The sequence below is a fragment of the Pacificibacter sp. AS14 genome, assembly GCF_038899935.1.
Lineage (GTDB): Bacteria > Pseudomonadota > Alphaproteobacteria > Rhodobacterales > Rhodobacteraceae > Celeribacter.
Map to the genome: position 1 here is coordinate 1 of NZ_JBBMQI010000010.1, position 57,671 is coordinate 57,671.

The following is a 57,671-nucleotide window of genomic DNA, read 5'->3' on the forward strand; positions in this document are numbered from 1 at the left end:
GGGTGAAGCGATTCGAACGCTCGACCCTAACCTTGGCAAGGTTATGCTCTACCCCTGAGCTACACCCGCTTCCTTGGACCGGAACAAAGGCCCTATCGTTTGTGCTTTTCGCTGCTCTCAGCGTTTGGGTGGGTAACCCAAATCTCTCATGGGTGTGAGAGAACCATTGGAGCGGGTGAAGCGATTCGAACGCTCGACCCTAACCTTGGCAAGGTTATGCTCTACCCCTGAGCTACACCCGCTTCCTTGGTGAGGGCGGATATAGGACGTGGGCATTGGGGCCGCAAGGGTAAAATTGCGCTATGGTTTAATTTTTTTTACGCGCCTTAGATTATCACGGCGTAGAGCCTTTAAAATAAGGCGATTGCGAGTAAGGTAATGACCAAAATAATTAGCACAGCAAAGCATGTGAGAACGCCGAATGTGCGCAGTTTCAATCCGATGGGCCGGGCCATCATCTCAAGGCCCACGACATGAGCGATGCGGCCGGCGAGCAAGGCCAAGCCCAACAGGATCATCAACAAGGTTGAGGCACCTTGTAGCTCTGCCAGTCCCATAAGAATCAGAGTTAGCGGTACATATTCGCTAAAGTTCCCGTGTTGGCGTATGCGGGTCTCAAGGCGGGGATCTGACCCAGTACCAAGCGAAATGCGTTGAGACCTGCGGATGGCGATGATGCGAAAGGCCAAAACGATATACATCACTGTGGCGAGGCTGGCGAAGATGGAGGTGATTGGTAGCATGTGAGGGCCTTAATTTTGGGTCTGAATTACAAATAATACGAGAGAAGAAACAGATTGGCTCAGTTTAAGATTTTGCTGGTCCCAAAAGGTCCCAGCGATTGCCAAAGGGATCGCGAAACATCGCCACCATGCCGTAGGGCTCGTCGCGTGGGGCTTCTTCAAAGTGCACGCCCTTGGCTGTCATTGCTGCAAAATCTGTTTCAAAATCGTCTGAGCGTAAAAACAGCCACACACGCCCGCCGCCCTGCGCGCCAATGGCCTGCGTTTGATCCCCCACAGCACGGGCCAGCAAAAATTCGGTCTGCGCACCGTCTTGAGTCTTGTGCGGCGCCACCCTGACCCAACGCTTGCCTCCGCCCATGTCTGTATCTTCCAGCAGATCAAACCCAAGGCTTTCGGTGAAAAAGGCGATGCCTGCCTCGTAGTCGGGTACGAGAATGGCAAGCAAAGAGAGATGTGTGAGGGCCAAAATTTATTCCTTTTCGTGGTGTCACTAAACGGGTCACGTCGCGTGATCGTAAGCTTGTATAAAAAAAGCCACCAGCGCATATGCACTGGTGGCTTTTGCCATGATTTTATCGATGCGCTTACGCGAATTCGACCAGCAAGTCTTTTGCGTCAATTTGTGAGCCAGGCGTGATATGCACCGCTTTGATTGTGCCATCTTGATCGGCGGTGATGGATGTTTCCATTTTCATAGCCTCGATGGTCAAAAGAACATCACCTTTGTTCACAGTTTGCCCTGCTGCGACAGCGACCGTCGCCACAACGCCCGGCATCGGTGCGCCGATATGGGCTGGGTTGCCCAGTTCGGCTTTTGGACGTGCGATGACTGTGGCTGCTGCTGAACGATCTTTGACGCGTACCGTGCGCGGTTGACCGTTGAGTTCAAAGAACACTTTCACTTCGCCAGCATCATCCGCTTCGGACAAAGCGGAACAGCGCACTTCCAGCGTTACACCTGGGTCGATGGAGACAGAGATCTGTTCGCCAGGGATCATGCCGTAGAAGAAATTTTTCGTTGGCAAGGTGCGCACAGGACCGTAGGTTTCGTGACGGCCGCGGTAGTCAGAGAACACTTTCGGGTACATCAGGTAGCCGTTGAGATCCTCGTCATCAAGTTCGACACCTAATGCTTCAGAAGCCTCTTTGCGTGTGGCTTCAATATCGACAGGTTTCAGATGCTTGCCTGGGCGTTCCAAATTTGGTTTTTCACTGCCGAGCACTTTGGCGAGAATGGTTTTCGGGAAGCCAGCAGGTGGCTGGCCCAGATTGCCGCGCATCATATCGATCACAGAGTCTGGGAAAGAAACTTCAGTGGACGGGTCTTCGACTTGGGCGCGGGTGATGCCTTGGGACACCATCATCAAAGCCATATCGCCGACAACTTTAGACGAAGGTGTCACTTTGACGATATCGCCGAACATCATGTTCACGTCGGCGTAGGTTTGTGCGACCTCATGCCAGCGATCTTCCAGGCCAAGCGAGCGGGCTTGGGCTTTGAGGTTGGTGAACTGACCACCAGGCATTTCGTGCAAGTAAACTTCGGAGGCTGGCGCTTCTAGGCCGCTCTCGAACGCTGCGTATTGATGGCGTACTGTTTCCCAGTAGATCGACATCTCGCGAATGGCGTTGATGTCCAAGCCAGTGTTGCGTTCAGAAAAGCGGGTGGCTTCAACGATGGAGCCCAAACACGGCTGCGATGTGCCGCCAGAGAAAGCATCCATCGCCACGTCAACCGCATCCACGCCTGCGTCTGCTGCGGCCAAAATGGTCGCGGCTGCAATGCCGGATGTGTCATGGGTGTGGAAGTGGATCGGCAGGCCGACCTCTTCTTTCAAGGCTTTGACCAACATGGTGGCTTGTGCTGGTTTCAACAGACCCGCCATGTCCTTGAGGCCTAGAATATGCGCGCCGGCCGCTTTCAAATCTTTGCCCATTTGGACGTAGTATTTGAGGTCATATTTGGGGCGCGTTGGGTCCAGAAGATCGCCAGTGTAGCAAATCGAACCTTCACAAACTTTGCCGCTTTCGATGACCGCATCCATCGCCACGCGCATGTTTTCAACCCAGTTCAACGAGTCGAATACACGGAAAACATCGACGCCTGTGTCAGCCGCTTGTTTGACGAAAGACTGCACAACGTTGTCAGGGTAGTTGGTGTAGCCAACGCCGTTAGAGGCGCGCAGAAGCATTTGCGTCATGATGTTCGGCATGCGTGTCCGAATGTCGCGCAGACGTTGCCATGGACATTCTTGCAAGAAGCGGTAGGCCACGTCGAATGTCGCGCCCCCCCAACATTCAACCGAGAACAGCTGTGGTAGGTTGGCAGAATAAGCAGGAGCTGCATTGATCATATCGATCGAGCGCATTCGTGTTGCCAGCAAAGACTGGTGACCATCGCGCATGGTGGTGTCTGTGATCAACAGTTGCTTCTGCGCCAGCATCCAATCGGCCACGGCCTGCGGACCTTTGTCTTCCAACAGCTGGCGTGTACCGGCTTTGACGTCTTGAGTGCGCGGGACAGGGGCCACGGGGGTACGGGCATCTGCTGCGGGTTTCGGACGGCCCAGCGTTTCAGGGTGTCCGTTGACAGAAATATCCGCAAGGTAAGTCAGGATTTTCGTCGCACGGTCTCGGCGCGGTTTGAAATCAAACAGTTCAGGTGTGTTGTCGATGAACGTCGTGGAATATTCGTTTGCCACAAATGTTGGGTGCTTGAGCAGGTTTTCCACAAACGCGATATTGGTGGACACACCGCGAATACGGAATTCGCGCAGGGCACGGTCCATACGGGCAATCGCCGCCTCTGGCGTGCGCGCCCAAGCTGTCACTTTGGTCAGCAAGCTGTCGTAGTAGCGCGTGATCACAGCGCCAGAATAGGCCGTGCCGCCATCAAGACGGATACCCATGCCTGTGGCTGTGCGGTAGGACGTGATGCGGCCATAGTCAGGAATGAAGTTGTTGGATGGATCTTCGGTGGTGACGCGGCATTGGATCGCGTGGCCATCAAGTTTGACGTCATATTGGCTGGCAACACCTGTTGCATCGGTCAAGGATTTGCCCTCAGCGATCAAGATTTGCGCCCGCACGATATCGATGCCGGTGACTTCTTCGGTGATGGTATGCTCAACTTGAACGCGGGGGTTCACTTCGATGAAGTAAAACTTGCCGTCGTCCATATCCATCAAGAATTCGACAGTACCGGCGCATTCATAATTGACGTGCTCACAGATTTTCTTGCCCAAAGCGCAGATTTCTTCGCGTTGGGTTTCTGACAAATAAGGCGCTGGGGCGCGTTCAACCACTTTCTGGTTGCGGCGCTGCACCGAACAATCGCGCTCGTACAGGTGGTAGATATTGCCGTGGCTGTCGCCCAAGATTTGCACCTCGACGTGACGGGCGCGGACGATCATTTTCTCGAGGTAACCCTCGCCGTTGCCAAAGGCGGCTTCGGCCTCGCGGCGGCCCTCTTTGACTTTTTCTTCAAGCTCTTCTTCGTTGTGCACTGGGCGCATGCCGCGTCCGCCGCCGCCCCATGACGCTTTGAGCATCAAAGGAAAGCCGACCTCTTTGGCCTCAGCGCGGATCGCATCGAAATCGTCGCCCAAAACTTCGGTGGCTGGAATGACTGGCACGCCTGCTTCGATAGCCACTCTGCGGGCTGACGCTTTGTCGCCCAATTGGCGCATTGTTTTGGATTTTGGACCGATAAAGGTGATGCCAGCTTCGGTACAGGCATCTACAAAATCGGGGTTCTCGGACAAAAGCCCGTAGCCAGGGTGGATCGCATCGGCGCCAGACAGTTTGGCGACGCGGATGATTTCCTCAATAGACAGATATGCCGCAACAGGCCCCATGCCTTCGCCAATTTTATAAGCTTCGTCAGCTTTAAAGCGGTGCAGGGACAGTTTGTCTTCTTCGGCATAAATAGCGACCGTTCGTTTCCCCATCTCGTTTGCAGCGCGCATCACGCGGATCGCAATTTCGCCGCGGTTCGCGATGAGAATTTTCTTGAAGTCGGTCATAGTCTATTTTCCCCTAAGATAGTGATGACGTTGGTACGCTAAAAGTATTTCTGCGTCGCAGCAAACACAAATTGCGCTTTTTGGTCGCAGCCTTGTAATAGTTGCGCAAACAAAACGGAAGATCAGGGTGCTCGAGGCGCGGGGAAAATGGCCTCAAACACCCATATTTTTGGGGAAAACCTTGGTTTTAGCGGTTTCCAGCCCCGTGCAATTGCTCTTCTTTGAGGAACAAAGAAATAATGAAAGCGGTGACAGAAAGTCCTGAAACGATCCAATAAACGGGGTGAATCGCGTCTGTCACGGATAGAGCAATTTGGTTTTGGACGGCGATTGGCAGCCCGGCTAGCATCTGTGGGCCGAGTTCTGCGACCGATGTCATGCCCTCAATTTCGACCCCGCCCAATGATCTCGCGACGCCTGAGGCAAAGATCGCCCCGAACAAAGCCACGGCCACCGATCCGCCGATTTGGCGAAACAAAATGCCCGCCGCAGTGGCCGTGCCAAGATGAGCACGCGGCACAGTGTTTTGCACCGCTGTGCTGATCACGGGGAAGTTCATCCCAAGGCCGGCGCCCATCAGGATCAGCGTGAGAGAAAAGAAAACGACGCTCATGTCGCTGGAGATTTGCGTCAGTCCCAGCGCACCAAATGTCGCCAAGAATGTGCCGATGACTGGCAATTTACGGTAGCGTCCGGTCTTGCCCATATACCGACCTGAGACGGTTGAACCGCTTAAAATGCCGATTGTCAGCGGGATGAGTTGCAATCCTGAAGTCGTTGGACTGACACCTTTGGCCATCTGCAAGAACAGCGGCAGGAAGGTAATAGAGCCAAGCATCATAGCGCCCGTGAATGTCGCCAAAAGCGAGGTCACCACGAATACATTCATCCGAAACAGACCCAGCGGCAAGATCGGTTCGGCTGCTCGTTTTTCGGCAATAATGAACGCAGCGGTTGATGCAATGCAAAGCGCGATAAGACCCATTGCTGCTGGGCTGCTCCACGCGATGTCTCTGCCGCCCAACGCAGTCACCAACACCAAAGCAGACAGAGCTATGGTCAAGGTCACAACGCCAGCAAAATCGATAGAGGCTGATTTGCGTTTTCCAGTGGGTTTAAAGCTGACCATAAATCCGACCAAAGCCAGCGCGCCAATAGGCAGGTTTATAAAAAAAATCCAGTGCCAGCTGAGCACATCGACGAACCAGCCGCCCAAAAGCGGGCCAACAACTGATGATATACCAAAGACGCCAGCGAAAACGCCTTGGATTTTGCCGCGATCTTTTGGTGGCAACACGTCACCAATAATGGATAAGGCCAAGACGAACAGGCCGCCACCACCAAGCCCTTGAACCGCGCGCGCCAAAATCAAGAACATCATAGAACTTGCCAAACCGCACAAAATTGAGCCGATCAAAAAAAGGCTTACAGAAATAAAAACCATATTGCGGCGTCCAAACAGATCGCCAAATTTGCCATAGAGTGGCGCGACAACAGTCGAGGCCAAGATATAAGAGGTAACCACCCAAGACAGGTGCTCAAGCCCGCCAAGGTCCGCCACAATGGTGGGCAGGGCGGTGGAAACGATGGTTTGGTCGAGGGCTGCCAAAAGCAGTAGTACGGCGACAGAGGCGATCACCAAGCCAACAGATTTTGACTCTGTGCTTGGGCTGGGCTGCGCGGGAGATTGGGCGTGTGTCATGTGCGTTCCTTGACGGTATCGTGGACTCTTGTCCTTGATGACGGTTTAGGGATTCAGCATATATGTGTCAATGGCACATATATGCTGATGGCATGCACTTGACGATCACATATAATTGTGGCACCCAAATTGCATGTCTCAAAAAACACCCCTCGCCGCATCGATCGATACTGACCCCACGAGGTTCAAAAGTGACCCTCGCATTCAAAGCGGAATCCCTGAATTTCTTAAAGAAAAAGGATTCTCCGCTGAGGTTACAGAGGCTCTGTTGCAATTTGATGTCGCCCATTTTCAATGGCGCAGAATGTGGGAGCGCGAAGAGTTTCGCGGCAAAGTGTTAGAAGATTTGAGCGACACGCTTGAGCCGGCTTTGTTGCAGGGACTCATTTCTGTGGCGCGCATTCAAGGCGGCATAGGTCGGCCAGAACCGATGTCGCCAACTGTCGGCTTGGTTGCCGAAATGATGCAAGTGGATCCCTCGCGAGCCTCACGCATTGTCGCAGACATCGTGTCGCGTGGCTATGTCGAACGCGGCGTCGCACAAGACGATGCACGTAAATCTGTTCTGATTGTGACGCCAAAGGGTTACGGCTTCTTGGGTGAATTCATGCGGTCGAAATGGACCTTAATGATGCAGGCTTTCGAGGGCTGGACAGAGGACGAAATCGAAACCTTTTCCACCCTGTTTCAGCGCTATGTCCGGTCTATTGAACGCGTGGTGCAAACGCCTTAAGCGTGTTTGCCGCCCTGAATGGTGCGCATGCTGTGCCTGTGAGCCTCGGCGCGCAGAATATGGCGGCTGTGATGGCTCGAGACTGGATCGTTCAAATTGTGTGAAATATCTCCATGGGCCATCAGCGCGTGATAACGCGTACAACACACCCGTAAAAATGAGGTGAAATTTCCCAAATCATGGTCCGCATCCATGGCTTCGTGCCAAAGTTTTGTGATCAACTGCGCCACGGACATGCCATCGCGCAGACCAATTTCTTCAAGCGTGACCCAGAAATGGTTCTCGATACGGATTGAGGTTGCCACACCATCGATGCGCAAGGAGCGCGTACGGCTCTCCCACAGCTTTGGATCTGCGCCAATAAACAACTCACACATCGCGTGCTCTCCCTCACGTTTATGCTGGTAGGTCTATATCGGCGCAGCCCGAAAGTCGCGCCGATATACAATGCTTATAGCAATTTCATGAATTGTGCGAGCCACGCAGGATGCGCAGGCCAAGCGGGCGCTGTGACCAAATTGCCGTCGGTGATCGCATCATCCACTGCAATATCTGCAAATGTACCGCCAGATGCTGTCACTTCAGGGGCGCAGGCGGGATAAGCAGAGCACTTTCGGTCCTTCAAAACGCCTGCCGCCGCCAAGAGCTGTGCGCCATGGCAGATCGCTGCCACTGGTTTATTTGCGGTCATGAAATGTGTGATCATTGCAATAACGTCTGCGTTGAGGCGCAGATATTCAGGTGCGCGTCCACCGGGAATGACCAGAGCGTCATATGCTACTGGGTCGATTTTATCGAACGACGCATTCAGAGCGAACATATGTCCAGGCTTTTCGGTGTAGGTTTGATCGCCCTCGAAATCATGGATCGCTGTCTTAACCGTATCGCCTGCCACTTTGTCGGGGCAAACGGCATCAACGGTATGTCCGCAGGCGAGTAAGCATTGAAACGGAACCATTGTTTCATAGTCTTCGGTGAAGTCTCCTGTGATCATCAAGATTTTTGCCATTGTGTCCTCCCTTGGCATTGTGATGTCTCAGACTAGGGGCAAAGCTGCGGTGCGGGTGTTAACGGAATACTACCTATGTGAATTCTTGAGTGACGGTCGTTTTCTGAGCGAACAATTGCAGAACACTCTTTTCCTTGCCGCGCGTCTGCATTAACGTCTGGCTTATGAGCAGATTTGATGAAGAAGACGCCTTCGAGGCCGCCGTTGCCCCCGCTGGGGGTTCCTTGACGCAACGCGCGATGGCCGCGCGGCCGATGCCCTATTTGGATGGGTTGAACCCCGCACAACGCGAAGCGGTCGAGACCTTAGATGGTCCCGTTTTGATGTTGGCGGGCGCTGGCACAGGTAAAACCAAGGCCTTGACCTGCCGTATCGCGCATTTGCTTAATACTGGACGGGCGCGCCCGAATGAGATTTTGGCCGTGACCTTTACCAACAAAGCCGCGCGCGAGATGAAAGAACGCGTTGGCTCTTTGATGGGGACTTCCGTGGCTGGCATGCCTTGGCTTGGCACCTTTCACTCTGTCTGTGTCAAACAATTGCGCCGCCATGCGGAGCTTGTGGGCCTGAAATCCAACTATACGATTTTGGACACCGACGATGTGGTGCGTTTGCTCAAGCAGTTGATCAAAGCCGAAGGCATCGACGAAAAACGCTGGCCTGCGCGCCAATTGGCCGGTGTGATTGATGCGTGGAAAAACCGTGCCTTGACGCCTGAAAAGGTATCGGCTGCGGATGATGAGGCGTTTAATGGCTACGGATTAAAGCTGTACCGCCAATACCAAGACCGCCTGCGCGCGCTGAATGCCTGTGATTTTGGCGATTTGCTGTTGCATATGGTGACGATCTTTCAAAAGCATCCCGATCTGCTGGGTCAGTATCAAAATTGGTACAAATACATTTTGGTGGACGAGTACCAAGATACCAACGTGGCGCAATATTTGTGGCTGCGTTTGCTTGGGGCCGCGCATAAAAATGTTTGCTGTGTTGGCGATGATGATCAGTCAATCTATGGCTGGCGTGGGGCCGAAGTGGGCAATATCTTGCGGTTTGAAAAGGATTTCCCGGGCGCCAAGGTTGTGCGTTTGGAGCAAAACTACCGCTCAACGCCGCATATTTTGGCCACCGCGTCTGCTGTGATTTCTGGCAATTCCAATCGTCTGGGCAAAGACCTGTGGACGGCGGAACCTGATGGCGAATTGGTGCGCCTGATCGGTCATTGGGACTACGAGGACGAAGCGCGTTGGATCGGTGAAGAGATCGAGGCCATGGCCTCTGGATCGCGCGCCAAACTGCGTAAGTTTTCATTGGAAGACATGGCGATTCTCGTGCGTGCCTCGCATCAAATGCGTGCCTTTGAGGATCGGTTCTTGAAAATCGGTTTGGCCTATCGCGTGATTGGCGGGCCAAAGTTTTACGAGCGTTTGGAGTGCCGTGACGCCATCGCCTATTTCCGCGTTGTGATCCAACCCGAAGACGATTTGGCGTTCGAGCGTATCATCAACACCCCCAAACGTGGTGTTGGTCCCAAAGCCTTGCTGGATATTCAAACCATGGCGCGCGACAATGGTGTGTCCTTGAAAGAGGGCGCGCGTTTGGCCATTCAGGATGGCTTGCTCAAAGGCAAAGCCAAAGGCGCTGTCGCCGAATTGGTCACGCAGCTTGATACATGGTCCGCGTTGGCCGAACAGCAAATTCGCTACCCTGGTATTGACGATGACGAGGCCGTGGTTGAAACCGTCGATTATGTGCCCGCCGAGATCAGCCATGTCGAATTGGCCGAGCGTATCTTGGACGAAAGCGGCTACACCGCGATGTGGCAAAACGACAAAACGCCCGAAGCACCGGGCCGTTTGGAAAACCTCAAAGAGCTGGTCAAAGGTTTGGACGAACATGACAATCTGAACGGGTTCTTGGAAAACGTGGCATTAAGTGTCGATAATGATTCCAATGAATTTGATCCCAAAGTCACGATCATGACCCTGCACGGGGCCAAAGGGCTTGAGTTTCCCGTGGTGTTTTTGCCCGGTTGGGAAGAGGGCCTTTTCCCATCGCAGCGGTCCATGGATGAGAGCGGGTTGAGCGGTTTGGAAGAAGAGCGACGCTTGGCTTACGTGGGAATCACGCGCGCCGAAGAACTTTGTACGATCTCTTTCGCCAGCAATCGTCCTGTATTTGGCCAATGGCAATCGCAGCTGCCATCGCGGTTCATTGACGAGATGCCACACGCGCATGTTGACGTGATGACGCCGCAGGCCGTGGGCAGTGGCTTTGGCACCTCGCGCGCGGGCGCTGCATCTTTCGACGACCGCGTGTCTGACGCAGATGTTTACAATTCACCGGGTTGGAAGCGGCTGCAAAGCCGTCAAAATCGCGCGCCGTCCGTCAAGCCAATTACACTTGATATGCAGGCAGCGCCCGTATTCACCGTCGGCGAACGTGTATTCCATGGCAAATTTGGCTACGGGGAAGTTATGCAGTCGGATGGGGCGAATCTGACGGTCGAATTTGATCATGCAGGCTCAAAGACCCTAAAGGCACAATATGTAAAGCCTGCGGCCCAAGCGGACGATGCGCCGTTCTAAAATAGGTGAAGCGAGAGTGTGTTGACTGATCTGAAAACGATTCTTGAATCGCATCTTGTGTATAACTTTACCCGACGTTAGGTAAGTTGCTGTATCAAAGTCCCACCTTATTTTGTGGGCTAAGCCAGCATGACAATCACCATCAACGCCATTGATTCCCAATTTGCCGCTTCAACAGGCAGTAATGTGAATTCCAGTCCGAACAAGTCAAAGTTCGATTATCCTCCAACCAGCACCATGAATCTGACAATTGAATCACACGAAGGCGATGACAGCCCCTATATCTTTTCGCCGGGCGACACCTATACGGTATCATTTATGGGGAACAGTGGCGGCACCATCCAAGATGCGACAGTTATCAGGTCTGACTTGATCGATGGCGGACCAGGACACGCCATTGTTTTTGAAGGCTTGGATGACAACGGCGATCTAATGCAGGTCGTGTGGACTCCTGAGTATGATTTGGAAGCTTGGTATTTCGATAATTTCACCAATGGCAACGCGCCTGAGTTTCACAACACCGACATGGATGCCAGCACAGCCTATCAGGCGGTGTGTTTTGAGGGAGCGATGCGAATCGATACGCCTTCAGGCCCACGCTGTGCCAAATCCATACGCCCTGGTGACTTTGTCATGACACATGATGGGGGCGCGAAGCCGGTAAAATGGGTCGCGCATCGTCATTTACGTGCTTGGGGTCGTCATGCACCGGTCGTGTTCGCGGATGGCGCTATTGGAAATCGGGGTGAATTGGTCTTATCACAGCAGCACCGCGTCCTTATTCATGCGCCAGAGGCCTTCAAAATTCACGGCAGTGACGCCGTTTTGGTACCAGCGGTTGCTTTCGCAAACGGCATCACGGTGCGCGTGATGCCTAGACGCGACATTACTTACGTTCACCTGTTGTTGGAACAACATCACATACTTACGGCTCAAGGCGTTGCTTGTGAATCGCTGTTGCTTGGCAAGGTGTCGCGAGAACTTATCGAAAGGCTTCCTGAAATCGGAACAAAAGGATCTGTCCAACAAAGGCATTTTGATGAAATCCGTGCCTTTGGCGCGTTCGAAAAAACGGATATTTCTATGTCAGTGCAGCCTGCACGCCCTTGTTTGACACTGGGCGAAGGAATGCGTTTGATTGCTAGGATAAATCGGCAGCCCTATTGCAATCCAAAGACCCTTGTAGGGCCTGGGCGCAGTCGTCTCAGCCCGTATCACTTGCGAGTCGAAAACGGATTGAAGCAATGGTGCGGGGATCAAGAGGCTTTACCCGCGTTTGCCTTACTTTCAGTCCGTGAACTGGAACCTGTTCATTAACGTCGATCATCTGCGCTTATACTAAGCAGTCAGACCATAGCGCGCGCTACTTGTGAACTCGAATCAAGTCTAACCAGTCATTTCTAGAACGAAAAACACCCGCGCCAGGGAGGAGGGGCGCGGGTGTCTTTTTTTGTCGAACCATGATGGGAGGATCAGGTTCTAGACTTAACGACTGCAACATCAGGGAGGAGGAAGATGCAGCAGCCTGCCTTGGGTCTCTTAGGGAGGAGGAAAAGAGACCAAAGAAGGTGTGGGCGTTTAGCCCGAATTTTTTGCGGTGATGTCAGGGAGGAGAAGACATCACCGCCTTGCTTTAAGTCCCTCAGGGAGGAGGAGGAGAGACCCAAGACCGTGTGGGCATTTAGCCCGAATATTTGCGGTGAAGCCGGGAGGAGGAAGCTTCACCGCGAGGTCTTCAAGGCTTCAGGGAGGAGGAGGAAACCGTGAATTCCGAAAATGTCGACAGCGTCAGGGAGGAGGAAGACGCTGCCGTCGTAATCAGGACCCAAGGGAGGAGGAGGGGCCCGATATGAGAATTAGTTGCCGTAGGCTGCTTCGAGAGCGATGGATTTGATACCAGAGCGGCTGAGGCCAAGGTCGTTCAATTCGCGGCTGGACAGATTTTCGAGTTCTTTCACCGTTTCGCGAAAGACGCGGTAGCGCGCTACGCGCTCTGCGAGAGAGTTTTTGATTGCGTTGAAACGACCTGCGAGACCGAAGTCAGCTGTGTGTGATGCGTTTGCGTATGCCATCGTGTGTAAACCTTAAGTGCGTGGGCGTTTGCCCTTGTGTGTATCTTGGCGTTTGGCGATCGTTGCTGTGTCGCTGTCTGCCTTGCTTGATACTGAATTTAGACCATTGCTGCAGATGCACAATCCTTCCAATGGTCATTGCCGCCATGCAGAAAATGCATAGCAAGTGCCGTACTATTTTTAAGCGCTTTGGAAAGTTTTTGCTGAAAAGCTGGGCCAATATTGGTCAATAGGTGGCGCTACCCTCGGTTTCATCCTATTTCATGGGCGAAATTGATAAAGAGGACATTGATATGTCGATAAGTCGTGACACGATTATGACAACGCTCGCAAAAGTAATTTTGCCCGGTGGCAAAACGCTTGCTGAAGGTGATGTTGTTAGGGCGCTTGCCGTGAAAGATGGGGCGGTAAGTTTTGTGATTGAGGCACCTGATGCAACGGCTGCGCGCGCTTGGGATGCGGCGCGCTCGGATGCGGAAGTGGCGCTCAAAGCGCTTGCGGGCGTACAATCAGTCTCTATCGTCATGACTGCCCACAGCGGCACGCCCTCTGCACCGGCTGCGCCAGCGCCCGCCAGTGGCCCTGCGCCCAGTCTCAAGATCGGACGCCATCCATCCGCGCAAAAAAGCAAGATGAGCGTGCCAGGTGTGAAAAACATCATCGCGATCGCATCGGGCAAAGGCGGCGTTGGCAAATCAACCGTGTCGTCCAATTTGGCGGTCGCCTTGGCGAAGCTGGGGCGCAAGGTGGGTCTGCTTGATGCAGACATATATGGTCCGTCGCAGCCGCGGATGATGGGTGTAACCAAAAAGCCTGCGAGTCCTGATGGCGAAAACATTGAGCCGCTTTACGCGCATGGCGTCACAATGATGTCTATCGGGCTGATGGTAGAAGAGGGCGAGGCGATTGTTTGGCGCGGGCCAATGTTGATGGGCGCGATGCAGCAGATGCTGGGTCAGGTGCAATGGGGCGAGTTAGACGTTCTGTTGATCGACATGCCGCCTGGCACAGGCGATGTGCAATTGACGCTGTGCCAGAAGACTGAGCTGACCGGCGCGATTGTGGTGTCGACGCCGCAAGACGTGGCGCTGCTCGATGCGCGGCGTGGGATTTCAATGTTTGAAAAACTGGGCGTGCCTGTCTTGGGTCTTATTGAGAATATGTCGACCTATGTTTGCCCTGAGTGTGGGCATGAAGCGCATATCTTTGGACATGGCGGCGTGTCTGATGAAGCAGAGAAAATCGGTGCGCCTTTCTTGGGGGCTTTGCCTTTGGCCTTGCCGACCCGCTTGGCTGGCGACAGCGGCGTGCCGATTGTTGTGACAGATGAAGCCTTGGGTGAGCCTTACATGCGCCTTGCGGACCGTTTGGTGCAAGGCGGCATCGCTTAAAGCCATGATTTGATCTTACAGGGCCTTTGTGGCGCGCAGGGCATTTGCTTTGCGCGCCATTTTTATATTTCAAGTCATGCAGGTCGCCCAGAGTACTTGCGTCTATGGTGGCTCATGGTACTTTTGTGGGAATTGACGGGAAATGAATCAAATTTGGGAAAATTCGTTATTTTTCCCGTCAGGTTTCGACACTTGGGTCATATTTTTTTCGAAAATTCTTATAGGCGCTCGTGTCTATATGTGGTGATTTTCTCCTATATTTATCAATTTGTGGTAAAAAATTCGTGATGTTCTTTTTTTGTTCAGATTCTGTTGTCTAAGGGTGTCGGGATTCTGATTCGTGTGCCCAAAGAAAACCATTGATTACCATGAATTCCCGTGGCATCTTACTTACATCGGATGAGACGGGAATGAGCGGCACATCAAGAACCGCGAACATAACCAAAAAAAACAAGTCAGGCTTCATACAGGCGCCCGCATTCATCGGTACAAAGAGATCCGGCGCGCGAGCGAGCAGACATCCCCCCAGGTGGCGCGCAGCTGGACAAGCCCGAAAATCGGGCACCCGGAGACGGGATTAGAGCGGCGAATTGAGCAGTGGCAGCAGCTCGGTTCGCCGTTTTCCGTAAATGGCCTCGGGTTCGAGGATTAAGTGTACCAGTCCCATGTTCGGGGCGAAGAGAACGAAGGAGCGCCGCATTGGCCGGCATGTTCATTGGCGAACACACCTTTAAGGTGGACGGAAAGGGACGCGTGTCGATCCCTGCCGATTTTCGTCGCGAACTCGAAGAGGGCGACCCCCTTGCCAGCCAGTCAGGCCGTCCCCGCATGGTGATCGTCTACGGTCACGACGCGCAAAAGCAGCTGCAAGTTTACACATATAATGACTACCGCGCTTTGGCAGCCGAAATCGCGCAAATGCCGCGCGGTTCAAAGCAGCGTAAGATCATGCAAAGCCTTATCCTGAACAAGGCCCGTCCAACCGAAGTGGACGGCGATGGCCGTTTGGTTTTGCCACAAGCCCTGCGCGACAAAATAGGCCTTGAGGGCACGGCTTACTTCGGCGGTATGGGCGAGACATTTGAAATTTGGAAGCCAGACGTTTTTGAGGCCAATACGGCGTCAGTGACCGATACATGGCTTGATGAGCAGGGCGAAGATTTCGATCCTTTGAGCCTGCTCAATGATTTGGAGGGCTGAGGTATGACCTTTCCTGAGCAAGAGACTCCGAAAGCCCCGCATGTTCCCGTTTTGCTGCGCCCTTTGTTGCGCCAATGCGCGCCGATTACTGGGCGTTGGTTGGATGGTACTTTTGGGGCTGGCGGCTACACCAAAGGCTTGATCGCTGAAGGCGCTGATTTGGTCTACGGCGTGGACCGCGATCCTTTGGCGCATGAAATGGCGTCCAAATGGATCGGCGACTTTGATGGCAAGATCGAATTGGTTTTGGGCACATTCGGTCAAATGGATGACTATGCGCAGGATCTAGACGGTGTTGTCTTGGATCTTGGCGTGTCGTCTATGCAGCTTGATTTGGCGGAACGCGGGTTCTCGTTCATGAAAGACGGCCCGTTGGATATGCGCATGTCACAAGATGGCCAGACCGCCGCTGATTTCGTGAACTCTGCGGATGAGGCCGAATTGGCCGCCGTGTTGTTTCACTACGGCGAAGAAAAACAATCGCGCAAGATCGCCAAGGCCATCGTGATGGACCGCGTCGAAAAAGAGCCATTCACAACGACATTACAGTTGGCGGGTCTGATCGAGCGGATTTTGCCGCGCAAAAAGCCGGGTCAAAGCCATCCGGCAACGCGCACATTCCAAGCGATCCGCATTGCGATCAACGACGAATTTGGTCAATTGATCGAAGGACTTGAGGCGGCTGAGCGCGCTCTTGCTCCTGGTGGTCAATTGGCTGTTGTGACATTTCATTCTTTAGAAGACCGCGTCGTGAAGCGGTTTTTACAAGAACGGTCATCAATTGGTGGCGGGGGCTCACGTTATGCTCCTGTGATGGCTGAAAAAACACCAGCCTTTGAAAAATTATCCAAGGCTATTGGTCCAGACGACGATGAGCTTGAGATCAACCCCCGTGCGCGTTCTGCGCGCCTGCGGGTTGCGACGAGAACATCTGCCCCTGCCGCTCATGTTGAGCGCGCAGGCCTTGGTTTGCCCAAGCCTGTTTTGTCTCGAGGTGTGCGTTGATGCGGTCTGTTTATATTGTTTTATCCGCCCTATTTGTCATGGGGCTTGCCGTTTGGGCCTACAAAGAAAATTACGCAACACAAGAGGTGCTGCGCGACGTCAGCCAGATTCAACGCGGTATAGGCCACCAGCGCGAAGAGCTGGCAGTGCTGCGTGCCGAATGGGCCTATTTGAACCGCCCAGGTCGTTTGCGCGATTTGGCGGAGCTGAATTTTGATCGTTTGGGCCTATTGCCCCTGTTGCCAGAGCAATTTGGCGAGGTCATAAGTGTGGCCTTTCCGGTTGAAGAAGACATCTTGATGGAACTGGACGAGCCTATCTCTGTGGTTGGAAACTTGGAGGCCATTGCGCAATGACCATTCGCACGCCGCTACGCCCTTTGGCGCGTATCTTGAAAGCACGGTCGTCAGGCGAAAACCCTGATACGATTGAGCGCGAGAACCTGCGGCTGCGACATGAAGAAATGCGCGATACAACCCGTTTGCGGGCCGAAGGGCGCTTGCTGGTTTTAGGCCTGTGCTTTGTGTCGGCCTTTGTGGTTGTGGGCCTGCGTATGGGCCAAGTGGCCGCGTCCAACCCCGAAGAGCCACAGGCCGTCACCACTGGTACGTCTATTTTGGCGCAACGCGCTGATATTTTGGACCGCAACGGCCGTATTTTGGCGACCAATCGCACCACGCACAGCCTATATGCACAACCGCAAGAGATGATCGATCCGCTTTATGCGGCCAAAGAGCTTGCTAAAATTTTCCCAGATTTGAGCGAAGATCGCTTGATCAAAGACTTTACTGGTCAACGTAAGTTTTTGTGGATCAAACGACAAATAGCGCCAGAACAACAACAAGCGGTGCATGATATTGGCGACCCGGGGTTGTTGTTTGGCCCACGTGAATCACGTCTTTACCCGAACGGCAAGTTGGCGAGCCATATTTTGGGCGGCACCAAATTTGGCCGCGAAGGTGTGATGAGTGCTGAAATCGTTGGTCAATCTGGTATAGAGCGCTACCGCGATGGCTATCTGCGTGATCCGGCCAATGGCGACAAGCCATTGCAGCTGTCACTTGATTTGTCTGTGCAATCGACCACGCGCGAAGTTTTGTTCGGCGGGATGCATTTGCTCAACGCCAAAGGGGCTGCTGCCGTGTTAATGGATGTGCACACCGGCGAAATCGTGTCGATGGTGTCATTGCCTGATTTCGATCCCAACGGTCGCCCAACATTTGCGGGACAAAATGCAGCTGACAACCCACGGTTCAACCGTGCAGTGCAAGGTGTGTATGAGCTGGGGTCCACGTTTAAGATTTTTGCCGCAGCGCAGGCGATGGAACTGGGCCTCATGACGCCCGATACCCAAGTGGACGCGACCCCGCCGTTTCGGTGGGGCAAGCATAAGATCGGTGAATTTGAAGGCCATAACTATGGGCCTACATTGTCTTTGACCGATATGATTGTGAAATCGTCCAATGTCGCCACAGCCCATGTCGCGCAGCAAATCGGTGTGGAACGCCAACAGGCGTTTCTGAAATCTTTGGGCTTTTTCGACGCGACGCCTGTTGAATTGACCGAAGCCGCAGGTGCCAAGCCTTTGTTGCCGCCCCATTGGTCTGAGCTGTCCACAATCACCATCGGTTTTGGCCACGGCTTGTCAGCCTCGCCGCTGCATTTGGCGACGGCTTATTCATCGCTTTTAAATGGCGGCACCCGTGTCATTCCAACTTTGATAAAGCACCAAGGGCCTATTCAGCTTGGCCCTCGCATTGTCAGCCCCGAAGTGTCCGCAGCCTCGCGTGTAATGCTGCGCGCTGTTGTGGCCGAGGGCACCGCCTCGTTTGGCGATGTGCGCGGCTATAAAGTTGCAGGAAAAACCGGTACGGCCGACAAGCCGCGCGAGGATGGCAAGGGCTATTACGACGAAAAAACCATCTCTACTTTTGCCTCTGTGTTCCCTGCGGATGACCCGAAATACGTATTGGTTGTGACGCTGGACGAGGCGGTCGAGACCTCAGGCCCGAAACCGCGCCGTACTGCAGGTTGGACGGCTGTGCCGGTCGCAGCCGAAGTGATCCGCCGCGTCGCGCCGATTTTGGGCATCAGACCTGATATTGAAACCCTTGCGCTGGGGCAGTAACACTACAGTCGACACAGAACTTAATCAAAGGCACGCGCGCGCATGGCAAAAACGCTTTCCGAATTGGGGCTCACCGCAAAAGGGGCGCGCGATGTCCCTATCAGTGGCCTTGCTGTCGACAGTCGTGAAGTGCGTGCGGATATGTTGTTTGCAGCACTGCCTGGCGTCAATGTACATGGGGCTGAGTTCATCACCTATGCATTGCGTATGGGGGCCACCGCGATTTTAACCGACCCTGAGGGCGCGCGGATCGCAGCAGACGCCATTGCAGAACATGCCCCCGCGATGGTCATTGTTGAAGACCCGCGTCAAGCCTTGGCTTATACAGCCGCGCTGTGGTTTGGTCGCCAACCCAATGCAATGGTGGCGGTGACGGGCACCAATGGCAAAACCTCGGTGACGAATTTCACGCGACAAATTTGGCAGTTGATGGGGCACCGCGCGATCAATCTGGGCACCACAGGCGTCGAGGGCGATTGGCAAACCCCAAGCCCCAACACCACGCCAGAACCGATCACGCTACATAAGATGCTGTATGATGCGTCTTTTGAAGGTATCACTCATGGCGCGATGGAAGCCTCAAGTCACGGGCTGTCGCAGCGCCGTCTTGATGGCGTGCGCCTTATGGCCGCTGGGTTTACCAATTTCACCCAAGATCATTTGGACTATCACGAAACATTCGAGGCCTATTTCGCCGCCAAAGCCGGCCTGTTCACCCGCGTGCTGTCCGAGGATGGCGTAGCTGTGGTCAATATCGACGATGCAAAGGGTATGGAGATTGAAACCCTGTGTGCCGAACGCGGTATCGATGTGATGCGTATCGGGCGTTCTGATGTGGCAGATTTGCGCATTCTAGGTCAGCGTTTTGATGCGACGGGGCAGGATTTGCGCGTCGATTTTGTCGGCAATATTTATCAAGTGCGACTTGATTTGATTGGCGGGTTCCAAGCGGAAAACGTGATGGCGGCGGCGGGCCTTGTGATGGCCTGTGGTGGCGATCCCGAAGAAGTCTTTTCCTGTCTGCCAGAACTTACAGGTGTACGTGGGCGTATGGAACACGCGGCAACCCGTGACAACGGCGCGGCTGTTTTTGTCGATTACGCCCATACGCCGGATGCTGTCTCCACAGCGATCAAAGCCTTGCGCCCTCATGTGATGGGGCGGGTCATTGCGGTGATTGGTGCTGGCGGGGATCGCGATGCTGGAAAACGCCCTTTGATGGGACAAGCGGCCGCTGAAAGCGCTGATCTGGTGATCGTCACGGATGACAATCCGCGCTCGGAAGATCCAGCCTTCATTCGCGCCGCTGTGATGCAAGGCGCGCCAGAGGCGATTGAAGTGGCAGACCGGTCTGAGGCGATTTTGCGTGGCGTCGATGCGCTGCAACCCGGTGATGCCTTGATCGTTTGCGGCAAAGGCCATGAAAGCGGGCAAATCGTTGGCGATATTGTCTATCCGTTCGATGATGTTGAGCAAGCCTCAATCAGCGTTGCGGCGCTAGATGGCGCGTTGTGAGTCCCCTTCGGGCCTCTTTTGCAACGGTGGATTTGGTCAAACGCAGAATAGGATCAAAAGCCAGTCAATTGGTTGACGGCATCCGAAACTTGGGGCATCCGCACTACAAATAATACGTGGCCACGCTGACACAGGCAGGCCGAACTTGAGGGGTAAAAAGCAGATGTTATATTGGTTGGCCGAGCTGTCAGATGGCGGTGATTTCTTTAATTTGTTTCGTTATATCACCATGCGGGCAGGCGGTGCGTTTTTCACCGCTTTGATTGTCGGCTTCATCTTTGGTCGCCCTTTGATCGATATGCTGCGCCGCCGCCAAGGCAAAGGCCAGCCCATTCGCGATGATGGCCCTGAAAGCCATTTCGTCAAAGCTGGCACGCCGACCATGGGCGGGCTGTTGATTTTGACCGCTTTGCTGACATCCACTTTGCTATGGGCGCGGCTGGACAATGGCTATGTCTGGCTGGTACTTTTCGTCACCTTTGCTTATGGCGCGATCGGCTTTGCTGATGATTTCGCCAAGGTTTCTAAGGCCAATACCAAAGGCGTCTCGTCTCGCATTCGTCTCATTCTGGGTCTTGTGATCGCTGTTATCGCCGGCATCTGGGCGTCTATCTTGCACCCCGATGCGTTGACAAACCAGCTTGCTTTGCCTGTGTTCAAAGATGTTCTGGTCAATCTGTCTTTCGCCTTTGTGCCCTTCGCTGTGATCGTGATCGTTGGCTCTGCCAATGCTGTGAACCTCACCGATGGTTTGGATGGTCTGGCCATCATGCCTGTGATGATCGCTGCGGGCACCTTGGGCGTGATCGCTTATGTTGTGGGCCGTGTGGATTACACCGAATACCTTGGCCTGCATTATGTGCCTGGCACGGGCGAGATCTTGATCTTTACCTCTGCGTTGATCGGTGGCGGCCTTGGGTTCTTGTGGTACAACGCGCCCCCTGCGGCCGTGTTTATGGGCGACACGGGGTCTTTGGCGCTTGGCGGCGCTTTGGGCGCCATCGCAGTGGCCACCAAACACGAGATCGTCTTGGCCATCGTTGGCGGCTTGTTCGTGGTCGAAGCCCTGTCTGTGATCATCCAAGTCCTGTATTTCAAACGCACTGGCAAACGCGTCTTCCTCATGGCGCCGATCCACCACCATTACGAGAAAAAAGGCTGGGCTGAATCCACCATCGTCATCCGCTTTTGGATCATCTCACTGGTGCTGGCTTTGATTGGCTTGGCGACGCTGAAACTGCGCTAAGGCGGGAGGCCCGCCAGCCATATTCTAGCAAATCCTAAAATACGTTGTCTTCATTACGCCCCGCTTCTAGAGTTGGGGCGTATTTTATTTGAGGGTATTATGACGAACACCGCAAGAATTTTAGAAGAGGTCGTCAGCTTAGAAGCTTGGCACTCTCCGCTCGTTGTAAACGTAGATTCTCCATTCCATGTTGCGTTGTCATTTTCTGAAGGACGCTTTCAAGGCGGAAAAGACAACAATATTAGCTTCAAAGTCGCCCTTAAACGCGCCACTCTTGTTGTGTTTGTCGATGATAATTTAAAAGTCCCCAATAAAACCAAAGTTAGAGAATATCCTACACGCAATATAGAAGTGTCGCGGACCAATCGGGAAAGTGAAGCATTTGGCGAAACAAATGGTTCAAAAACCTCTGGAGGCGGGGAGATAGGTTTGACGAAGTTGAATGCTAAAGCGACCCAAGAAGAAAATTCTGGGACGCAGCAGACTTCAAATATGAGCGGTGAACACAAAGAATTTGAGCGGGTTACACGTGCCATGCGAATGACCCATCATAAAGTGGGTACGCAAGAGACATGGAAAATCGAGCCGATTGACGCGAACACTTTACAAGGGATGTGTCACGACGGCGATGACGCCCTTATTAAGATTACACCTAAGACGGCACTGCGGCTTTCTGACATGGCAATACGCGTGTTCTTGAAATGCGATGCAGAGGATATTGAGGTTTCAGATATTGAACTCGACAAGAGCTTGCTTGAAAAGTTGTCTGGTGCGAACCTGCAGCGGCGTAAGAAACAAGCCAAAATTGTGATCGCACAAAAGCTTGCAGAAAGATCATTGGAGTTGGTCGATCTGGATAAAAAGTACCAAGAAGTTATTTTAGCTGATGTATTGGCAGTGCCGGAATGAGCGCCTCACTCGATAATATTCTAGACGAGATTTTTAGTGAAAAAGAGATCAAAGCCGATGATGTCGTGCTTAGGTGGTTCCCCGATAACGCGCTGACACAAGCAAAGGTGGCGGCAGATTTCACGTTGGCTAAGGTTGGCGAAAAACATCCCGATTATGCGGTCCAACTTACCAAGCTTGCACGAGTATTTGAAGCACAAAGGCAGTATGAGGAGGCGGAGCGCCTCTATCGACAGGCTCTTGAGATTGTAACAAAAGCAAGTGGAACCTCGCTACACAATCAAGCGAATTATCTGAATCAACTCGCAGGGGTGATTAGGGCACAGGGGCGAAATTTGGAGGCTGAACACCTTTACCGTCGTGCACTGGAAGTAGATGTCACGACCATCGGCACTGTGCACCCTACTTATGCGATCCATCTAAATAATCTTGCATTGGTGCTTAAGGATCAGGGACAGTATATGGAAGCAGAACGTCTTTATCGGCAAGCGTTAGAGATTGATACCAAGACTATAGGTACTGATCATTCTACTTATATAACCCACCTGAACAACCTTGCATTGGTGCTTGGCGTACAGGGGCGATATGAGGAGGCTGAGAGCCTTTGTCGTCAGGCGCTTGAGAGTGACGCTGAGGCTTTGGGGGTGAAGCATCCTGTTTATGCGACCCGTTTAAACAATCTTGCTGGAATGCTAATGGAGCAGGGAAAAAATGCCGAGGCGAAAACTCACTTTCGCCACGCCATTGATATCTTTGAGGCTGCTTTGGGCGCAGAGCATCCAAATACACTCCAAAGTCGCAAAAACCTCGATACTCTCCTCGCCAATTCCAAACCCTAATCCCCTTTCCATCCCGCGCAAATCAGCCGATACTGCGGCCAAGAAATGTTAGGGGCGAATATGATACCTGTATCGGGATATGACGGACAGAATGTTGCGGTTTTGGGGCTTGGGCGGTCGGGCATGGCCACGGCACGCGCTCTGGTCGCGGGCGGGGCTGAGCCGATGTGCTGGGATGACTCTGTTGAAGCGCGCGAAGCGGCCGCAAGTGAAGGCTACACCCTGCGCGATCTGTCAAAACACGAGGCATTCGACGGCATAGCCGCCTTGATCGTGTCGCCCGGTATTCCGCATCTCTACCCAGAGCCCAACAAGATCATCCAAGCCGCATGGATGGCTGGCGTGCCTGTGGACAATGACATCGGCTTGTTCTTTCGCTCTTTTGGGTCGGGCGACTGGATGGACCACGACACCCCGCCGCGCATCATCGCTGTCACGGGATCAAACGGAAAATCCACCACTTCGGCGCTGATCCATCATATTCTCACCGCCACGGGCACACCCTCGCAGCTTGCAGGCAATATCGGCCGTGGCGTGCTGGATCTGGACGAGCCGGAAGATGGCGAAGTGATCGTGCTTGAGCTGTCGTCGTATCAAACAGATTTGGCCCGCGCGATGACGCCGGATATCGCTGTGTTTACCAACCTGTCCCCCGATCATTTGGATCGTCACGCTGGCATGGGCGGCTATTTCGCGGCCAAGCGACGCTTGTTTGCCGAAGGCGGACCAGACCGCGCCATCATTGGCGTGGACGAGGTCGAGGGACAATATATGGCCAATCAACTGGTCGATACATTTGCCGACGGGCGTTTGATCCGTATATCTTCTGGGCAAAAGCTGAAAGGCGCTGGCTGGAACATCTACGCGCACAAAGGGTTCTTGAGTGAGTGGCGCAAAGGGCGCCAAGCTGGCTCGGTTGATCTGCGCGAAATCGCAGGCCTGCCCGGCGCGCACAACCATCAAAACGCCTGTGCCGCTTATGCTGCTTGTCGTGCGATTGGCACCTCGCCGAAATTGATCGCAGAGGCTTTGAACAGTTTCAAAGGCCTGCCGCATCGCTCTCAACTTGTTGGCGAAAAAGATGGCGTTCGTTTTGTGAATGATTCCAAAGCCACCAATGTCGATGCCGCCGCTAAAGCCTTGCAAGCGTTCAAATCGATCCGCTGGATCGCGGGCGGCATGGGCAAAGACGGTGGTATCGCCGATCTGACCGATCATCTGGGCGCTGTGGCAAAGGCTTACTTGATTGGGTTTTCTGCCAAGGATTTCGCGCTGCAATTGGGCGACACGCCATATGAATTGTGCGAAACTATGGAGGTCGCCGTGGCCCGCGCCGCAGCAGACGCCCAAGCAGGGGACACGGTTTTGTTGGCACCTGCGGCGGCGTCCTTTGATCAATATCCTAATTTCGAGAAACGTGGCGATGATTTCATCACGCAGGTTGATGCGCTGCTGTAAAGGCTTACAGCTTTAGCGCCGCATAAGTGTCTTTCAATCGGCGCGCGGAAGCCGCAAGTGCGCTGTGTTCGGCGTCATTTAATTCGGGGAAGACTTCAGTATCTGCACCGCGCGCGCCGATGATGCGCGGGATCGACAAGGCGACGTCATCCACCCCTTCGATCTGCGGCGTGACACAAGACACAGACAGCACCGCCTGCTCGTCGGTGGCAATCGCGCGCACAATACGTTCCAGCCCCGCACCGATGCCGTACCATGTGGCCCCTTTGCCTTTGATGATGGTCTCAGCCGCTCCGCGCACCCCGTCGTCAATCTCATTCTTGATGTCAGCCGTCAAAGGCACGCCACGCTGGGCGGCGAAATCAGCAAGGGGCAGGGCGCCGACGCGCGCAGAGCTCCACGCCAGAACTTCGCTGTCGCCATGTTCGCCCAGCACATAAGAGTGCACAGAACGCGCCGCGATCCCAAGGTGCAGGCCAAGCAAGTGACGAAACCGCGCGCTGTCCAAAATGGTGCCTGACCCGATCACGCGTGAGGCGGGCAAGCCGCTGAGCTGAGCTGCGATTTGGGTCATGATGTCGACAGGATTGGACGCGATCAGCAAAATGGTTTGCGGCGCAAGAGGGTCGAGGTCTGACAGGATAGACCGAAACACATCCGCGTTGCGAGACAATAGATCAAGACGGCTTTCGCCCGATTTTTGCCCGACACCCGCGGCCAAGATGATCACATCAGCACCGTAAAGGGCGGCGTAATCGCCAGCGGAGACGCGCGCGGCCGATGAAAACGGCACGGCATGGGCGATGTCTTGGGCCTGTGCGCGGGCGAGATCGGTGTTTTGGTCGACGAAGATGATGTCGCTGGCTGTGCCTTTAAGAGCGATGGCGTAGCCTGCGGCCGAGCCGACCATTCCTGCGCCGATGATGCCGATTTTCATAATAATGGTCTCGCTAGGTGCATTGCGTTGCGTCTAATATCGTTATGCCGCGCATGGTGGACAATGACACGGATCAAATGAACGCAAAGAGCTGACGATGACCGTTGCTTGGTGATATCGGCTGAACATCGCCCGCAAAATGGGCAACACGCAATCTATTGTAGCAAAACAGCCCAAAGCCCGCTACATTGACCCTATAGATCCGCAAAAGCGGGCAAAGGCAGTAGAGGCATAGGCATCCCATGACAGAAATGGTGTATGGTTCGATTCCCGCACGGGAAGCAGAACCGGTTCTTCCGCGTTGGTGGCGTACGATTGACAAATGGACGCTGTCTTGCGTTTTTATGTTGTTTGGCATCGGCATTTTGTTGGGTTTGGCAGCATCGCCGCCTTTGGCTGAAAAAAACAACCTTCCCTATTTCTATTTCGTTCAACGCCAGGTTTTCTTTGGTTTTATTGCGTTGAGCACCATGATTGGCGTGACCATGATGGACCCGCATAGGGTGCGCCGGCTAGCTGTTATCGGCTTTATAGGCGCTTTTATTGCCTTGGCGTTCTTACCGTTTTTCGGCACAGATTTTGGCAAAGGGGCTATGCGTTGGTATTCGTTCGGGTTTGCCTCGGTGCAGCCGTCCGAGTTTTTGAAACCAGCTTTTGTCGTGACATCGGCTTGGTTGATTGCCGCTGCTTTAGAGGTCGGCGGCCCCCCGGGACGTTTGTATTCCTTCATGCTGACGTCTGTGATTGTCGTGATGCTTGCGTTGCAACCTGATTTTGGTCAGGCCTCTTTGGTGCTGTTCAGCTGGGGTGTTATGTATTTCGTTGGCGGCGCGCCGATTTTACTGTTGATTTGTTTGGCCGGCTTGGTCGTGCTTGGCGGTTCACTTGCCTATAACAGTTCAGAGCACTTTGCGCGACGTATCGATGGGTTCTTAAATCCTGATATCGATCCTACGACACAGATTGGCTATGCAACAAACGCGATCCGCGAGGGCGGCTTTTTCGGTGTTGGTGTCGGCGAGGGCACTGTGAAGTGGTCATTGCCGGATGCACATACCGATTTTATTATCGCAGTGGCCGCCGAGGAATATGGGACGATTTTGGTCATCACGATCATCGCACTTTATGCCACAATAACTGTGCGGTCTTTGTGGCGTTTGATGCGCGAACGCGATCCGTTTATCCGTCTTGCGGGCACAGGCTTGGCCTGCGCTTTTGGGATTCAAGCCTTTATCAATATGGGCGTTGCGGTGCGGCTTTTGCCGGCCAAAGGCATGACATTGCCTTTCGTGTCATATGGTGGCTCGTCCGTGATTGCATCTGGTATTGCCCTTGGCGCGCTTTTGGCGTTTACCCGCACGCGCCCTCAAGGTGAGATCGGCGATTTGTTGATCCGTCGCGGGCGCTAAGGTGATGCTTTGAAAGGGACTCTTATGTCTGGCTATTCTCCACTTGTCGTGATCGCCGCTGGCGGCACGGGCGGTCATATGTTCCCAGCGCAATCTTTGGCCGAAGTTTTGCTGGCCCAAGGCTGGCGCGTCAAACTGACCACAGATCCGCGTGGCGCGCGCTATGCGGGTGGTTTTCCCGAAGCTGTCGAGATCGAGGTTTTGACCTCTGGCACGTTTGCGCGCGGCGGGATTTTTGCCAAGCTCGGCGTGCCGTTCAAAATCGCGGGCGGCGTTCTGGGCGCTATGATCAAGTTTCGTAAAGACCGTCCTAATGTGGTGATCGGCTTTGGTGGCTATCCGGCTATCCCTTCGGTCGCGGCGGCGACTTTGATGAAATTACCTCGGATGATCCACGAGCAAAACGGTGTTTTGGGGCGTGTGAACACTGTGTTCGCTCCCAAAGTGGCGCAGGTCGCTTGCGGCGTTTGGCCAACTGATTTGCCTGAAGGATCACAGGGCGTGCATGTGGGCAACCCTGTGCGGGGCGCTGTTTTGGAGCGTGCTGGCGCGTCCTATATTCCGCCAGGTGATTACCCGATGGAAATCTTGGTTTTAGGTGGTTCTCAGGGGGCGCGCATCACCTCTGATGTGGTGCCTGAGGCGATCACAAGCCTACCTGAACATATTCGCAAACACTTGCGGGTCAGCCAGCAAGCGCGCTCTGAAGATGTGGAGCGGGTCGAGCAACACTATTTGCAGCACGGCATGTCGGCGGACATCAGGACGTTTTTTGACGACGTGCCCAATCGTATGGCCGAAGCGCAGCTGGTGATCGCGCGCTCTGGTGCCTCGACTGTGGCAGACATTTCCGTCATCGGGCGTCCGTCTATTTTGATCCCATTTGCCGCTGCAACGGGCGATCACCAAACCGCCAATGCGCGTGGCTTGGTGGGCGCTGGGGCTGCGATTATGATCCCTGAAAGCCAATTGACTGCCGCTAGCTTGGCTGAGCAAATCGCCTTGGTGTTCGACAATCCAGAGGGTGCCGCCACCATGAGCCACGCGGCTTTGTCCGTTGGCAAGCCTGAGGCCGCATATGAATTGGCAGAGCTTGTAACGCGGCTTGCCCAGTAATTTTGTAGGCCACACCCACCAGGGCCGCACCGAGACAGAAGAGAGATACGATATGAACGCATCCGCAACCAAGCTGCCCACCGAAATGGGCCCCATCCACTTTGTTGGCATCGGCGGCATCGGCATGTCTGGCATCGCAGAAGTTCTGTTGGATCACGGGTATACGGTGCAAGGGTCTGATTTGAAGGGCTCGAAAATCACAAAACGTTTGGAAGAATTGGGTGCGAAAGTCTTTGTCGGGCAAAAGGCCGAAAATCTTGAGGGTGCGGCTGTTGTTGTCATCTCATCCGCGATCAAACCGGGCAATCCTGAATTGGACACTGCGCGCTTGACGGGCCTGCCTGTTGTGCGCCGCGCCGAAATGCTGGCCGAATTGATGCGGTTGAAATCGAACATCGCTGTCGCAGGCACCCACGGCAAAACCACTACGACGACCATGGTGGCCGCGCTTTTGGATCAAGGCGGGATTGACCCGACCGTGATCAATGGCGGTATCATACACGCCTACGGGTCCAACGCGCGCGTTGGGGCCAGTGATTGGATGGTTGTCGAGGCGGATGAAAGCGATGGCACGTTCAACCGTTTGCCCGCGACCATCGCGATTGTGACCAATATCGATCCTGAGCACATGGAACACTGGGGCGATTTCGATACCCTGCGCCAAGGCTTTTTGGATTTCGTGTCTAATATTCCGTTCTACGGTCTGGCCGTATGTTGCACCGACCACCCCGAGGTGCAAACGCTGGTGGGTAAAATCACCGATCGCCGTGTCGTGACTTTTGGCTTTAACGCCCAAGCCGATGTGCGTGCGATCAACCTGAGCTATAAAAAAGGCGTGGCGCATTTCGATATCGCGCTACAACAAGACGACATCGTGATCGAAGGCTGTAGCCTGCCGATGCCAGGCGATCACAACGTATCTAACGCTTTGGCGGCTGTGGCTGTCGCGCGGCATTTGGGCATGAAGGCCGCGGAAATCCGCGAAGGTCTGGCCAATTTCGGTGGCGTGAACCGTCGCTTTACCCTTGTGGGCGAAGTCAAAGGCGTGACCATTATTGATGACTACGGCCATCACCCCGTGGAAATCGCAGCTGTGCTTAAAGCCGCACGCCAAGCCACCGAAGGCCGCGTGATTGCTGTGCATCAGCCGCATCGGTTCAGCCGATTGCATTCATTGTTTGAAGATTTCTGCACCTGTTTCAATGAGGCCGATGTGGTCGGCATCGCCGATATTTTTTCGGCTGGCGAAGACCCGATTGAAGGGGCTGGCCGTGATGATTTGGTCGCAGGGCTTATTCGCCACGGGCACCGTCATGCACGTGCTGTGACGTCTGAGGAAGATTTGGAACGTCTGGTGCGCGAACAAGCCCGCGAAGGCGATATGGTTGTCTGTCTTGGCGCTGGCACCATTTCGACTTGGGCGTATGGACTTGCGGAGCGGCTTGCCAAGGCGTAGGCCGAAATCGTTCACCCATAGGAGATATTTCATGAGCGCCGCTTTGAAACGTCGTATCGGCCCCGGTCTTTTGACGGCTTACGGCGTCGGCGTGATGGTCGGTGCTGGTATTTATGTGCTTGTTGGCGCGGTTGCAGCCCAAGCAGGGCTCTATGCGCCGATCGCTTTTTTGCTGGCTGGGTTGATCGCGGCCCCGTCAGCGTTGTCATATTGCGAACTTTCAACCCGCATCCCAGAAGCGGCAGGAGAGGCGGCTTATGTTGAGGCAGGTTTTTCCGCGCGCTGGCTTGGGGTGGTTGTTGGCTTGGGTGTGACCGTCGCGGGCATGTTGTCAGCTGCGGCTGTTCTGCGCGGTGGAGCAGGGTATCTTGTTGGATTTGTTGATCTTAAGCTAGAGTATGCCATCATAGGCTTGGGTCTTTTGTTGACAGTTGTGGCACTGGTCGGCGTGTTGGAAAGTCTTGCTTTGGCGGCGGTTTTCACATTGGTTGAACTGACGGGGCTGGGACTGGTGATTTGGTCGGGGCTATCTGCGCCCGTTTCGCCAGATTGGCTTGCGCCGGGTGAGATTTATGTCTCAGGCATAGGGATTGCTGCGACCTTGGCCTTTTTCGCGTTTATCGGGTTTGAAGACATCGTGAATATGGCAGAAGAGGTGCGCAATCCGTCGCGGACGCTGCCCTTTGCGATCATTGCCTCGCTTATTGTGACCACGATCATTTACACTGCGGTTGCCACCGTTGCCGTGCGTGCGGTGCCGCTTGAGGTTTTGTCCGTATCAAACCAACCTTTGGCTTTGGTTTTTGAAGCGGGCAATAAAGGCCCCGTAGCGATTCTATCGGCGATTGCCGTCGTCGCCGCGCTGAATGGTGTTTTAGCGCAGTTGGTTATGGCGTCGCGGGTCTTGTATGGTCTGGGCAAACGCGGTGGCGTTTTGTCGGTGTTTCATCAAAGTCATGCGCGTTTTGGCACGCCTGTCGTGGCCACTTTGTTTATTGCCTGCGGTGTCCTTGCGGCGGCGGTAAGTTTGCCGTTGGCGGGCTTGGCCAGCGTCACTTCTGTGGTGTTGTTGGTGGTCTTCACTTTGGTCAACGGGGCATTGATCCGAATCAAACGCTCGACACCGGTTGCGCCATTTCATGTCGCCCTTTGGGTTCCATGGTCTGGTTTTATTTTGTCACTAGGCGCTCTGCTCGCTTTTGTATTAGGGGCATTTTCTTGAATTCAATTACCGTGATGTGCATTTGGGCGCTTGCCACATTGGGGCTTGCGCCGTTACCAATTAAATACCAAATTCTGCCAGGGGTGGGGCTTTTGCTCGTCCTGCCTGTGCTTTTGATCTGGTTGGGGCGCGACTATGGTGCCCTGCCTGTCGTTGTTTGTATTTTTGCTGCCGTGTCTATGTTTCGTAAACCGTTGATGGCCCTCGCACACGGCCTGAAGCGTTTGATCACTCGGACCTGAACAGAGGTACTTATGACGCTATCCCTTATTCTTGCCTGCCTTTGGGCTATCGTGGCGAATGTCATCGGTATGTTGCCCTCGCGCACATCCCATTGGCGCGCCGCCTATGCTTTGATCGCTGTTGGGGTTCCCATTTTGGGCTTTGTCACCTATGAAAACGGCCCGTGGGTTGGATTGGTGGTTTTGGCTGCAGGTGCGTCTGTCTTGCGTTGGCCATTGCGCTATCTTGGGCGTTGGATCAAAGCCAAGCTGACCCGATCTTGATACTGGCTTGATACTGGCACAGGTCTGATCAGATCGGGCCTCAACGATAAGGCGATTTTTATGAGTTTCCCTGATGTGCGCGGCACTTTGACCGAAAATCGCCCTTTGGCGGATCTAACATGGCTACGTGTGGGAGGACCCGCAGATGCTTTGTTTCAGCCCGCTGATGTCGATGATCTGCAGGCGTTTCTCAAAGATCTTGATCGCGACACCAGCGTCTTTCCCATGGGCGTCGGGTCGAACTTGATCGTGCGCGATGGTGGCATTCGCGCCGTGGTGATCCGCATGGGGCGCGGCTTTAACGGCATTTCCTTTGACGGCAATCTGGTCACGGCTGGCGTGGCCGCGCTGGATGCGCATGTGGCGCGCAAGGCCGCCGCTCAGGGTCTTGATCTGACGTTTTTGCGGACCATTCCGGGGGCCATCGGTGGTGCCGTGCGCATGAACGCGGGCTGTTATGGATCTTATGTGGCAGATCATTTTGTCTTTGCGAAAGCGGTCACGCGTTCTGGCGAAATCGTCACGCTGTCTGCCGATGATTTGAATTTCGAATACCGTGGTTCAACCTTGCCCGAGGGCTGGGTTTTGATCGAGGCGACATTTAAAGCAAACATCGGTGATGCGGCCGAGCTTGAGGCCCGCATGGACGCCCAGCTCAAAAAACGCGACGAGACGCAGCCCACCAAAGACCGCTCTGCCGGATCGACTTTTCGCAATCCTGCAGGATATTCATCCACGGGACAGGCGGATGATGTGCATGATTTGAAGGCTTGGAAGGTTATTGATGACGCTGGCCTGCGCGGTTTTTCCATCGGTGGCGCACAAATGAGCCCGATGCATTCCAACTTTATGATTAACACAGGCGATGCCACAGCGCATGATTTGGAAAGCCTTGGCGAAGAGGTGCGAAAAAAAGTGTTCCAAAACTCAGGCCTTACGCTAAGGTGGGAAATTAAGCGCATCGGAGAATTTTTAGGCAAGCCTGTTGTCAGCGGGTGTCCCACTGGTTAAACGATTCGCAAGACCTCTTTCAAACAGAGGCTGATTTGGGCAAAGCCCTTAAAAGATAAATATAAATTGAACCGCAAAAGGTTCAAAAAAACACAGGGACCAAAAAGGTTCCGGATTATGAGGCACTTGTGGGTATGTCGAGCAGGACACCCCGAAAAGTGGCGGTATCGATTGACGTTGCTTCGTTTGAACGCGAGGCGTCGTTGTCGTCGTGGCGTATTGGCGCTGCCGCGCTTAGGGGCAAAGTGAATAAAGATGTCGATCACGACACAGGCGTACAGATGCGTCAGCGGATTTGTGTCGGCACGTCTGGCCAAATCTCAGCATGCGTCTCACCGTCAACCTTTGGTCCTGCACTTATTCCTTGTCAGTTATTGATGTCGGAGGCTGTGCGATGCGCCCAGTAGATCCATTGACCTTTGCCAAGCCTGCTTCTGCTGGAGGATCCGCACGTGTGTCCGAAGCCGTGGCGCGGGTTATTCGTGCGCGAACTGGCCAAAACGATGGCGCAGCACAGCGCCCCCGTGATCCGGCCCCCTCACGCGCTGCCTATAGAATGAACCGACTGTGGCTGACCCCGTCGTTCCGCTTTGCGATGCGCAAGCTGGCACCTCTGGCTGCTTTTATGGCTGTGGTCGGATTTTGGGCCGCCGATGAAGGCAATCGCCAAGTCATCATCGAGCAATATGATGTGATGAAAGCTGAGCTGCACAACCGACCTGAGTTTATGGTCAAGATGATGGCCATCGATGGTGCGTCCTCCGATCTGTCCATAGACATTCGCGAAGTGGCTCCTGTTGATTTTCCGATTTCCTCTTTCGATCTTGATCTGAACGAGATGCTTGAGCAAATTGAAGGCCTGGATGCTGTCGCGAGTGTCGGTTTGCGCGTGCGCGCAGGCGGTATTTTGCAAGTGGATGTCACCGAGCGCGTGCCTTCCGTTGTTTGGCGCGGTCCGCAAGGGCTGGAACTGCTGGATGGCGAAGGTCATCGCGTTTCTGCTTTGGTGTCGCGACTTGATCGGCCTGATTTACCGCTTGTTGCGGGCGAGGGGGCTGATCGACATGTGGCACAAGCGTTGGGGCTTCTTAAAGCTGCCGAGCCCTTAATGGACCGTTTGCGCGGCATCGTGCGGGTTGGCGAGCGTCGTTGGGATCTGGTTCTGGATAACGACCAAATCATCATGCTGCCCGAGATCAATCCTTTTGCGGCGCTTGCCCAAGTGATCGCCTTGGATCAAGCTCAAGACCTTTTGGCGCGCGATGTGCGCGCCGTAGATATGCGTAACCCAGACCGGCACACATTGCGGATTTCCGACGTCGCACGTGATGAATTCCGCCGTCTTCAAGGGCTATAACCGGAGTGTTTTTACCATGACTGATCTTTACTCTGCTCAACGCGCCATGCGCAATATGCGTAAAGCTGCGATCCAACGCGGTGTGATTGCAATTTTAGATGTGGGCACATCGAAAATCGCGTGTCTTGTCTTGCGCTTTGATGGCGACAAATTCACGGGTGCCGACGGTGTTGGGTCGCTCGCGGGGCAATCCGGCTTTCGGGTTATCGGCGCAGCCACCACGCGGTCGCGCGGCGTGAAGTTTGGCGAAATTGACGCGATGGGTGAAACAGAACGGGCCATTCGGACTGCCGTGCAAGCCGCGCAGAAAATGGCGCAGACCCGTGTCGATCACGTGATTGCTTGTTTCTCTGGCGGTGCGCCGCGCTCTTATGGCTTGGCAGGTCAGGTCGATCTCGACGGTGAATCTGTGTCAGAGCAAGATGTGGCTCGGGTTTTGGCCTCAAGCGATGTGCCTGAGTACGGCGCGCACCGCGAAGTCATTCACGCGCAACCGGTGAACTTTGCGCTGGATCACCGTTCAGGTATGGCTGATCCACGCGGTCAAATCGGATCCACTTTGGCCGTTGATATGCATATGTTGACAGTCGACACGGCAACGATACAGAATCTTTTGTATTGTATCAAACGCTGTGACCTCGAAGTGGCAGGCATTGCGTCTTCTGCATATATGGCGGGCGTGTCGGCTTTGGTCGAGGACGAACAAGAGCTGGGAGCTGCCTGTGTCGATCTTGGCGGCGGCTCTTCTGATGTGTCTATCTTTATGAAGAAACACATGATTTATGCCGATTCCGTGCGTATGGGCGGTGATCAGGTGACATCCGACATCGCGATGGGTCTGCAAATTCCCAATGCGACGGCCGAGCGGATCAAGACATTCTATGGTGGTGTTGTTGCGACCGGTATGGATGATCGCGAAATGATCGAGATTGGTGGCGACAGTGGCGATTGGGAACGTGATCGTCGCACCGTGTCGCGCGCCGAACTCATTGGCATCATCCGTCCGCGTGTTGAGGAAGTTCTTGAAGGCGTGCGCGATTGCTTGGATGCGGCTGGGTTTGAACATCTTCCAAGTCAGCAGATCGTTTTGACAGGGGGCGCAAGCCAAATTCCTGGTCTTGATGGATTGGCGCCGAAAATTTTGGGTCAACAAGTGCGTATCGGTCGGCCTTTGCGCGTCCAAGGTTTGCCGCAAGCCGCGACTGGTGCGGCTTTCGCTTCGGCGGTCGGACTGTGTCTCTTTGCGGCGAACCCGCAGGACGAATGGTGGGACTTTGAAATCCCAGCCGAGCGTTATCCTGCGCGCTCTTTGAAACGCGCAATGCGGTGGTTCAAAGAAAACTGGTAACGCTGACAGTTACAGATTTGTGATGCTGTCGCGTGTGAAATTGGTTTGCTCGCGCCGCTTTTCATATTAATATGCTCATAAGAAGCGCACCTGCAGGTGTAGATCAGAGAATCTTAAGGATCCAGATCATTCGCTTCGCGTCTGGCACCGAGCAGTGTTTTGACAAAAGTGTTAACATTTGCGGGGTTTTGCCCCGTTTTTGCCGCAAGAGTTTCTTGCGACTATGGAATATTGACGACTTTGACCCCAAATGTAGGGGGCGTGCGCAAAATACCGCCTAGCTTTGTTGAATATTCTACCACATTTTGTGTCTCAACTGTGTTTTTTGGGTGACGCCGCTGGCGAAAACACATATGATAGATGGTGAATAGGTAAGATTTGTCCGGCGTTATGTTGGGCAGAGACAGAAAAAGGGCAAGTGTGCGGGACAGCATGCTGCTCCGTAATCAGATAAAACAGGCGGTAGATCATGGCTTTGAACCTCACGATGCCCGAGCGGGAAGAGTTGAAACCTCGTATCACAGTATTTGGCGTCGGTGGCGCTGGTGGTAACGCGGTCAACAACATGATCGAAAAAGAGCTTGAAGGCGTTGAATTCGTCGTTGCGAACACAGATGCGCAAGCTCTGCAACACTCCAACGCTCCATCAAAAATTCAAATCGGCATCAAAGTGACCGAAGGTCTCGGAGCGGGGGCGCGTCCCACAGTTGGAGCCGCTGCCGCTGAAGAGAGCATCGAAGCCATCGTGGATCATCTTGCTGGCGCACACATGTGTTTCATCACTGCAGGCATGGGCGGGGGCACAGGGACTGGTGCTGCCCCGATTATCGCGCAAGCGGCACGTGAACTCGGCGTTTTGACCGTTGGTGTTGTGACCAAGCCGTTCCAGTTTGAGGGCATCAAGCGGATGCGCCAAGCTGATGAAGGCGTCGAAGCTTTGCAAAAAATGGTCGACACGCTGATCATCATCCCGAACCAAAACTTGTTCCGTCTTGCCAATGAGAAAACAACCTTCACCGACGCCTTCTCTATGGCTGATGACGTGTTGTACCAAGGCGTGAAAGGCGTGACTGACTTGATGGTCCGCCCTGGTTTGATCAATCTCGACTTTGCAGACGTCCGCGCTGTGATGGACGAGATGGGCAAAGCTATGATGGGCACAGGCGAAGCAGAGGGCGAAGATCGCGCGATCCAAGCGGCAGAGAAAGCCATCGCAAACCCATTGCTCGACGAGATGTCCTTGATGGGCGCCAAAGGCGTTTTGATCAACATCACTGGCGGCGACGATTTGACTTTGTTCGAACTCGACGAAGCAGCCAACCGCATTCGCGAAGAAGTCGATCCAGAGGCCAACATCATCGTGGGCTCCACTATGGATCCGTCCTTGGGTGGCAAGATGCGTGTGTCTGTTGTTGCAACGGGAATTGATGCAGCGACGTCTAAAGCCGATATGCCAACACCACGTCGCCGTATGGCGGAACCTCTCGCGCCTGCTGCAGCTGTTGAAGCTGAGCCTGTCGCGCAACAAATGGAAGCGCCGGTACAGCAACAAGCACCAGTGCAACCGTCTTTTGATGTTTTTGATGCGCATGCCGCAGCGGCAGAAGAACAGGCTGAAGAGCTGTTCGATACAGCTGATGAAATGCCTGCGCCAGCTTACCAGCCGCGCCCAGAACCAACTTATCAGTCCTCCATGCACGAACCTGAAGCTGACGCTTATGTTGCGCCGCGTGCACCGTCTGCGGGTGCGCCTTCTCCCGAAGCGATGTCACGTTTGCAAGCTGCTGTGTCTAAGCGCCCAGAAGCGCCAATCCACCGTCAACCGCAGCAGCCTCAGGTGCAGCACCCTGGTCCACAAGCGCGTAGCTTTGGTGCGCCAGAGCAACCCAAGCAGGGTCGCTTTGGTATTAACTCTTTGATCGGCCGCATGACAGGTAACGGTGCTGAAGAAGCGCCGGCTGAGCAACCGCGTCAAGCCGCGCCAGCGGCACGCTATGCAGCACAACCGAGCCGCCAGCCACAGGTACATCAGTCCTATGACGAAGATCAGGATCCAAATCCTGAGCAAGAAAAGATTGAGATCCCAGCGTTTCTGCGTCGGCAGGCAAACTGATATTTCACGCTCTAAGCTGGGATTTCCCTATATAGAGTGATCACAATATTCGTTTTTTTAAATTAGAAAAGGCCGGTTTTTTCCGGCCTTTTCTTTTTTTATCATGCACTTGCTGCGATGCAGCGAGGGTGTGCGCGGTTTGTTGCCCGTGACGATGAGGGTATGTTTCAGTTCGTTACAAAGATTGAGTTGAGTGATCGCATAAACATGCTTACTCAAATCTCAACGAGTTTGCTGGGACAGTGGAGCGTTGAACTGACGAACCGCTACAGCATACAAAACAACGATTGAGGCACAGTGTGCAAAAGACAGTCGCCAAGACAATTACCTTTGATGGTGTGGGCCTGCACTCCGGTGCGCCAGTACATATGACAATTGAGCCCGCCCGCGCAAACTCTGGCATTAGCTTTGTACGTTCCGATATCGCAGCCGACTGCAATGACTTCCGCGAAGCATCCATTTCTGCGCGCTGGGATTCTGTTGTTCCATCTAAATTGTGTACGCTGATCCGCAACGACGATGGGGTTGAGATCTCTACAATCGAGCACATCATGGCAGCTCTTGCCGGTTGCGGCGTGATTAATGCCGTTGTGCATGTAAACGGTCCCGAAGTGCCAATTGAAGACGGTTCCTCCGCACCTTTCGTAACAGCCATTTTGTCGGCGGGTCTTTCCCGTCAAGAGGGTCCAACCCGTGCCTTGAAAATTCTCAAGACTGTTGAGGTTGTTCAAGGTGATGCGATCGCGCGCTTGGAAGCTGCCGAGACCTTGGAAATTGATTTTCATATCGACTTTGAAGATGCCGCTATTGGCATTCAAAGCAAAAATCTTGTGATGGCCAACGGTGCGTTCATTCGCGAATTGTCCAACTGCCGCACATTTTGCCGCAAAGCTGAGGTGGATTGGATGCAATCCAACGGTCTGGCACTTGGTGGAATTCCCGGTGAAAACGCTGTGGTGTTTGATGGTTCAGAAGTTGAAAGTGGTGCAGAAGGCTTGCGTCACGTTGACGAACCTGTGCGCCATAAAATGCTGGACGCATTGGGGGATTTGGCGCTTGCTGGCGCACCGATTCTTGGGCGTTATGTTGGTGTGCGCTCTGGTCATGCGATGACAAATGCGCTTTTACGCAAGGTGTTTGCAACCCCTGGCGCATGGGCATTCGTCACTGTTGACGAGGCGACGGCGCTAACTTTGCCGGGTGCAGGCGTTACGGCTCTGGATCTCGCTTACTGCGCTTGATCCGCTGGTTTTCGCCACCAAGTCTTCACTTCTTAATTTTCCGCAGCAAAGGCGTTTTGCACCGAAAAATTCTGTGTTAGGAGTTGGTCCATCGCTCGCGTCCGCGGGCACGATATTTGACGAAGGTGGAACGTTCATGCGTGCAGAACTGTATAGCGGCCTCAAAGTGGCAGCAGTTTTTTCTTTGGCCGTCTTAACAGCCTGTGGAGACAACGCCCCTACGCGTGATCTTGAAGGCTATTCAGCCGAAGAAATCTACAAGCGCGCCGAATATGAAATCAGTACGAATGATTTCGATGCGGCAGCGCACCACTTTGGCGAAATTGAACGCCTTTACCCCTATTCATCTTGGGCCAAACGCGCGTTGATTATGGAAGCCTTTTCTTATCACCGTGATCGTGACTATGCCCAAGCGCGTCTAGCAGCCCAGCGTTTCATTGATTTCTACCCCACAGATGCCGATGCAGCCTATGCGCATTACCTATTGGCCCTGTCCTATTATGACCAGATCGATGATGTGGGCCGCGATCAAGGCCTGACATTCCAAGCACTGCAAGCCTTGCGCGTTGTGATTGAACAGTTCCCTGAAAGCGAATATGCGCGGTCGTCGATTTTGAAGTTTGATTTGGCCTTTGACCATTTGGCGGCCAAAGAGATGGAAATCGGGCGTTACTATCTGAAACGCAAACATTACACGGCGGCGACCAATCGTTTCCGCGTGGTTGTTGAGCAATTCCAAACCACACAGCACACAGCTGAGGCCTTACACCGTTTGGTCGAATCCTACCTTGCTTTGGGCCTGACTGAAGAGGCGCAAACTGCGGGCGCTATTTTGGGTCACAACTACAAATCGACCCAATGGTACTCAGACAGCTATGCTTTGCTGACAGGGCAGGGGCTTGAGACGAAATCTTTGGGCAACAATTGGTTGAGTGCCGTTTACCGCCAAATGGTGCGCGGCGAATGGCTCTGATAGGTGGCTTGACGTTACCATGCTAAGAAGTCTTGATATCCGTGACATGTTGATTATTGACCGGCTGGAACTGGCGTTTCAGCCTGGTCTCAACGTGCTCACAGGCGAGACCGGCGCAGGTAAATCTATTTTACTCGACAGTCTTGGATTCGTTTTGGGGTGGCGCGGACGTGCTGAACTTGTGCGTGCGGGTGCCAAACAGGGCGAAGTGATCGCCGAATTTGATGTGCCGCCAGGACCAGTTGCCCAAGCGCTCTTGGATGATGCGGGCATCGACACCAGCGACGGTGAGCTGATTTTACGGCGCATCAACACTGTGGATGGTCGCAAAACAGCGTGGGTCAATGATCGACGTGTGTCTGGCGATGTGCTGCGGCGCTTGTCAGAACTCTTGGTGGAACTGCACGGTCAGCACGATGATCGTGGATTGCTCAACCCACGTGGTCACCGTGTGTTGCTCGATACTTTCGGATCACTGGATGCCAAGCTTGAAAAAACCCGCAAAGCGTGGAAAACGCTGGCGGTGATCCGTAAATCTTTGAAGGTGGCGAAAGACCAGCAGGCTGCTTTGAAAGCAGAAGAAGAGTTTTTGCGCCACGCTGTGGGTGAGCTTGATAAGATCAATCCAGAAGCGGGCGAAGAAGCAAAACTTGATGCCGAGCGCCGTTTAATGCAGTCGGCGGAAAAAATTGCTGTCGATATTTCCAAGGCGCATCAAGCGATGTCTTATGATGCCGCAGAAGGCGCTTTGATCGATGCGCTGCGCTGGTTAGAGGGCGCTGCCGACAAGGCCGATGGCCGTTTGGATGCCCCGATTGAGGGGCTCAACCGCACCATTAACGAATTGGCCGAAGCGCAATCTGGTGTTGAGGAATGTATGGACGCTCTGCGGTTCAATCCGCACGAGCTTGAAAGCATCGAAGAACGCCTGTTCGCCATTCGTGGCCTTGCGCGCAAGCACAACGTTCTGGCCGATGATTTGGGGCCTTTCGCGGACACCTTGCGCAGCAAACTCATGGCGCTTGATGGCGGTGCAGATGATTTGATCCGTCTTGAACAAGAGCTGTCAGATGCAGATGCGCGCTACACACAGGCCGCAAGTGCTTTGACCAAAGCGCGCGTTTCTGCCGCCAAGGAATTGGATGCGCTGATGGGCGCTGAACTCGCGCCGTTAAAAATGGAACGCGCGGTTTTTGTAACGCTGGTTGATGCTGGCGATGCAGGTCCAGACGGCCAAGATGCCGTCTCCTTTACCGTCGCGACCAACCCCGGCGCACCAGCTGGCCCGCTTAATAAAATTGCATCAGGCGGCGAGCTGTCGCGGTTCCTTTTGGCGCTCAAAGTGTGTTTGACACGAGATCAGTCTGACGTGACGATGATTTTTGATGAAATCGACCGCGGCGTCGGCGGGGCTACGGCAGATGCTGTTGGGCGTCGTTTGAAAGCTTTGGCCTCTGACGGTCAAGTGCTTGTGGTGACCCATTCGCCGCAAGTGGCCGCCTTGGGCGCGCATCATTGGCGTGTGGCAAAGCGCGTGGAAAACGGCATGACATTGTCCGAAGTGGTGCCGCTTAAAAACCAAGATCGCATCGATGAAATCGCGCGAATGCTGTCCGGCGATACCGTTACCGACCCTGCACGCGCAGCGGCGCAGGCTTTGCTGAACGGTTAAAAACGGTGGCTAAGGTCGATGGGCTGAGGCCTGCGGCTAAAGTTTAAGGCACAAGTTTTCCGGGATTCATGATGTTTTTCGGATCGAGTGCAGCTTTCAAAGCGCTCATTGTGGCCCAAGCCTCGGCGCCATGCTCGCGCGTCATGAAATCTTTTTTGCCAAGCCCGATACCATGTTCGCCAGTCACAGTCCCGCCGAGTTTCAGCGCGCGCAGTGCCATCCGGTGCGCCAAGCGTTTGGCCTCGGCCAGTTCTATCGCGTTGTCAGGCTCAACCAGCAAAACCGAATGAAAATTGCCGTCCCCCACGTGACCTAAAATCGGTCCGTCGATAAAGGATTTCGCGATGTCGTCAGCCGTCTCATTGACCGCTTCGGCCAGTTTTGAAATGGGCACGCAGATGTCCGTGACCACAGAAATGCATCCCTTTTTCAATGCCAAACAGGCATAAAACGCATTGTGGCGTAGCGTCCAGAGCGCGTTGCGATCCTCAAGCTTTTCAGCCCAATCAAACCCAGAGGCCCCGAAATCCTGAACAATCTCGCCAAACATCGCCACTTGATCGGCCACGCCCGCCTCTGAGCCATGAAATTCAACAAACAGATGGGGCACCAAAGGATAGGTCGTATCGGCGTAAGCGTTCACGGCCTCAACGCTTTTGCTGTCTAAAAATTCGATACGCGCCATTGGGATGCCCATTTGGATCGTCGCCATCACCGCGTTCACAGCACTGTCAATGTCATCAAAGGCGCAAACCGCCGCATTGATCGTCTCAGGTTGTCCATGCAAGCGCAGGGTCAATTCAGTCACAAGACCAAGTGTGCCCTCAGAGCCGACAAAAAGCGCTGTCAGATCATAACCGCTGGACGATTTACGCGCCCGCGATCCGGTGTGAATTATAGTTCCATCCGCCAAGACCACCTGCAACCCAATGACATTGTCACGCATGGTGCCATAGCGCACGGCCGTGGTGCCTGAGGCCCGCGTCATCGCCATCCCCCCAAGCGATGCATTGGCACCGGGGTCCACAGGAAACATCAACCCAGTGGCACGCAGATCAGTGTTTAGCTGTTCGCGTGTCACGCCAGGCTGAACTGTGACGTCCATATCCGTATCATGCACACGCAAGATCGCGTTCATCTGAGAAAAATCGACACATAACCCGCCGTTAATCGCCAAGGTTTGCCCCTCGAGCGAGGTGCCAGTACCCCAACCAATGACGGGTATCGCTTGCGCATGACATATCTTTATCACCGCACTCACCTCTGCGGTGGTGTGTGGATAGGCGACGGCATCAGGGGGCGCATTTGCAAACCACGTCTCAGATCGACCATGAAGATCAAGATCGGACTTGGAACGAGTCACACGACCCTTTAGGACTAGGGAAAGTTCGGCAAATTGAGTGTCTGTTATCATGGGGTACTCGTTTGCTGGTGTGGCAGTGATATCTTAAGGGTGCAGTGCCGAGGTGAAAAGCGCAAACGACAATGCGGGCAGCAAATAGGACCGGCGACACCCATGGCCGAAGAAAATTCATCCTACCCGCATAAAGCGTGGCACGATATTTGCAGTGGTTTCAAATCGGCGTTGCAGCTGATGCGTTTGCGCGGACCATCACAGGTACAGTTTTGGTTCATCGCGTTGTTGATCGGCGTTGCTTCAGGTTTTGCAGCGTTGTTTTTTCGAAAATGGATTAATAGCTTACAATCATTTTTCTATGGTGTGGAAGATTTACATCTTCTGCACAGCGCGGCGAGTGAATTGCCTTGGTTTTTGGTGCTGTCCTTGCCTGTAATGGGCGGGTTAATTGTAGGTGTCATTCTCAATTGGTTCACACCTGACGGTCGCGTGCGCTCTGTTGCAGATGTGATTGAAGGGGCTGCACTGAATGAAGGACGGGTTGAAAAACGGGCTGGGTTGGCATCGGCGGCGGCATCATTGATCACCTTGTCAACTGGCGGATCGGCTGGGCGTGAAGGGCCGGTGGTGCATTTGGCCGCTGTGTTATCGAGTTGGGTATCAAATCGAATTCATGCCAGCGGTATCACGGGACGCGACCTTATGGGGTGCGCTGTTGCCGGCGCTGTCTCGGCGTCTTTCAATGCGCCAATTGCCGGGGCGCTTTTTGCGCTTGAAGTGATCTTGCGACATTTTGCTGTCCATGCTTTCGCACCGATTGCCATCGCAGCTGTCGCAGGAACCGTGATAAATCGGTTGGAGTTCGGCGATGTAACCGAGTTCACTTTGGCTGCTGAAGGTGCGCTGTCTTTTTACGTCGAGCTGCCAGCCTTTATGTTGTTGGGCTGCGTTTGTGGGTTGATCGCAGTGTTGATGATGCGCTCAATCTTTATGGCCGATGATTTTGGCACTTGGGTCGTAGAAAAAATCCATCTTCCACCTGTATTCCGCCCTGCGTTGGCTGGGCTGATGCTGGGGCTTTTGGCAATCGTGTTTCCCCATGTGATTGGGGTCGGATATGAGACCACCTCGGCGGCTTTGACGGGGCAATTGCTGATTTGGCAAGCTATCGTGTTCACTGTGATAAAAGTTGCGGCTGTTGCCATCACCATGGCGGGGCGCATGGGCGGTGGGGTTTTTTCGCCTGCATTGATGGTTGGCGCAATGTCCGGTCTGGCCTTCGGCTTGATCGCCACGGCTGTATTTCCCGAGGTGTCTGGCACCGTGACGCTTTATGCTTTGGCGGGTATGGGGGCGGTCGCTGCGGCGGTATTGGGCGCACCGATTTCGACGACATTGATTGTGTTTGAACTCACTGGGGACTGGCAAACAGGTTTGGCTGTGATGGTCGCAGTGTCATTGTCGACAGCCATTGCATCGAAGCTTGTGGACCGATCTTTCTTTCTGACTTTGTTAGAACGTCGTGGTGTACATTTGGCTGCTGGTCCGCAAGCCTATTTGCTGGCCACTGTACGGGTGCACCAATGCTATCGCCCCCCAGATGCGACACGTGCCGCCAAAGAAGACGATTGCAAGGATTTGATTTCAAAAGGGATTTACATCTCGCCGAATGCCACACTTGAGACTGCTATGCCGATTTTTGAGGCGCATAACTTGGTGTTCATCCCTGTTGTGACGCTACATGAAGAAAGCGGCCCTGAACTTCATGGCGCACTGTTCCAGGTCGATGCATTGCGGGTGTTTAGCAAGGCCTTGGCCGATACGGCTGCTGAAGAGCACAGCTGACCCTGAGATCAAGTTGTCATCAAAAAAGGCGCTACCAAGAGCGCCTTTTTATAAAATTAGAGATGTCAGAGACGGGTCAAAGCATCTCGACTGCCGCTTTTTGAGGATAAAATGCCAAATAGCCTTTGATTTGTTCAAGTCCAGCTTTTGGATCTTCATAAGACCAAGCAGCGTCTTCAATCAAAACAGACTTAGTTTGGATTGAAAAATATGAGGCTACGCCTTTATGCGGGCAAGTAGATGTCGTGTTAGATGCGTCTAAGAACGCCATCGCAAGGGCGTCGCGCGGGAAATAAATAACGGGTGGATAATCGGCCTCGGTCACTTCCAAGGCTGCATCTGTTTCACCCAAAACGGCACCGCCAGCGCGCACAACCCAAGTTCCCGGTGCTACGCGAATGTTGATATTGTCAGTCATTATCTGCCCCCTCTTTCAAACTTTGATTACTCTAACAGGTGAACCTTAACAGGTATGTGTCACAGCGCAGCTGTGGCTTGTTGCAACCATTCGCGTGCGACGTCGCTCACACGAGGAGAAATCGCATCCCAGACCTGCGCGTGATACCCATCAAGCCAATCTCGCTCCCATGGCGCCAATTCATCGGCGTTAATCATGTCGCGGTCAATCGGCACAAAGGTCAAGGTTTCGAATTCCAACATGTCGCGGGCATCACTGCCTGAAATCTCACCAGCTTCGCGCACTACGATCAGGTTTTCGATACGAATGCCATATGCTCCGGCCTTATAATATCCCGGCTCGTTAGATAGGATCATGCCTTCTTGAAGTGCCAAAAGAGAGGCGCGAGAAATGCGCTGCGGGCCTTCGTGCACAGACAGATACGCGCCAACGCCATGGCCTGTGCCATGATCGTAATCGCGTCCCATACGCCAAAGGGGCGCTCGTGCGAGGGCATCCAAATGCGCACCAGCGACACCACGCGGGAACCGCGCGGTTGAGATCGCGATCATGCCTTGTAACACAGCCGTAAAAGACGCGCGTTCTTCTGCTCTTGGATGGCCCAGCGACACAGTGCGGGTGATATCCGTGGTGCCGTCGACATATTGCCCGCCACTGTCGATCAATAAAATTTCGCTTTCTGACAGCGGACGATCCGTCGCCGTATTCACGCGGTAATGGACTATAGCACCATTTGGCCCAGAGCCACTGATGGTCTCAAATGAGATGTCTTTGAGCTGGTTGGTGGCCGCGCGGAACCCTTCCAGCGCTGTGGCTGCTGAAATCTCGCTTTGCGATCTTGGATCTTGTGCGTCAAGCCACGCCAAAAATTCGACCATAGCCGCACCATCACGCAAATGCGCCGCGCGCGATCCTGCAATTTCAGCCTCGGTTTTACAGGCTTTCGGCATGATGCAAGGGTCTTCGCCGGTGACAATCGTGGCCCCTGCGTCCTCGATCAAGCTGCGTAAGGCATAGGGCGCAGACGCCGGATCGATCAAAACAGTGCCCTCAAGGGTTTTGAGATAGGTTTGAAATTCCGAGCGGGGCGCGATTGTGATGCGGGGATCGGGGCCAAGGCTGTCGTATTTCGACACCTCATCAAACAGGTGCATTTTTCCGTCGACATTCAGCATGGCAAAGGCTTGCACCACGGGATTATGCGCGACATCGGCCCCACGAATGTTGAGCAACCACGACAAGCTATCGGGCAGGGTGAAGACAACTGTATCTGCACCCGCAGCTTTCAAAGTCTCGATCATCATCGCGAATTTGTCTTCCGAGGATCGCCCCGTCAGCTCAATCGGCAGTGATATCACCGGCGCATTGGGGCGCGCAGGGCGGTCTGTCCAGATTTTGTCGATCACATTGCTGGTGGCCACAACAGTTTTGCCGCTGGCCTCAAGCGCGGTGCGCAGTGCGATGATGTCTTGTTCGGTGTGCAGCCAGGGATCAAACCCGATGATTTCAGCATCGCGTTTGGCAATCCATGTGCCAAGTGACGTGGCGGGCCAATCAACGTAATCGAAAATATCTGGGTCACATTGCGCGCGGACCTGCACGGTATAACGTCCATCGGTGAACATGGCGGCGGCATTGCGAGCGACCACACAAAAACCAGCCGACCCAGTGAAACCAGTCAGCCACGCGAGACGATCATCGCATGGGGCGACATATTCGCCTTGGTGCGCATCTGCGCGCGGCACGATAAAAGCGTCCAAGCCGGCATCGGCCATTGCGACGCGCAGGGCTGTGACACGAGGCGCGGCTTGCTCAGGGCTGCTTGTGACATCAAAGTTTTGGAACATCTTATATATCCTTGCCGTAGGGGGCCTTAGGGCGTTGGCCTCGTTCACCTATTTTTCGGATCATCCAAAGAGCGGATCACTCACATGGCTTTGCGAATGCCGGAAAAACGGGCGCGAGCGCGGGGATCTGTGTCAAACAAAGACGCCAATTGTTCGGTCATCGCACCGGCCAGTTGGTCCACGTCTGTGATGGTCACAGCGCGTTCGTAATAGCGGGTCACGTCATGCCCGATGCCCACGGCAATAAGTTCGACTTGTTTGCGTTTTTCAACCAATTCAATCACATCGCGCAGGTGTTTTTCCAAATAGTTCGCGGGGTTCACTGACAAAGTGCTGTCATCCACAGGCGCACCATCAGAGATCACCATCAAAACTTTACGCGCCTCAGGGCGTGCCATCATCCGGCGATGCGCCCATTCAAGCGCCTCTCCATCGATGTTTTCCTTCAACAGGCCTTCTTTCATCATGAGGCCCAGATTGGCGCGTGTGCGGCGCATAGGGGCGTCGGCATTTTTGTAAATGATGTGGCGCAGGTCGTTTAAGCGACCAGGCATTTGCGGGCGGCCTTGACCCAGCCATTCTTCACGACTTTGCCCGCCTTTCCACGCGCGGGTGGTAAAACCGAGCACTTCGACCTTGACCGAGCAGCGTTCCAGCGTGCGCGACAAAACATCGGCACAGATCGCTGCGATCGAGATCGGGCGACCGCGCATGGAGCCAGAGTTGTCCAGCAAAATGGTTACGACTGTGTCGCGGAACTCGGTGTCTTTTTCGTTCTTGAAAGACAATGGCGTGGTGGGGTTGGCGATGACGCGCGCAAGGCGACCTGCGTCCAATGTGCCTTCCTCTAAATCAAACTCCCACGAGCGGTTTTGTTGGGCTTGTAAGCGGCGTTGTAATTTGTTTGCCAAGCGCGAAACCGCACCCTTTAAAGGCTCAAGCTGTTGATCCAAATAGGCACGCAGGCGTTCCAATTCGGCTGGTTCCGCCAAATCTTCGGCTGCGATTTCTTCGTCATACTTGGTTGAAAAGACTTGGTAATTTGGATCGGCGTCTGAAACTGGGGCCGATTGGGGCGGCTCGGCTTCGGCCTCCTCATTGGGCATGTCCATCTCGTCGGCGTATTCTTCTTGCGCCATGTCGTCGGACGACACAGTGGCCTCAGAAGCGTCTTGCTGTTCCTCTTGCGCGCTTTCAGGTGCCGCGTCTTGATCGTCTTCTTGCTCTTGATCGTCGCCCTCGGATTCGACGTCGTCTTGGTCTTCGTCGTTTTCAGCGTTTTGGTCTTCGTCAGAATCCAAATCATCAGGGTTGTCACCCAGTTGATCGCCGTAGCCGAGGTCTTCTATCAGGCGACGCGCAAGGCGGGCAAAAGCACGCTGGTCATCCAAGAAACTGTCGAGATCATCAAACGTGCCAGCCGTTTGTGCCTCGATAAAATTGCGCCAAATCTCCATGACGTTTTGCGCGCCCGCAGGCAGGTCGCGCCCGGTGGTCAGGTGGCGCATGTAATAGCCCATGGCTTGCGCGAGCGGCGCATCTTCGGTGGATTTCACCCCATCATAGCCCCGACGCATCGCATCATTGCCGATTTTCGCATCGATGTTTTTGCTGGTGCCAGGCATATGGCGTGCGCCAACAGCTTCAACCCGTGCGGTTTCCAACGCGTCATAAATATCAAACGCCATTTGCCCCTGAGGCGCGTAGCGGCTAAACGTTTTGTCGTTGTGAAACTTGTGACGCAAAGCCAATGCATCGGCTGTGCCTCGGGCGATCAACACCTCTTCGCTGGTCATCCGGCGCGAGATTTGCGGCAGACGCACTGTATCAGGCGTCAACCCTGATGGGTCCATGGAATAGGTGACGGTTAGATCGGAATCATTGGCCAACACTTTTGTGGCCTCAGCAAGGGCCTTTTTGAACGGATCTGCGGGGTTGTCGCTGGGCTTTATCATGCTCCGTGTTAAATCACTGTGCGCGGCGACGGGCAAGGGAAAGAGACGGTGGCGCGGGTGCAAATTTGATGGTGGTTTGGCTCAACCTGCTGCTAGCTTAATAAAAAGTCCATACAACGCGCGATCAGGTGCTGTGCTCGACTGTGCGCATAGGCTTTATGCCCATCATTTTGTGAAAAAATGGATTGAGTCAGCAGCTGCGCATGGGCCTGTTTGGTCATGATACGCAGGTGGCGCGTTTGCTTTGCCGCAGCGGGATCGGTCACAGCCTCAAGCAGTTCTATCATAACGGCGCGGTGTTGTTTGGTGTGATCTGCCTTCGAATCCGAGATCAACCACTGGTGTTCCATTTGTGCGGATAGGCGTCCAGCGCATTGTGCAAATTCAGAGACAAGATCAATGGGCTGCGCCGCACGCAAGGGGTGCGGTGTCGTGGCCAAGAGGCATGCAAAAGCTGCCGCTGCCAGTTTATGTGTCAGTCTGCCCATAGATTAAGTCTGCCCATAGATTAAAATGTGACTCAAAATCATTTCAATCGGCTTAATTGGCAGGTCTATGGAACTTTTTTCTATTTATATAACGTGCTTAATAAAAAAAGAGGGGCGCAAAATGCACCCCTCGTTGTCTCGTCTAAGCTGTCATAGCCGTGGCCATGTGGCTTACATTGTCATGCTGACCGCTGATTCAGGCAGCTCTTCGTCAAAGCAGCGCTGGTAGATTTCGGCCACTGTTTGGCGCTCTAGCTCGTCACATTTATTGAGGAATGTGAGGCGGAAGGCATAGCCAACATCGCGGAAAATCTCGGCGTTTTGCGCCCAAGTGATCACGGTGCGCGGCGACATCACGGTGGACAGATCACCGTTCATAAAGGCTGTGCGTGTCAGCGCAGCCGTCGTCACCATCTGGCTGATTTGTTTGCGACCTTTTTCGGTGTTGTAATGCGGGCTTTTGGACAGAACGATGTTGGTTTCTGCATCGTGGCTCAGGTAGTTGAGCGTCGCGACCAAAGACCAGCGGTCCATTTGCGCTTGGTTAATTTGCTGTGTGCCGTGGTACAGGCCAGTTGTGTCACCAAGACCCACAGTGTTTGCTGTCGCAAACAGACGGAAATAAGGGTTCGGCGTGATGATTTCGTTTTGGTCAAGCAACGTCAATTTGCCGTCCGTTTCCAAAATCCGTTGGATCACGAACATCACATCTGCGCGGCCCGCGTCATATTCGTCGAACACGATTGCAACAGGGTTGCGCAAGGCCCAAGGCAGGATGCCCTCATGGAATTCAGTGACCTGTTTGCCGTCACGCAATTTGATCGCGTCTTTGCCGATCAAATCGATACGCGAAATATGGCTATCAAGGTTCACACGCACGGACGGCCATTTGAGGCGTGCCGCCACCTGTTCGATGTGGGTGGATTTACCCGTGCCGTGATACCCTTGGATCATCACGCGGCGATTGTGCGAAAATCCCGCCAAAATAGCCATCGTGGTGTCTGGGTCAAACTTATAGGTGCTATCGATCTCAGGCACGCGGTCAGTCGGATCAGCAAAACCTTTGACGGTCATATCGGTGTCGATGCCAAAAACATCGCGGACTGAAATCACTTCGGTAGGTTTTGCATTCGCATCCATGGTATGGCCTGTTCTGATAGCTGTTGTCTCTTTGTGCCTTCTTGCCCGTTTCGGCGCGTGGGTGCAAGGGGGAGCTGGCATAGGGCCATTCTATAAAATGATGGACGCCATCATACGTACTTTGATGGCTGTTGGATCATATTTTGCGTGCACATCAACGTGACCACTATGTGATGTTTTTGAGTGGTCCAATGCCAACAGCGCTCCGTAACCAATGTAACCTCGCCAAAATGGACGAGGACTTTGACACCCAACGGAGAAACACCATGACTTTCGCAAAAACACTTCTTTCCGCTACAACTGCAATCGCTTTGACCGCTGGCGCTGCCTTTGCCGATCACCACGGTGAAAACCCAATGGTTGGTGGCGCAGAAATGTTTGCTGACAAAAACATCGTTGAAAATGCTGTAAACTCTGCCGATCACACAACGCTTGTCGCGGCGGTCACAGCGGCTGGCCTTGTTGACACATTGGCCTCAGACGGCCCGTTCACAGTATTTGCTCCAGTAAACTCAGCCTTCGCAGCGCTGCCTGAAGGCACAGTTGAAACACTGTTGATGCCAGAGAACATTGACCAATTGACCACCATCCTGACATGCCACGTTGTTGGCGCAGAAGTGATGTCCGAGGCGCTTCTGGGTATGATCGAAGATGATGGTGGCAAGCACCCAGTGCCAACGCTTGGCGGCTGTACATTGCAAGCGTCTTACGTTGATGGCGTCGTGATGCTCGAAGATGAGAACGGCACTGTTGCAAATGTGACCATCGCCGATGTGAAACAGTCAAACGGCGTGATCCATGTGATCGATGCTGTGATGTTGCCCGCAATGTAAGTTGTTAGATCGTTTAACACTCCCTCGTGTTATGTGGGGCGTCCTTTGCGGGACGCCCTTTTTTATGGTCGAATCCTGACGAGTATTTGCCTCTGACCTCCAGCGCCTCTACATATGAGGCAACCAAAGCGTGAGGACGAAAATATGAGTGGCTTGTTGGCCCTATTGGATGACGTGGCAGGGATCGCCAAAGTGGCGGCCGCCAATGTAGATGACATCGCGACGCAGGCGCTTAAAGCCTCAAGCAAAGCTGCGGGCGCTGTGATTGATGACGCTGCCGTGACGCCAAAATATGTGCAGGGCTTTCAGCCCGCGCGCGAGCTGCCCATCGTTGGCAAGATCGCTTGGGGGTCGATCAAAAATAAGCTGATTATTTTGTTGCCCGCTGCCTTGCTGCTGTCGACTTTTGCGCCGTGGCTGATCACACCACTGTTGATGCTGGGCGGGGGGTATTTGTGTTTTGAAGGAGCAGAGAAGGTCTATCACCTGTTCAAGCCTCATGCGATTTACGCGGATGGACATTCAGACAGCGAGGGTGATCCCGTACATCTAGAAGAGGCAAAAGTCGCGGGCGCCGTAAAAACGGATTTCATTTTATCCGCTGAGATTATGACGATTATTTTGTCGGGCATTGATCCGACGGGATCGATTTGGTTCAAAGCGGGGGCCTTGGGCCTTGCGGGAATTTTCATCACTGTGGCTGTTTACGGTGCTGTGGCGCTGATCGTAAAGGCGGATGACGTTGGACTGTGGTTGGCGCGGGTCGGGCGATTGCGTGTGACACGGGCTTTGGGCCACGGGATCGTGAAATTCATGCCCTATCTGATGAAGGCTCTGCTGATCATTGGTACAGCTGCGATGATTTGGGTGGGTGGCTCGATCGTGATCCATGGTCTGCACGAATTTGGCCTGCATGAACCCTATGAGAGCATCCATCACATGGCCGAAGCTGCGGCTCATATGGTCGGCACTGCCACAGGGTTTGTCACATGGTTTGTCACCGCGTTCTTTGATGGGATTGTTGGGTTGATTTTAGGCCTGCTGCTTATTCCTGTTGTGGCCAAGGTCATTGATCCGGTGATCGCCAAGTTGACAGGAAAAGAAAAAGCGCATCATTGATTTTTTGCGTGTTTTAGAACGATACAAAAACGATACAAAAAAGGCCGCCCCAAATGGAGCGGCCTTTTTCAATATCTGATGCGTCTGGTTTGCGTGAACCCGTGGCTTACTTAAACCAGCGGCTTTCTTTGACCTGATCCCATGCCCAAACAACCTGTTGCAATTGTTCTTCTTGCGACCGGTCGCCGCCGTTGACGTCTGGGTGCAGGACTTTGATCAAGCTGCGGTACTGCTTTTTGATCTCGGCCTTGGTCCAGTGATCTTTGACTTCCAGAATCTCAATCGCTTGACGCTCAAGGGGCGGCAACTTGCGGGTTGAGGCACCGGGGTCGCTTTTGCCGGGGTTTTGTGTGGCGTTTTCACCCAAAACTTGATGCGGATCATCCACGCCAAGACGTGCCCAAGCGCGTTCTTCACTGGTGACTTTGCGACCAAAAGGCTTGGTTGGGCGTTCACCCGTCTCAGATGCCTTTTGTTGCTCATCCATTTCTTCTGGAGTCGCATTGTCGAAGAAATTCCATTTCAGGTTATAGGCCCGAACATGGTCTTTGCAGAACCATTTGAATTCATCCAAGTGATCCGGCGAACGCGGCGCGCGGTATTGACCCGCCTCACTACACCCATCGTGTTCGCACTCTCTTTTCGAGGTCTCGAACGCACCTGACATGCCGCGGCGCCCGCCGCGACGCTTTTGTTTGTCCTTCGCTGCGGACATATCGAAACCAAAGGGATCGTCTTTTTGCATGTGGTTTAACCTTCTAGACTCAGGCAAAAGACCATAGACGATATGGAGAATTTGGAAAGAGGAGAAAGCCTAAATGTCGATCTCAGATGACATGAAATCACGATTGAACGCCGCTTTTTCGCCAACACGTCTGGAAGTGGTCGATGACAGTGCTTCACATTCCGGACATTCGGGCAATCCGGGTGGTGATAGTGAGACACATTTCAACGTTGTAATCCGTTCAAACGTCTTTGACGGGCTGTCGCGTGTGGCGCGTCACCGCGCTGTGCATAAGGCGCTTGGGGATGTCGTGCCGCGCATTCATGCGCTGGCACTCGATTTGGATGTCTGAAACGGTCTAGGCGCGCTGTGCGTCGTCTTGATCGTCGCTGTCGTTGCTTGCGGCCTCGACTGCGGCCTGTGCTGCGGCTTTGTCAACCAAGGCTTCGGCCTCTTCGGCGGCGGCCAGCGCGTCGGCGTCATCTTGGGCGAAGGTGCCAAAGCCTTTGGTCTCTTCGGTGAACATCCCGAAATCGGCTTCGCGGCGAAAAACCAACACGGTGTGATAGCTTACTGATTTTGACGTCAGCCCCGCACGTTCTTCCATAGGCACAACGTCAGAGCGCACATATTCCCAGCCTTCTTCACCAAAAGCGTTCAGGCGGGTTTCCATGGCCTGTGCCATACGTGCCTCTGGGGTTTTGATTCCCTTGGCTTTTTCGCCTCGGCGTGGGGCGGGGATAACGCGGTACTCATAGGCTGACATGGTTGGCTCCGTTCTTGGCTTGCTTTTTTAAACCTTAATTGACCGTATATCGCATGAAAAGGTTTGCGTTTTTGCTAATGATTGCAAATTTCTATTAAATGTCAAAAAAACGGGGCCTCAAATGAGCGCCCCGTTTTTCAATTCTCATGGTTTTAAAGCTTAGCGCCGGTTAAAGGCCAAGCTTTTTCACAACCAGTTCGTTCACGGCTGCAGGGTTGGCTTTGCCACCTGAAGCTTTCATCACTTGGCCGACAAAGAACCCAACAAGTTTGGGGTTCTGCTTGGCTTTTTCGACCTGCGCTGGATTGGCTGCGATCACTTCGTCCACAGCCGCTTCAATCGCGCCCATGTCTGTGACCTGTTTCATGCCGCGGTCTTCCACGATCTGCGCGGGGTCGCCGCCCTCAACGTAGACGATTTCGAACAGGTCCTTGGCGATCTTGCCAGAGATGTCGCCGGATTTGATCAATTTGACCACGCCGCCGAGTTGTTCGGCTGACACAGGGCTGTCGACGATGTCTTTGTCGTCTTTTTTCAAACGCCCAAACAATTCGTTGATCACCCAGTTGGCGGCCAACTTGCCGTCTGTGCTTTCGGCCACGCGTTCGAAATACGCGGCGTTGGCGGTGTCAGCAGTCAAAACGGATGCGTCATATTCTGACAGGCCAAAGGCCGTGACAAAGCGGGCTTTTTTCTCGTCTGGCAATTCAGGCAAGCTGGCTTTGATATCATCGACCCAAGCCTGTTCGATTTCCAAAGGCAACAGATCAGGATCGGGGAAGTATCGGTAATCATGTGCTTCTTCTTTAGAGCGCATCGAACGGGTCTCGTTCTTGTCTGCGTCATACAGGCGCGTCTCTTGCTTGATCTCGCCGCCGTCTTCGATGATGGCGATTTGACGACGTGCTTCTACGTCGATGGCCATTTGGATGAAACGGGTGGAGTTCATGTTTTTCAGCTCGCAACGCGTACCGAGATGGCTGAAATCGCCGGTTTCTGCGAATTTCTCGTATTGGCCCACACGGCACACAGAGACGTTCACATCCGCACGCATAGATCCGTTTTGCATGTTGCCGTCGCAAGTGCCCAAGTAACGCAGAATTTGGCGCAGTTTCAAAACATAAGCAGCCGCTTCTTCGGGGCCACGAATGTCAGGGAAGGACACGATTTCCATCAACGCCACACCGGTGCGGTTCAGGTCAACGAAAGACATCGTTGGGTCCATGTCGTGAATGGATTTGCCTGCGTCTTGTTCCAAGTGAATCCGCTCGATGCGCACTTTACGTGCCACACCGGGTTCCATATCGACCAAGACTTCGCCTTCGCCCACGATGGGATGGTAGAGCTGCGAAATCTGATAGCCTTGGGGTAAATCGGGGTAGAAGTAGTTCTTGCGATCAAATGCTGAAAATAGATTGATCTTGGCTTTCAGGCCAAGGCCCGTGCGCACAGCTTGTTCCACGCAGTATTCGTTGATCACAGGCAGCATGCCCGGCATAGCGCTGTCAACAAAAGCCACGTTGGAATTTGGCTCGTTGCCGAACTGGGTGGAGGCGCCAGAGAACAGCTTGGCGTTGCTTTGCACCTGCGCGTGAATTTCAAGACCGATGACCAGTTCCCAGTCGTGTTTCGCGCCCGCAATCACTTTGGGTTTCGGACTTGTGTATTGAATGGTGTCAAGCATGACGCGGGCTCCGGTAAATCAGGTTCATCCGCGTTCTAAGATAGAGCAGGGCGGGGGGCAAGGCCTATGCCCGCCCGCTGGTGTCAGTAATATGCGTTATACAGCGCGTTTGAGGACTTCGGCTTCCCATGATTTCAGCTCGTAACGTGACAGTTGTGCCGTGTTTGTGTCGCCGCCTAGCTCAGGAAAAATCGTCAAAATCTCTGTGCGCGCTTCAACGGACACAGTGTCGAGCGCCTCTTGGCCCGGAAATAGGCTTTCGGTTGGGCAGCTTTCGGCGAAAATGATCTGGTGCGCGTCAAACAGCATGTGGAAATAATCCACAGTACCGCCGCTCACGATGCGGATTTTGTCGTCGTTGAGCAGATGTTTAGCGGCGACCAAGACATCGCGTTCGCCGAACAAGATCTGTGCTTGGGGCCCGCGCACCAACATTCGGTGATTTTGCGATACTTTGAGATCGCGCACATTGCCCATGGCACCGGCTTTGATCAGCACTGGCGCCATCTCGTCTTGCGCCGGCATGTTGCGCGAGCCAATCCAGCGAATGGCTTGTGGCCCGTTGTCGAGCGTGTTGATCAGGTCGCCTTTTTTCAAAGCCTCGATGTATTTGGGGCCATCAGCTGTGTCGATCAGGGTGCCGCGAGTCAGACACACGGCAGCTGCGATGGCTTCTTCTGCAAAGATGTTGTTGTCGATAGAATATCTATCATTGCCATGTTCATCACCGGTGATGTGACCGTCGCGGTTATAATCCACGTCGGTCTCTTGCATGATGATATCATGGCCAGCATTTGTCAGGTCAACGCCTGGGGCAAGGAACAGTTGATCCAAGTCCGGCGCACCGGGTTCGTTGGACACAAGCCCATTTGCCTCGACGTTGATATATGTGTCGCCCATGGCGCGCACAGTACCGCTGACCAATTGGCCGCTGTCGTTGCTGTTGTTTCCCCAACCCCAGCCGTGACCATGGCTCCATGACGGCGGACCATTGGTCTGCGCTAATTCATAGGTATATTGCGTATTGCCGTTCACATAGTCTGTTGCAGAGGCGTAAACCTCAATGCTAGAGATTTGACTGTTGGACGAGAATTCGCCGCGGTTTGATATATCATCGACGGTGAAAACGACGATGGCATCAGGGGCAAAAATTTGTTCGCCGCCCTGCACAATGACATAGTCGTTTGCGTTACCACAATTGTCATAAACCGGACCTATCGGATTATTGACAATGGACGAGCCCATTACAATTAGTGTTTCGGTTGGCATGTATTCTGCGCGCCCCGTATGTTGTAGGGCGTTTGTGCCCGCTGCCTCAAGCGACGCTTATCTGTGGGGTACAGGTCTTCTAACGAGACCATTTTGCGCAGCACCACGCGTCTAAAGGTTAACGTAAGGCAAAAAGTGTTAATCTGTCTAGGCGTACACTGATCCTGCAGCATGTCATGGATAAAGCGTGGCTTTTGTGCAAACTGGGGCCGCTTTGTGTGGATACGCTTGGTTTTTTGCATTCTATGCGTGTGGCTCGATAGGGCGCTTGATCTAAAGCGGCCCTAGGCCTGCGCGCATGACACCCATTCGCACAGGTTTGATGTCGTGAACGGCTTTAAGGCCTAGCAATCGCACTGACTGTAAAAGACTGTCCTCTGATTGGACCACACGATTGAACAGATCCACGATGCGCGCGCGCGCTGTGATGTCGCGGTGTCGAGTGCGTGCGTAGGCGTCAAGCATCGCGGCACCACCTATATCGCTGCCATTGGTCTCGCAAAGCGTCAAAAGCTCGGCCAAATCATTCAGCGATGTGTTCAAGCCCTGCGCACCGATGGGGGGCAGCACATGCGCAGCCTCTGCGATGATCGCCACACGCTGCGCGGACAAGCGATCCGCCACTTGGGTGATGATGGGAAAGACCCCGCGCTGCGAGGCAAGCTCTAAATTGCCATAAAGCCCCGCAGACCGATCTGTCATCTCTGCGTTAAAGGCTGCAATGTCCATGTTCAAAAGCGCCATGGCTTTGGGGCCTTTGTTCATCCAAACGATAGCGGAAGCTGGCCTGCCGTCGATATCCGCCAGGGGCACCATGGTGAAGGGGCCGCCGTCGCGGTAAATTTCAGTCGACAGATTGCCGTGGGGCAGGTCGTGGAGGGCTGTAAAGGCCAGCGATTTTTGCCCGTAACGCGTGGTGGACACGCCGATCCCGGCGGCTGCGCGCACAGCAGACTCGCGCCCATCTGCGGCTATAACCAGTTTCGCCTCGATCACATGGCCATCCGTGCCATCCGTCAAAGTGACAATGGCAGATCCCGTGCGGGTCAGCATGGATTTAAACCCAACCCCATAGCGCACTTCGGTTTGGGGGATGCTTGGCAAAATACGCATCAATTCGCGCCGCATGTGCCAGTTTAGAAAATTCCACCCGAAGGGCTCGTCGGCAGTTTCGCGCCCTTCAAATTGACGCTCATTGCGCAGCACTGGCCCGTCTGCGCAATCCACCGTGTCGACAATGCGCAGCCCTTCAAGGGGCGTCGCGTGTGGCGCAAGCGCGTCCCAAATACCGATCTTTTTGAA

Annotated in this window: 49 protein-coding genes and 1 tRNA gene (1 of these 50 running past the window's edge); 30 read left to right on the forward strand and 20 right to left on the reverse strand. The window is 53.9% G+C overall.

Features of this window, described 5'->3' with window-relative positions; all coding sequences use genetic code 11:
* Window positions 1–167 precede the first annotated feature (167 nt).
* From WNY38_RS10830 to WNY38_RS10850, 5 genes are all read right to left on the reverse strand, one after another.
* Window positions 168–242 (reverse strand) — tRNA-Gly (locus WNY38_RS10830).
* Between the two features lie 108 nt (window positions 243–350).
* The gene (locus WNY38_RS10835) at window positions 351–743 is read right to left on the reverse strand and encodes an MAPEG family protein (RefSeq protein ID WP_342857355.1); all 393 of its coding nucleotides are present in this window, start codon (window positions 741–743) and stop codon (window positions 351–353) included.
* 64 nt (window positions 744–807) lie between these two features.
* On the reverse strand, window positions 808–1,212 hold the full coding sequence (locus tag WNY38_RS10840) for a VOC family protein (RefSeq protein WP_342857356.1): 405 nt from the start codon (window positions 1,210–1,212) through the stop codon (window positions 808–810).
* 118 nt (window positions 1,213–1,330) lie between these two features.
* The gene (locus WNY38_RS10845) at window positions 1,331–4,771 is read right to left on the reverse strand and encodes a pyruvate carboxylase (RefSeq protein ID WP_342857357.1); all 3,441 of its coding nucleotides are present in this window, start codon (window positions 4,769–4,771) and stop codon (window positions 1,331–1,333) included.
* Window positions 4,772–4,958: 187 nt separating this feature from the next.
* The gene (locus WNY38_RS10850) at window positions 4,959–6,473 is read right to left on the reverse strand and encodes an MDR family MFS transporter (RefSeq protein ID WP_342857358.1); all 1,515 of its coding nucleotides are present in this window, start codon (window positions 6,471–6,473) and stop codon (window positions 4,959–4,961) included.
* A 268-nt stretch (window positions 6,474–6,741) separates the two neighbouring features.
* Between WNY38_RS10850 and WNY38_RS10855 the strand changes: the two genes are divergently transcribed.
* Window positions 6,742–7,206: a MarR family winged helix-turn-helix transcriptional regulator gene (locus tag WNY38_RS10855; RefSeq protein WP_342857359.1), complete on the forward strand. Its 465-nt coding sequence runs from the start codon at window positions 6,742–6,744 to the stop codon at window positions 7,204–7,206.
* Here WNY38_RS10855 and WNY38_RS10860 read toward each other — a convergent pair.
* Together WNY38_RS10860 and WNY38_RS10865 are read right to left on the reverse strand one after the other, a co-directional pair.
* Window positions 7,203–7,583, reverse strand: a complete 381-nt coding sequence (locus WNY38_RS10860; protein WP_342857360.1) for a ribbon-helix-helix domain-containing protein — start codon at window positions 7,581–7,583, stop codon at window positions 7,203–7,205. The two genes, WNY38_RS10855 and WNY38_RS10860, sit on opposite strands and share 4 nt — an antisense overlap.
* A 74-nt stretch (window positions 7,584–7,657) precedes the next feature.
* On the reverse strand, window positions 7,658–8,215 hold the full coding sequence (locus WNY38_RS10865) for a DJ-1/PfpI family protein (RefSeq protein ID WP_342857361.1): 558 nt from the start codon (window positions 8,213–8,215) through the stop codon (window positions 7,658–7,660).
* Between the two features lie 164 nt (window positions 8,216–8,379).
* Between WNY38_RS10865 and WNY38_RS10870 the strand changes: the two genes are divergently transcribed.
* Both WNY38_RS10870 and WNY38_RS10875 read left to right on the forward strand, forming a co-directional pair.
* A complete protein-coding gene (locus tag WNY38_RS10870) occupies window positions 8,380–10,800 on the forward strand; it encodes a UvrD-helicase domain-containing protein (protein ID WP_342857362.1) in 2,421 nt (806 codons plus the stop codon).
* Window positions 10,801–10,929: 129 nt separating this feature from the next.
* Window positions 10,930–12,117, forward strand: a complete 1,188-nt coding sequence (locus WNY38_RS10875; RefSeq protein ID WP_342857363.1) for a Hint domain-containing protein — start codon at window positions 10,930–10,932, stop codon at window positions 12,115–12,117.
* A gap of 539 nt (window positions 12,118–12,656) precedes the next feature.
* Here WNY38_RS10875 and WNY38_RS10880 read toward each other — a convergent pair.
* Entirely contained in the window at window positions 12,657–12,872 is a 216-nt protein-coding gene (locus WNY38_RS10880; protein ID WP_342857364.1) for a DUF1127 domain-containing protein, read from the reverse strand.
* 293 nt (window positions 12,873–13,165) lie between these two features.
* On the opposite strand from WNY38_RS10880, the gene WNY38_RS10885 reads away from it, so the two are divergent.
* The 10 genes from WNY38_RS10885 (at window position 13,166) to murD (ending at window position 24,563) form a co-directional block, all read left to right on the forward strand.
* Window positions 13,166–14,263: an Mrp/NBP35 family ATP-binding protein gene (locus WNY38_RS10885; protein ID WP_342857365.1), complete on the forward strand. Its 1,098-nt coding sequence runs from the start codon at window positions 13,166–13,168 to the stop codon at window positions 14,261–14,263.
* 708 nt (window positions 14,264–14,971) lie between these two features.
* Window positions 14,972–15,463 carry a division/cell wall cluster transcriptional repressor MraZ gene (gene mraZ / locus WNY38_RS10890; RefSeq protein WP_342857470.1) on the forward strand — a complete coding sequence of 164 codons (492 nt, stop codon included), beginning with the start codon at window positions 14,972–14,974 and terminating at the stop codon, window positions 15,461–15,463.
* Window positions 15,464–15,466: 3 nt separating this feature from the next.
* Window positions 15,467–16,468 carry a 16S rRNA (cytosine(1402)-N(4))-methyltransferase RsmH gene (rsmH, locus tag WNY38_RS10895; RefSeq protein ID WP_342857366.1) on the forward strand — a complete coding sequence of 334 codons (1,002 nt, stop codon included), beginning with the start codon at window positions 15,467–15,469 and terminating at the stop codon, window positions 16,466–16,468.
* Window positions 16,468–16,824, forward strand: a complete 357-nt coding sequence (locus WNY38_RS10900; RefSeq protein ID WP_342857367.1) for a cell division protein FtsL — start codon at window positions 16,468–16,470, stop codon at window positions 16,822–16,824. Before rsmH ends, WNY38_RS10900 begins: the two co-directional genes overlap by 1 nt.
* Window positions 16,821–18,596, forward strand: a complete 1,776-nt coding sequence (locus WNY38_RS10905; protein WP_342857368.1) for a penicillin-binding protein 2 — start codon at window positions 16,821–16,823, stop codon at window positions 18,594–18,596. The genes WNY38_RS10900 and WNY38_RS10905 overlap by 4 nt, the downstream gene beginning before the upstream one ends.
* Before the next feature lie 42 nt (window positions 18,597–18,638).
* Window positions 18,639–20,111: a UDP-N-acetylmuramoyl-L-alanyl-D-glutamate--2,6-diaminopimelate ligase gene (locus WNY38_RS10910; protein ID WP_342857369.1), complete on the forward strand. Its 1,473-nt coding sequence runs from the start codon at window positions 18,639–18,641 to the stop codon at window positions 20,109–20,111.
* A gap of 163 nt (window positions 20,112–20,274) precedes the next feature.
* Window positions 20,275–21,357, forward strand: coding sequence for a phospho-N-acetylmuramoyl-pentapeptide-transferase (gene mraY, locus WNY38_RS10915; RefSeq protein WP_342857370.1), 1,083 nt, complete (start codon window positions 20,275–20,277; stop codon window positions 21,355–21,357).
* A 99-nt stretch (window positions 21,358–21,456) separates the two neighbouring features.
* Window positions 21,457–22,266 carry a hypothetical protein gene (locus WNY38_RS10920; protein WP_342857371.1) on the forward strand — a complete coding sequence of 270 codons (810 nt, stop codon included), beginning with the start codon at window positions 21,457–21,459 and terminating at the stop codon, window positions 22,264–22,266.
* Window positions 22,263–23,105 (forward strand): tetratricopeptide repeat protein, encoded by an 843-nt coding sequence (locus tag WNY38_RS10925; RefSeq protein WP_342857372.1) that lies wholly within the window; start codon window positions 22,263–22,265, stop codon window positions 23,103–23,105. Before WNY38_RS10920 ends, WNY38_RS10925 begins: the two co-directional genes overlap by 4 nt.
* Before the next feature lie 60 nt (window positions 23,106–23,165).
* Window positions 23,166–24,563 (forward strand): UDP-N-acetylmuramoyl-L-alanine--D-glutamate ligase, encoded by a 1,398-nt coding sequence (gene murD, locus WNY38_RS10930; RefSeq protein ID WP_342857373.1) that lies wholly within the window; start codon window positions 23,166–23,168, stop codon window positions 24,561–24,563.
* A 4-nt stretch (window positions 24,564–24,567) separates the two neighbouring features.
* On the opposite strand, the gene WNY38_RS10935 is transcribed toward murD, so the two are convergent.
* Entirely contained in the window at window positions 24,568–25,500 is a 933-nt protein-coding gene (locus WNY38_RS10935) for an L-lactate dehydrogenase (protein ID WP_342857374.1), read from the reverse strand.
* Between the two features lie 242 nt (window positions 25,501–25,742).
* Here WNY38_RS10935 and WNY38_RS10940 point away from each other — a divergent pair, with 242 nt between their 5' ends.
* The 13 genes from WNY38_RS10940 (at window position 25,743) to recN (ending at window position 40,924) form a co-directional block, all read left to right on the forward strand.
* Window positions 25,743–26,909, forward strand: a complete 1,167-nt coding sequence (locus tag WNY38_RS10940) for a putative peptidoglycan glycosyltransferase FtsW (RefSeq protein WP_342857375.1) — start codon at window positions 25,743–25,745, stop codon at window positions 26,907–26,909.
* Window positions 26,910–26,933: 24 nt separating this feature from the next.
* Entirely contained in the window at window positions 26,934–28,025 is a 1,092-nt protein-coding gene (gene murG, locus WNY38_RS10945) for an undecaprenyldiphospho-muramoylpentapeptide beta-N-acetylglucosaminyltransferase (RefSeq protein ID WP_342857376.1), read from the forward strand.
* A gap of 52 nt (window positions 28,026–28,077) precedes the next feature.
* Window positions 28,078–29,481, forward strand: coding sequence for a UDP-N-acetylmuramate--L-alanine ligase (gene murC, locus WNY38_RS10950; RefSeq protein ID WP_342857377.1), 1,404 nt, complete (start codon window positions 28,078–28,080; stop codon window positions 29,479–29,481).
* Between the two features lie 31 nt (window positions 29,482–29,512).
* On the forward strand, window positions 29,513–30,703 hold the full coding sequence (locus tag WNY38_RS10955; RefSeq protein WP_342857378.1) for an amino acid permease: 1,191 nt from the start codon (window positions 29,513–29,515) through the stop codon (window positions 30,701–30,703).
* Complete coding sequence (locus WNY38_RS10960; protein ID WP_342857379.1) at window positions 30,700–30,945, forward strand: DUF2484 family protein; 246 nt, start codon at window positions 30,700–30,702, stop codon at window positions 30,943–30,945. Before WNY38_RS10955 ends, WNY38_RS10960 begins: the two co-directional genes overlap by 4 nt.
* Before the next feature lie 12 nt (window positions 30,946–30,957).
* A complete protein-coding gene (locus tag WNY38_RS10965) occupies window positions 30,958–31,209 on the forward strand; it encodes a DUF2484 family protein (RefSeq protein ID WP_342857380.1) in 252 nt (83 codons plus the stop codon).
* Window positions 31,210–31,269: 60 nt separating this feature from the next.
* Entirely contained in the window at window positions 31,270–32,220 is a 951-nt protein-coding gene (gene murB, locus WNY38_RS10970; protein ID WP_342857381.1) for a UDP-N-acetylmuramate dehydrogenase, read from the forward strand.
* A 394-nt stretch (window positions 32,221–32,614) separates the two neighbouring features.
* Window positions 32,615–33,577: a cell division protein FtsQ/DivIB gene (locus WNY38_RS10975; protein ID WP_342857382.1), complete on the forward strand. Its 963-nt coding sequence runs from the start codon at window positions 32,615–32,617 to the stop codon at window positions 33,575–33,577.
* A gap of 16 nt (window positions 33,578–33,593) precedes the next feature.
* A complete protein-coding gene (gene ftsA / locus WNY38_RS10980; protein ID WP_342857383.1) occupies window positions 33,594–34,925 on the forward strand; it encodes a cell division protein FtsA in 1,332 nt (443 codons plus the stop codon).
* A 469-nt stretch (window positions 34,926–35,394) separates the two neighbouring features.
* Window positions 35,395–37,038 carry a cell division protein FtsZ gene (gene ftsZ, locus WNY38_RS10985; protein WP_342857384.1) on the forward strand — a complete coding sequence of 548 codons (1,644 nt, stop codon included), beginning with the start codon at window positions 35,395–35,397 and terminating at the stop codon, window positions 37,036–37,038.
* Window positions 37,039–37,337: 299 nt separating this feature from the next.
* A complete protein-coding gene (gene lpxC, locus WNY38_RS10990; RefSeq protein WP_342857385.1) occupies window positions 37,338–38,279 on the forward strand; it encodes a UDP-3-O-acyl-N-acetylglucosamine deacetylase in 942 nt (313 codons plus the stop codon).
* Between the two features lie 136 nt (window positions 38,280–38,415).
* The gene (locus WNY38_RS10995; RefSeq protein ID WP_342857386.1) at window positions 38,416–39,252 is read left to right on the forward strand and encodes an outer membrane protein assembly factor BamD; all 837 of its coding nucleotides are present in this window, start codon (window positions 38,416–38,418) and stop codon (window positions 39,250–39,252) included.
* 19 nt (window positions 39,253–39,271) lie between these two features.
* Entirely contained in the window at window positions 39,272–40,924 is a 1,653-nt protein-coding gene (recN, locus tag WNY38_RS11000) for a DNA repair protein RecN (RefSeq protein WP_342857387.1), read from the forward strand.
* Between the two features lie 43 nt (window positions 40,925–40,967).
* On the opposite strand, the gene WNY38_RS11005 is transcribed toward recN, so the two are convergent.
* Window positions 40,968–42,338 carry an FAD-linked oxidase C-terminal domain-containing protein gene (locus WNY38_RS11005; protein ID WP_342857388.1) on the reverse strand — a complete coding sequence of 457 codons (1,371 nt, stop codon included), beginning with the start codon at window positions 42,336–42,338 and terminating at the stop codon, window positions 40,968–40,970.
* Between the two features lie 180 nt (window positions 42,339–42,518).
* Between WNY38_RS11005 and WNY38_RS11010 the strand changes: the two genes are divergently transcribed.
* A complete protein-coding gene (locus tag WNY38_RS11010; protein ID WP_342857471.1) occupies window positions 42,519–44,126 on the forward strand; it encodes a chloride channel protein in 1,608 nt (535 codons plus the stop codon).
* A gap of 76 nt (window positions 44,127–44,202) precedes the next feature.
* Here WNY38_RS11010 and WNY38_RS11015 read toward each other — a convergent pair whose 3' ends face one another.
* The 5 genes from WNY38_RS11015 to cobS all read right to left on the reverse strand — a co-directional run bounded on the left by WNY38_RS11015 (window position 44,203) and on the right by cobS (window position 49,974).
* Window positions 44,203–44,544: a DUF427 domain-containing protein gene (locus WNY38_RS11015; protein WP_342857389.1), complete on the reverse strand. Its 342-nt coding sequence runs from the start codon at window positions 44,542–44,544 to the stop codon at window positions 44,203–44,205.
* A gap of 59 nt (window positions 44,545–44,603) precedes the next feature.
* The gene (locus WNY38_RS11020) at window positions 44,604–46,391 is read right to left on the reverse strand and encodes an aminopeptidase P family protein (RefSeq protein ID WP_342857390.1); all 1,788 of its coding nucleotides are present in this window, start codon (window positions 46,389–46,391) and stop codon (window positions 44,604–44,606) included.
* 80 nt (window positions 46,392–46,471) lie between these two features.
* Window positions 46,472–48,346 carry a cobaltochelatase subunit CobT gene (cobT, locus tag WNY38_RS11025; protein WP_342857391.1) on the reverse strand — a complete coding sequence of 625 codons (1,875 nt, stop codon included), beginning with the start codon at window positions 48,344–48,346 and terminating at the stop codon, window positions 46,472–46,474.
* Window positions 48,347–48,438: 92 nt separating this feature from the next.
* Window positions 48,439–48,834 (reverse strand): hypothetical protein, encoded by a 396-nt coding sequence (locus tag WNY38_RS11030; protein WP_342857392.1) that lies wholly within the window; start codon window positions 48,832–48,834, stop codon window positions 48,439–48,441.
* Between the two features lie 171 nt (window positions 48,835–49,005).
* Window positions 49,006–49,974, reverse strand: coding sequence for a cobaltochelatase subunit CobS (cobS, locus tag WNY38_RS11035; RefSeq protein WP_342857393.1), 969 nt, complete (start codon window positions 49,972–49,974; stop codon window positions 49,006–49,008).
* Between the two features lie 266 nt (window positions 49,975–50,240).
* On the opposite strand from cobS, the gene WNY38_RS11040 reads away from it, so the two are divergent.
* Together WNY38_RS11040 and WNY38_RS11045 are read left to right on the forward strand one after the other, a co-directional pair.
* Window positions 50,241–50,807: a fasciclin domain-containing protein gene (locus WNY38_RS11040; protein WP_342857394.1), complete on the forward strand. Its 567-nt coding sequence runs from the start codon at window positions 50,241–50,243 to the stop codon at window positions 50,805–50,807.
* A gap of 144 nt (window positions 50,808–50,951) precedes the next feature.
* The gene (locus WNY38_RS11045) at window positions 50,952–51,926 is read left to right on the forward strand and encodes a DUF808 domain-containing protein (RefSeq protein ID WP_342857395.1); all 975 of its coding nucleotides are present in this window, start codon (window positions 50,952–50,954) and stop codon (window positions 51,924–51,926) included.
* Window positions 51,927–52,032: 106 nt separating this feature from the next.
* Here the strand turns inward: WNY38_RS11045 and WNY38_RS11050 are convergent, their stop codons facing one another.
* Entirely contained in the window at window positions 52,033–52,671 is a 639-nt protein-coding gene (locus WNY38_RS11050) for a DnaJ domain-containing protein (RefSeq protein ID WP_342857396.1), read from the reverse strand.
* 73 nt (window positions 52,672–52,744) lie between these two features.
* Here WNY38_RS11050 and WNY38_RS11055 point away from each other — a divergent pair, with 73 nt between their 5' ends.
* Window positions 52,745–53,002 carry a BolA family protein gene (locus WNY38_RS11055; protein ID WP_342857397.1) on the forward strand — a complete coding sequence of 86 codons (258 nt, stop codon included), beginning with the start codon at window positions 52,745–52,747 and terminating at the stop codon, window positions 53,000–53,002.
* Window positions 53,003–53,008: 6 nt separating this feature from the next.
* Here the strand turns inward: WNY38_RS11055 and WNY38_RS11060 are convergent, their stop codons facing one another.
* The 4 genes from WNY38_RS11060 to WNY38_RS11075 form a co-directional block, all read right to left on the reverse strand.
* Window positions 53,009–53,416, reverse strand: a complete 408-nt coding sequence (locus WNY38_RS11060) for a DUF4177 domain-containing protein (RefSeq protein ID WP_342857398.1) — start codon at window positions 53,414–53,416, stop codon at window positions 53,009–53,011.
* 169 nt (window positions 53,417–53,585) lie between these two features.
* A complete protein-coding gene (gatB, locus tag WNY38_RS11065) occupies window positions 53,586–55,100 on the reverse strand; it encodes an Asp-tRNA(Asn)/Glu-tRNA(Gln) amidotransferase subunit GatB (RefSeq protein ID WP_342857399.1) in 1,515 nt (504 codons plus the stop codon).
* A 96-nt stretch (window positions 55,101–55,196) separates the two neighbouring features.
* Window positions 55,197–56,369 (reverse strand): Hint domain-containing protein, encoded by a 1,173-nt coding sequence (locus WNY38_RS11070; RefSeq protein WP_342857400.1) that lies wholly within the window; start codon window positions 56,367–56,369, stop codon window positions 55,197–55,199.
* A 273-nt stretch (window positions 56,370–56,642) separates the two neighbouring features.
* Window positions 56,643–57,671, reverse strand: partial view of an FAD-dependent monooxygenase gene (locus WNY38_RS11075; protein ID WP_342857401.1) — the 3' portion only. Its footprint extends 213 nt past the window's final position; the window shows 1,029 of its 1,242 coding nt (coding positions 214–1,242); its start codon lies off the right edge, out of view; the stop codon is at window positions 56,643–56,645.

What these genes read in the sequence shown, in the direction of transcription:
- WNY38_RS11040 (WP_342857394.1), top strand. Translation starts at nt 50,241, where the DNA reads ATGACTTTCGCAAAAACACTTCTTTCCGCTACAACTGCAATCGCTTTG.
- ftsZ (WP_342857384.1), top strand. Translation starts at nt 35,395, where the DNA reads ATGGCTTTGAACCTCACGATGCCCGAGCGGGAAGAGTTGAAACCTCGT.
- WNY38_RS11055 (WP_342857397.1), top strand. Translation starts at nt 52,745, where the DNA reads ATGTCGATCTCAGATGACATGAAATCACGATTGAACGCCGCTTTTTCG.
- WNY38_RS10875 (WP_342857363.1), top strand. Translation starts at nt 10,930, where the DNA reads ATGACAATCACCATCAACGCCATTGATTCCCAATTTGCCGCTTCAACA.
- cobS (WP_342857393.1), bottom strand. Translation starts at nt 49,974, where the DNA reads ATGGATGCGAATGCAAAACCTACCGAAGTGATTTCAGTCCGCGATGTT.
- WNY38_RS10925 (WP_342857372.1), top strand. Translation starts at nt 22,263, where the DNA reads ATGAGCGCCTCACTCGATAATATTCTAGACGAGATTTTTAGTGAAAAA.
- WNY38_RS10910 (WP_342857369.1), top strand. Translation starts at nt 18,639, where the DNA reads ATGGCAAAAACGCTTTCCGAATTGGGGCTCACCGCAAAAGGGGCGCGC.
- WNY38_RS10905 (WP_342857368.1), top strand. Translation starts at nt 16,821, where the DNA reads ATGACCATTCGCACGCCGCTACGCCCTTTGGCGCGTATCTTGAAAGCA.
- ftsA (WP_342857383.1), top strand. Translation starts at nt 33,594, where the DNA reads ATGACTGATCTTTACTCTGCTCAACGCGCCATGCGCAATATGCGTAAA.
- WNY38_RS10835 (WP_342857355.1), bottom strand. Translation starts at nt 743, where the DNA reads ATGCTACCAATCACCTCCATCTTCGCCAGCCTCGCCACAGTGATGTAT.
- murD (WP_342857373.1), top strand. Translation starts at nt 23,166, where the DNA reads ATGATACCTGTATCGGGATATGACGGACAGAATGTTGCGGTTTTGGGG.
- WNY38_RS10860 (WP_342857360.1), bottom strand. Translation starts at nt 7,583, where the DNA reads ATGTGTGAGTTGTTTATTGGCGCAGATCCAAAGCTGTGGGAGAGCCGT.
- mraY (WP_342857370.1), top strand. Translation starts at nt 20,275, where the DNA reads ATGTTATATTGGTTGGCCGAGCTGTCAGATGGCGGTGATTTCTTTAAT.
- WNY38_RS10995 (WP_342857386.1), top strand. Translation starts at nt 38,416, where the DNA reads ATGCGTGCAGAACTGTATAGCGGCCTCAAAGTGGCAGCAGTTTTTTCT.
- WNY38_RS11005 (WP_342857388.1), bottom strand. Translation starts at nt 42,338, where the DNA reads ATGATAACAGACACTCAATTTGCCGAACTTTCCCTAGTCCTAAAGGGT.
- murG (WP_342857376.1), top strand. Translation starts at nt 26,934, where the DNA reads ATGTCTGGCTATTCTCCACTTGTCGTGATCGCCGCTGGCGGCACGGGC.
- WNY38_RS10870 (WP_342857362.1), top strand. Translation starts at nt 8,380, where the DNA reads ATGAGCAGATTTGATGAAGAAGACGCCTTCGAGGCCGCCGTTGCCCCC.
- murC (WP_342857377.1), top strand. Translation starts at nt 28,078, where the DNA reads ATGAACGCATCCGCAACCAAGCTGCCCACCGAAATGGGCCCCATCCAC.
- mraZ (WP_342857470.1), top strand. Translation starts at nt 14,972, where the DNA reads ATGTTCATTGGCGAACACACCTTTAAGGTGGACGGAAAGGGACGCGTG.
- murB (WP_342857381.1), top strand. Translation starts at nt 31,270, where the DNA reads ATGAGTTTCCCTGATGTGCGCGGCACTTTGACCGAAAATCGCCCTTTG.
- WNY38_RS11010 (WP_342857471.1), top strand. Translation starts at nt 42,519, where the DNA reads ATGCGTTTGCGCGGACCATCACAGGTACAGTTTTGGTTCATCGCGTTG.
- WNY38_RS10955 (WP_342857378.1), top strand. Translation starts at nt 29,513, where the DNA reads ATGAGCGCCGCTTTGAAACGTCGTATCGGCCCCGGTCTTTTGACGGCT.
- WNY38_RS11030 (WP_342857392.1), bottom strand. Translation starts at nt 48,834, where the DNA reads ATGGGCAGACTGACACATAAACTGGCAGCGGCAGCTTTTGCATGCCTC.
- WNY38_RS10900 (WP_342857367.1), top strand. Translation starts at nt 16,468, where the DNA reads ATGCGGTCTGTTTATATTGTTTTATCCGCCCTATTTGTCATGGGGCTT.
- WNY38_RS11045 (WP_342857395.1), top strand. Translation starts at nt 50,952, where the DNA reads ATGAGTGGCTTGTTGGCCCTATTGGATGACGTGGCAGGGATCGCCAAA.
- WNY38_RS11050 (WP_342857396.1), bottom strand. Translation starts at nt 52,671, where the DNA reads ATGCAAAAAGACGATCCCTTTGGTTTCGATATGTCCGCAGCGAAGGAC.
- WNY38_RS10920 (WP_342857371.1), top strand. Translation starts at nt 21,457, where the DNA reads ATGACGAACACCGCAAGAATTTTAGAAGAGGTCGTCAGCTTAGAAGCT.
- recN (WP_342857387.1), top strand. Translation starts at nt 39,272, where the DNA reads ATGCTAAGAAGTCTTGATATCCGTGACATGTTGATTATTGACCGGCTG.
- WNY38_RS10880 (WP_342857364.1), bottom strand. Translation starts at nt 12,872, where the DNA reads ATGGCATACGCAAACGCATCACACACAGCTGACTTCGGTCTCGCAGGT.
- WNY38_RS11015 (WP_342857389.1), bottom strand. Translation starts at nt 44,544, where the DNA reads ATGACTGACAATATCAACATTCGCGTAGCACCGGGAACTTGGGTTGTG.
- gatB (WP_342857399.1), bottom strand. Translation starts at nt 55,100, where the DNA reads ATGCTTGACACCATTCAATACACAAGTCCGAAACCCAAAGTGATTGCG.
- WNY38_RS10885 (WP_342857365.1), top strand. Translation starts at nt 13,166, where the DNA reads ATGTCGATAAGTCGTGACACGATTATGACAACGCTCGCAAAAGTAATT.
- WNY38_RS10940 (WP_342857375.1), top strand. Translation starts at nt 25,743, where the DNA reads ATGACAGAAATGGTGTATGGTTCGATTCCCGCACGGGAAGCAGAACCG.
- WNY38_RS10935 (WP_342857374.1), bottom strand. Translation starts at nt 25,500, where the DNA reads ATGAAAATCGGCATCATCGGCGCAGGAATGGTCGGCTCGGCCGCAGGC.
- WNY38_RS10975 (WP_342857382.1), top strand. Translation starts at nt 32,615, where the DNA reads ATGCGCCCAGTAGATCCATTGACCTTTGCCAAGCCTGCTTCTGCTGGA.
- WNY38_RS11070 (WP_342857400.1), bottom strand. Translation starts at nt 56,369, where the DNA reads ATGCCAACCGAAACACTAATTGTAATGGGCTCGTCCATTGTCAATAAT.
- WNY38_RS10965 (WP_342857380.1), top strand. Translation starts at nt 30,958, where the DNA reads ATGACGCTATCCCTTATTCTTGCCTGCCTTTGGGCTATCGTGGCGAAT.
- cobT (WP_342857391.1), bottom strand. Translation starts at nt 48,346, where the DNA reads ATGATAAAGCCCAGCGACAACCCCGCAGATCCGTTCAAAAAGGCCCTT.
- rsmH (WP_342857366.1), top strand. Translation starts at nt 15,467, where the DNA reads ATGACCTTTCCTGAGCAAGAGACTCCGAAAGCCCCGCATGTTCCCGTT.
- WNY38_RS10845 (WP_342857357.1), bottom strand. Translation starts at nt 4,771, where the DNA reads ATGACCGACTTCAAGAAAATTCTCATCGCGAACCGCGGCGAAATTGCG.
- WNY38_RS11020 (WP_342857390.1), bottom strand. Translation starts at nt 46,391, where the DNA reads ATGTTCCAAAACTTTGATGTCACAAGCAGCCCTGAGCAAGCCGCGCCT.
- WNY38_RS10865 (WP_342857361.1), bottom strand. Translation starts at nt 8,215, where the DNA reads ATGGCAAAAATCTTGATGATCACAGGAGACTTCACCGAAGACTATGAA.
- WNY38_RS10850 (WP_342857358.1), bottom strand. Translation starts at nt 6,473, where the DNA reads ATGACACACGCCCAATCTCCCGCGCAGCCCAGCCCAAGCACAGAGTCA.
- WNY38_RS11060 (WP_342857398.1), bottom strand. Translation starts at nt 53,416, where the DNA reads ATGTCAGCCTATGAGTACCGCGTTATCCCCGCCCCACGCCGAGGCGAA.